General features: G+C 33.4%; 51 protein-coding genes (2 of these 51 running past the window's edge). 33 read left to right on the top strand and 18 right to left on the bottom strand.

Translation table 11 applies throughout. The annotated features are described in order from the left end of the window. The 6 genes from J2W95_RS13440 to J2W95_RS13465 all read left to right on the top strand — a co-directional run. A protein-coding gene (locus tag J2W95_RS13440) for an MDR family MFS transporter (RefSeq protein ID WP_310007848.1) crosses the window boundary here: on the top strand, positions 1–1,019 show its 3' portion. 565 nt of this gene lie to the left of the window's left edge; 1,019 of the gene's 1,584 nt are visible here — the last part of the coding sequence; its start codon lies off the left edge, out of view; the stop codon is at positions 1,017–1,019. A 633-nt stretch (positions 1,020–1,652) separates the two neighbouring features. Next, entirely contained in the window at positions 1,653–3,227 is a 1,575-nt protein-coding gene (locus J2W95_RS13445; RefSeq protein ID WP_310007850.1) for a serine hydrolase, read from the top strand. Between the two features lie 88 nt (positions 3,228–3,315). Then, positions 3,316–4,950, top strand: a complete 1,635-nt coding sequence (locus tag J2W95_RS13450) for a M1 family metallopeptidase (protein ID WP_310007852.1) — start codon at positions 3,316–3,318, stop codon at positions 4,948–4,950. Positions 4,951–5,044: 94 nt separating this feature from the next. After that, on the top strand, positions 5,045–6,199 hold the full coding sequence (locus J2W95_RS13455) for an alpha/beta hydrolase-fold protein (protein ID WP_310007854.1): 1,155 nt from the start codon (positions 5,045–5,047) through the stop codon (positions 6,197–6,199). A 256-nt stretch (positions 6,200–6,455) separates the two neighbouring features. Then, positions 6,456–7,088 (top strand): ankyrin repeat domain-containing protein, encoded by a 633-nt coding sequence (locus J2W95_RS13460; protein ID WP_310007856.1) that lies wholly within the window; start codon positions 6,456–6,458, stop codon positions 7,086–7,088. 86 nt (positions 7,089–7,174) lie between these two features. After that, positions 7,175–8,680 carry a serine hydrolase gene (locus tag J2W95_RS13465; protein WP_310007858.1) on the top strand — a complete coding sequence of 502 codons (1,506 nt, stop codon included), beginning with the start codon at positions 7,175–7,177 and terminating at the stop codon, positions 8,678–8,680. A 152-nt stretch (positions 8,681–8,832) separates the two neighbouring features. Here J2W95_RS13465 and yaaA read toward each other — a convergent pair whose 3' ends face one another. After that, on the bottom strand, positions 8,833–9,591 hold the full coding sequence (gene yaaA, locus J2W95_RS13470; RefSeq protein WP_310007860.1) for a peroxide stress protein YaaA: 759 nt from the start codon (positions 9,589–9,591) through the stop codon (positions 8,833–8,835). A gap of 166 nt (positions 9,592–9,757) precedes the next feature. Between yaaA and J2W95_RS13475 the strand changes: the two genes are divergently transcribed. From J2W95_RS13475 to J2W95_RS13495, 5 genes are all read left to right on the top strand, one after another. Next, positions 9,758–10,282, top strand: a complete 525-nt coding sequence (locus J2W95_RS13475; protein WP_310007863.1) for a GNAT family N-acetyltransferase — start codon at positions 9,758–9,760, stop codon at positions 10,280–10,282. Next, a complete protein-coding gene (locus tag J2W95_RS13480) occupies positions 10,282–11,559 on the top strand; it encodes an MFS transporter (protein WP_310007865.1) in 1,278 nt (425 codons plus the stop codon). The genes J2W95_RS13475 and J2W95_RS13480 overlap by 1 nt, the downstream gene beginning before the upstream one ends. A gap of 53 nt (positions 11,560–11,612) precedes the next feature. After that, the gene (locus tag J2W95_RS13485) at positions 11,613–13,043 is read left to right on the top strand and encodes an adenosine deaminase (RefSeq protein WP_310007867.1); all 1,431 of its coding nucleotides are present in this window, start codon (positions 11,613–11,615) and stop codon (positions 13,041–13,043) included. A 4-nt stretch (positions 13,044–13,047) separates the two neighbouring features. Then, positions 13,048–13,689 (top strand): hypothetical protein, encoded by a 642-nt coding sequence (locus J2W95_RS13490; protein WP_310007869.1) that lies wholly within the window; start codon positions 13,048–13,050, stop codon positions 13,687–13,689. Between the two features lie 87 nt (positions 13,690–13,776). After that, the gene (locus J2W95_RS13495; protein ID WP_310007871.1) at positions 13,777–15,003 is read left to right on the top strand and encodes an ATP-binding cassette domain-containing protein; all 1,227 of its coding nucleotides are present in this window, start codon (positions 13,777–13,779) and stop codon (positions 15,001–15,003) included. A 63-nt stretch (positions 15,004–15,066) separates the two neighbouring features. Here the strand turns inward: J2W95_RS13495 and J2W95_RS13500 are convergent, their stop codons facing one another. Together J2W95_RS13500 and J2W95_RS13505 are read right to left on the bottom strand one after the other, a co-directional pair. After that, positions 15,067–16,107 carry an RluA family pseudouridine synthase gene (locus J2W95_RS13500; RefSeq protein WP_310007873.1) on the bottom strand — a complete coding sequence of 347 codons (1,041 nt, stop codon included), beginning with the start codon at positions 16,105–16,107 and terminating at the stop codon, positions 15,067–15,069. Further along, a complete protein-coding gene (locus J2W95_RS13505; RefSeq protein WP_310007875.1) occupies positions 16,097–16,720 on the bottom strand; it encodes a PASTA domain-containing protein in 624 nt (207 codons plus the stop codon). Before J2W95_RS13505 ends, J2W95_RS13500 begins: the two co-directional genes overlap by 11 nt. A 117-nt stretch (positions 16,721–16,837) precedes the next feature. On the opposite strand from J2W95_RS13505, the gene J2W95_RS13510 reads away from it, so the two are divergent. The 5 genes from J2W95_RS13510 to J2W95_RS13530 all read left to right on the top strand — a co-directional run bounded on the left by J2W95_RS13510 (position 16,838) and on the right by J2W95_RS13530 (position 20,776). Then, complete coding sequence (locus J2W95_RS13510; protein WP_310007877.1) at positions 16,838–17,809, top strand: D-alanine--D-alanine ligase; 972 nt, start codon at positions 16,838–16,840, stop codon at positions 17,807–17,809. 79 nt (positions 17,810–17,888) lie between these two features. Then, positions 17,889–18,461 (top strand): TMEM175 family protein, encoded by a 573-nt coding sequence (locus J2W95_RS13515; RefSeq protein ID WP_310007879.1) that lies wholly within the window; start codon positions 17,889–17,891, stop codon positions 18,459–18,461. Positions 18,462–18,548: 87 nt separating this feature from the next. Next, positions 18,549–19,013, top strand: coding sequence for a pantetheine-phosphate adenylyltransferase (gene coaD, locus J2W95_RS13520; RefSeq protein WP_310007881.1), 465 nt, complete (start codon positions 18,549–18,551; stop codon positions 19,011–19,013). A 96-nt stretch (positions 19,014–19,109) separates the two neighbouring features. Next, a complete protein-coding gene (locus J2W95_RS13525; protein ID WP_310007883.1) occupies positions 19,110–20,099 on the top strand; it encodes a phosphotransferase in 990 nt (329 codons plus the stop codon). A 98-nt stretch (positions 20,100–20,197) separates the two neighbouring features. Then, positions 20,198–20,776: a PhnA domain-containing protein gene (locus J2W95_RS13530; protein WP_310007886.1), complete on the top strand. Its 579-nt coding sequence runs from the start codon at positions 20,198–20,200 to the stop codon at positions 20,774–20,776. Between the two features lie 70 nt (positions 20,777–20,846). On the opposite strand, the gene J2W95_RS13535 is transcribed toward J2W95_RS13530, so the two are convergent. The 3 genes from J2W95_RS13535 to J2W95_RS13545 form a co-directional block, all read right to left on the bottom strand. Next, a complete protein-coding gene (locus J2W95_RS13535; protein WP_310007888.1) occupies positions 20,847–21,287 on the bottom strand; it encodes a hypothetical protein in 441 nt (146 codons plus the stop codon). Between the two features lie 214 nt (positions 21,288–21,501). Then, positions 21,502–22,851, bottom strand: coding sequence for a DEAD/DEAH box helicase (locus J2W95_RS13540; protein WP_310007890.1), 1,350 nt, complete (start codon positions 22,849–22,851; stop codon positions 21,502–21,504). 292 nt (positions 22,852–23,143) lie between these two features. Continuing rightward, on the bottom strand, positions 23,144–24,337 hold the full coding sequence (locus tag J2W95_RS13545) for a BamA/TamA family outer membrane protein (protein ID WP_310007893.1): 1,194 nt from the start codon (positions 24,335–24,337) through the stop codon (positions 23,144–23,146). 276 nt (positions 24,338–24,613) lie between these two features. On the opposite strand from J2W95_RS13545, the gene J2W95_RS13550 reads away from it, so the two are divergent. Beyond that, entirely contained in the window at positions 24,614–26,344 is a 1,731-nt protein-coding gene (locus J2W95_RS13550; RefSeq protein WP_310007895.1) for a M14 family metallopeptidase, read from the top strand. Positions 26,345–26,357: 13 nt separating this feature from the next. Here J2W95_RS13550 and J2W95_RS13555 read toward each other — a convergent pair whose 3' ends face one another. Then, positions 26,358–26,960 carry an NUDIX hydrolase gene (locus J2W95_RS13555; protein ID WP_310007897.1) on the bottom strand — a complete coding sequence of 201 codons (603 nt, stop codon included), beginning with the start codon at positions 26,958–26,960 and terminating at the stop codon, positions 26,358–26,360. Between the two features lie 7 nt (positions 26,961–26,967). Between J2W95_RS13555 and pyrE the strand changes: the two genes are divergently transcribed. After that, positions 26,968–27,609 (top strand): orotate phosphoribosyltransferase, encoded by a 642-nt coding sequence (pyrE, locus tag J2W95_RS13560; protein ID WP_310007899.1) that lies wholly within the window; start codon positions 26,968–26,970, stop codon positions 27,607–27,609. Between the two features lie 64 nt (positions 27,610–27,673). Then, complete coding sequence (locus tag J2W95_RS13565; RefSeq protein WP_310007903.1) at positions 27,674–28,066, top strand: SRPBCC family protein; 393 nt, start codon at positions 27,674–27,676, stop codon at positions 28,064–28,066. Positions 28,067–28,144: 78 nt separating this feature from the next. Here J2W95_RS13565 and J2W95_RS13570 read toward each other — a convergent pair whose 3' ends face one another. After that, positions 28,145–28,873: a biotin--[acetyl-CoA-carboxylase] ligase gene (locus tag J2W95_RS13570; RefSeq protein ID WP_310007905.1), complete on the bottom strand. Its 729-nt coding sequence runs from the start codon at positions 28,871–28,873 to the stop codon at positions 28,145–28,147. Between the two features lie 96 nt (positions 28,874–28,969). On the opposite strand from J2W95_RS13570, the gene rsfS reads away from it, so the two are divergent. The 7 genes from rsfS to J2W95_RS13605 all read left to right on the top strand — a co-directional run bounded on the left by rsfS (position 28,970) and on the right by J2W95_RS13605 (position 34,548). Continuing rightward, positions 28,970–29,341, top strand: coding sequence for a ribosome silencing factor (gene rsfS, locus J2W95_RS13575; RefSeq protein WP_310007907.1), 372 nt, complete (start codon positions 28,970–28,972; stop codon positions 29,339–29,341). A gap of 15 nt (positions 29,342–29,356) precedes the next feature. Continuing rightward, positions 29,357–31,282 (top strand): ATP-dependent zinc metalloprotease FtsH, encoded by a 1,926-nt coding sequence (gene ftsH / locus J2W95_RS13580; RefSeq protein WP_310007909.1) that lies wholly within the window; start codon positions 29,357–29,359, stop codon positions 31,280–31,282. Between the two features lie 110 nt (positions 31,283–31,392). Beyond that, positions 31,393–31,995, top strand: coding sequence for an LUD domain-containing protein (locus J2W95_RS13585; protein WP_310007911.1), 603 nt, complete (start codon positions 31,393–31,395; stop codon positions 31,993–31,995). Position 31,996: 1 nt separating this feature from the next. After that, positions 31,997–32,848, top strand: coding sequence for a phosphatidate cytidylyltransferase (locus tag J2W95_RS13590; protein ID WP_310007913.1), 852 nt, complete (start codon positions 31,997–31,999; stop codon positions 32,846–32,848). Further along, complete coding sequence (locus tag J2W95_RS13595) at positions 32,838–33,491, top strand: phosphatidylserine decarboxylase family protein (RefSeq protein WP_310007916.1); 654 nt, start codon at positions 32,838–32,840, stop codon at positions 33,489–33,491. The genes J2W95_RS13590 and J2W95_RS13595 overlap by 11 nt, the downstream gene beginning before the upstream one ends. Then, entirely contained in the window at positions 33,492–33,758 is a 267-nt protein-coding gene (locus J2W95_RS13600; protein ID WP_310007918.1) for an acyl-CoA-binding protein, read from the top strand. It begins immediately after the preceding gene. 13 nt (positions 33,759–33,771) lie between these two features. Further along, the gene (locus tag J2W95_RS13605; protein ID WP_310007921.1) at positions 33,772–34,548 is read left to right on the top strand and encodes a superoxide dismutase; all 777 of its coding nucleotides are present in this window, start codon (positions 33,772–33,774) and stop codon (positions 34,546–34,548) included. Between the two features lie 102 nt (positions 34,549–34,650). Here the strand turns inward: J2W95_RS13605 and J2W95_RS13610 are convergent, their stop codons facing one another. Further along, positions 34,651–36,456 (bottom strand): glycoside hydrolase family 13 protein, encoded by a 1,806-nt coding sequence (locus tag J2W95_RS13610; protein ID WP_310007923.1) that lies wholly within the window; start codon positions 36,454–36,456, stop codon positions 34,651–34,653. A gap of 20 nt (positions 36,457–36,476) precedes the next feature. Then, entirely contained in the window at positions 36,477–38,360 is a 1,884-nt protein-coding gene (locus tag J2W95_RS13615; protein ID WP_310007925.1) for an alpha-amylase family glycosyl hydrolase, read from the bottom strand. A 482-nt stretch (positions 38,361–38,842) separates the two neighbouring features. Here J2W95_RS13615 and J2W95_RS13620 point away from each other — a divergent pair, with 482 nt between their 5' ends. From J2W95_RS13620 to hemN, 7 genes are all read left to right on the top strand, one after another. Beyond that, entirely contained in the window at positions 38,843–40,474 is a 1,632-nt protein-coding gene (locus J2W95_RS13620) for an OstA-like protein (protein WP_310007927.1), read from the top strand. A gap of 87 nt (positions 40,475–40,561) precedes the next feature. Continuing rightward, positions 40,562–41,743, top strand: coding sequence for an aspartate aminotransferase family protein (locus tag J2W95_RS13625; protein WP_310007929.1), 1,182 nt, complete (start codon positions 40,562–40,564; stop codon positions 41,741–41,743). A 142-nt stretch (positions 41,744–41,885) separates the two neighbouring features. Then, entirely contained in the window at positions 41,886–43,283 is a 1,398-nt protein-coding gene (locus J2W95_RS13630; RefSeq protein ID WP_310007931.1) for a tetratricopeptide repeat protein, read from the top strand. Then, on the top strand, positions 43,283–44,032 hold the full coding sequence (locus J2W95_RS13635; protein ID WP_310007932.1) for a shikimate dehydrogenase family protein: 750 nt from the start codon (positions 43,283–43,285) through the stop codon (positions 44,030–44,032). Before J2W95_RS13630 ends, J2W95_RS13635 begins: the two co-directional genes overlap by 1 nt. A 256-nt stretch (positions 44,033–44,288) precedes the next feature. Further along, entirely contained in the window at positions 44,289–46,301 is a 2,013-nt protein-coding gene (locus J2W95_RS13640; protein ID WP_310007934.1) for a DUF349 domain-containing protein, read from the top strand. Between the two features lie 589 nt (positions 46,302–46,890). Continuing rightward, a complete protein-coding gene (locus J2W95_RS13645; RefSeq protein WP_310007936.1) occupies positions 46,891–47,361 on the top strand; it encodes a hypothetical protein in 471 nt (156 codons plus the stop codon). Positions 47,362–47,485: 124 nt separating this feature from the next. Then, on the top strand, positions 47,486–48,850 hold the full coding sequence (gene hemN, locus J2W95_RS13650; protein ID WP_310007938.1) for an oxygen-independent coproporphyrinogen III oxidase: 1,365 nt from the start codon (positions 47,486–47,488) through the stop codon (positions 48,848–48,850). A 248-nt stretch (positions 48,851–49,098) separates the two neighbouring features. Here the strand turns inward: hemN and J2W95_RS13655 are convergent, their stop codons facing one another. The 8 genes from J2W95_RS13655 to J2W95_RS13690 form a co-directional block, all read right to left on the bottom strand. Next, complete coding sequence (locus J2W95_RS13655; RefSeq protein WP_310007941.1) at positions 49,099–49,800, bottom strand: sulfite exporter TauE/SafE family protein; 702 nt, start codon at positions 49,798–49,800, stop codon at positions 49,099–49,101. Positions 49,801–49,903: 103 nt separating this feature from the next. Next, on the bottom strand, positions 49,904–50,362 hold the full coding sequence (locus J2W95_RS13660) for a FixH family protein (protein WP_310007943.1): 459 nt from the start codon (positions 50,360–50,362) through the stop codon (positions 49,904–49,906). A 47-nt stretch (positions 50,363–50,409) separates the two neighbouring features. Further along, complete coding sequence (gene ccoG / locus J2W95_RS13665) at positions 50,410–51,828, bottom strand: cytochrome c oxidase accessory protein CcoG (protein WP_310007945.1); 1,419 nt, start codon at positions 51,826–51,828, stop codon at positions 50,410–50,412. Positions 51,829–51,912: 84 nt separating this feature from the next. Then, a complete protein-coding gene (locus J2W95_RS13670; protein ID WP_310007947.1) occupies positions 51,913–52,845 on the bottom strand; it encodes a cbb3-type cytochrome c oxidase N-terminal domain-containing protein in 933 nt (310 codons plus the stop codon). A gap of 27 nt (positions 52,846–52,872) precedes the next feature. Next, on the bottom strand, positions 52,873–53,040 hold the full coding sequence (locus J2W95_RS13675; protein WP_281228522.1) for a CcoQ/FixQ family Cbb3-type cytochrome c oxidase assembly chaperone: 168 nt from the start codon (positions 53,038–53,040) through the stop codon (positions 52,873–52,875). 12 nt (positions 53,041–53,052) lie between these two features. Continuing rightward, positions 53,053–55,230 (bottom strand): cytochrome-c oxidase, cbb3-type subunit I, encoded by a 2,178-nt coding sequence (gene ccoN / locus J2W95_RS13680; RefSeq protein WP_310007950.1) that lies wholly within the window; start codon positions 55,228–55,230, stop codon positions 53,053–53,055. Between the two features lie 59 nt (positions 55,231–55,289). Continuing rightward, positions 55,290–55,469 carry a cbb3-type cytochrome oxidase assembly protein CcoS gene (ccoS, locus tag J2W95_RS13685; protein ID WP_310007952.1) on the bottom strand — a complete coding sequence of 60 codons (180 nt, stop codon included), beginning with the start codon at positions 55,467–55,469 and terminating at the stop codon, positions 55,290–55,292. A gap of 117 nt (positions 55,470–55,586) precedes the next feature. Continuing rightward, a protein-coding gene (locus tag J2W95_RS13690) for a heavy metal translocating P-type ATPase (RefSeq protein ID WP_310007954.1) crosses the window boundary here: on the bottom strand, positions 55,587–57,671 show its 3' portion. It continues 294 nt past the right edge of the window; the window shows 2,085 of its 2,379 coding nt (coding positions 295–2,379); its start codon lies beyond the right edge, outside the window; the stop codon is at positions 55,587–55,589.

Raw genomic sequence — 57,671 nt, forward strand, 5'->3', positions numbered from 1 at the left:
CCATTGGTTATGTGAAAAGCCCAAAATACGGGGACAAACTAAAAGCAAACCAAGTCGATTGGTGGGGAATTGTGCTCTTGGCCACTTTCATCGGTTCTTTGCAATTTGTATTAGAACACGGTCAGCAGGACGATTGGTTCAATGACAGCTTAATCGTGACTTTAAGTCTAGTTTTTGTCTTTGGTTTAATACTGTTTATATGGCGAGAACTCGTATATAAACATCCAATCGTAAATTTGAAAGTATTAAAAGACACCAATCTTAGAATTGGAACCATTATGTCATTCATTATGGGATTCGGGCTTTTTGGATCGACCTTTATCATTCCGATATATACTCAATCCATATTAGGATGGACGGCAACCGATGCCGGATTGTTACTAATTCCAAGTTCGATAACAACAGGTATCATGATGCCTTTTGTTGGAAAAATGATTCAGCGCGGCGTTCCCCAACACTATATGGCGGCGGGAGGATTCCTTATCTTTTTCATATTTACCTTTTTGATGCACGGAATAATGACACCTGACACTGGCGTAGAGCATATGTTTTGGCCGTTAATCCTTAGAGGTGTAGGTTTGGGATTATTGTTTGTACCAATTACCACTTTATCACTATCCACCCTAAAAGGGAAACATATTGGTGAAGGAGCAGCCTTTACTGGAATGATGAGACAATTGGGGGGTTCTTTCGGTATTGCCATCATTACCACTTACCTTACCAGGCTTAACCAGGAACACCGTGTGAATTTAATTGGATATCTCGATCAAAGTTCTTTCAAAGTACAACAAACAGTTCATCAACTCCAAATGGGTTTCATGGCAAAAGGATACAGTTACAACGAAGCCTTGTCCAAAGCCTATAAAATACTAGAATCAAAAGTGATGTTGCAAAGTTCCGTTTTATCATACATGGACGTTTTCATGTATCTCGGAGTCTTATTCCTGCTATGCATTCCTTTTATTCTAATGCTTAAAAAAGGAAAAAACAAAATTGATCCAGCCGAGGCGATGCATTAGGATTTTAGATGGCAGAAATCAGAAGGCAGATTGCAGATTTTAGAATGCAGCATTGTGTTTGCTAATAATTAGGAGCAGAAACATTAGGCATTTTCAGTCGGCATTAGTCCCGCTATCCGTTACAATCTTGTGAGCCGAACACCGGCTCACAAGGATTTTCACTACTATCGGGGCTAAAGAGAGGCTTTTTTGCTTTTTTATCGACATTCAAAAAAAATAATGAGTTCCGAATTTCACTAATCATAAGTGAGATTCGGAGCTTTTTTTATTTCTACAATCTAAATTCTGCTACCTGAATTATTCTAATAAAAACTCGTCCAAATGAGACAATACCTTCTCCGAAGACTGTAATTTAAAGTCAGAAGACTATTTGATACGTTACGAAGATAACTTGATGTATTCCGAAGCTCGTTCGATGCGTTCCGAAGCTCGTTTGAAGGCATTATTTTTTCTTCGGATGCCCTATTTTAATGAGCGGAGCATGAAAACTACTGAAACAAACAAAATTTAACATTTGTAGGTTTGTGACTATTATTATCTATATTTGAAAGGACATTCAAAAAGGATGTTTATCAGATTTATAAACTTGCTAGCTGTAACCAGAAAACTGATATAACTACATTAATAAAAATAATGGCTACAATAAAATCCTTACTATCCGTTTTCATGTTCTGTATGTTGCTTTCAAACAATCCTGTGAATGCTCAATTATCCGCTAATCAAGTAGATTCACTGGTACAAAAAGCAATGAAAGAATTTAATGTGGCTGGTATTGCGGTAGCAATAGTAAAAGATGGAGCTGTCATTCATGAAAAAGGTTATGGCATAAAGTCCATTGATACAAAATTACCGGTTGATGAATATACTAACTTTCAAATTGCTTCAAACAGCAAGGCTTTTACAACAGCGGGTTTGGCAATTTTAATTGACGAAGGCAAACTGAATTGGAAAGATAAAGTGAAAACCTACCTGCCTGAATTTAAAATGTATAATGACTATGTAACAGAACATTTTACTGTAGAAGATTTGTTATGTCATAGAAGCGGACTTGGCTTGGGCGCTGGCGACCTAATGGATTTTCCAGATGGCGCAAATTTTACCATTGAAGATAAACTGAGCGCATTACAATATTTCAAGCCTGTATCTGAATTCAGAACAAAGTACGATTATGATAATCAGCTTTATGTTATCGCAGGAGAATTGACAGCAAGAGTTAGCGGTATGACTTGGGAAAAATTTATTCAAACAAGAATTCTAGATCCATTGCAAATGACTAACTCATTTTCATCCCTCGAAGCAATAAATGATAGAACCAATTTAGCCACAGCACATACGGTGGAAATGGGTGATGGCAAAATGAAAAGCGTGCCATTATACCAGAAAAGGATAAACGGAGCCTCTGGGGGTATTTTATCAAATGTACATGATATGAGTAAATGGATGATTATGCAACTGAATAATGGAAAGTATGGTGTTGGTTTAGAAAAACAATTGTTTACAGCAGAAAAACAAAAAGAAATGTGGGCTATACACACTGCTATGGATGTCTATACTGAGCCTAGGTATAAAGAACACTTTCATGGATATGGCTTAGGATGGGAACTAACTGAAGTAAGAGGAAATTTAAGGGCATCCCATACGGGAAGCTTGCTTGGCATGTTATCAAGAGTAACCCTGATTCCTGATTTAAACTTAGGCATTGTGATATTAACCAATACAGAAAGTAGCGGAGGCGCAGCTAATCAAGCAATCAATAAAATCATTTTGGACAGCTATTTAGGTCTTGACCATTTTGACTGGATAGCTAAGTACAGTAAAGATTATCAATCCAAAAAAGGTAAAGGAGATACAATATTGACAGAGGTTTGGGAAACAGTTGCTAAAGCTAAAAACACAAAAATTAACACCTCAGATTATATTGGTATTTATGAAGATAAATGGTTTGGGAAAATTGAAATAGCAATGAAAGGAAATCAGTTATGGTTTAAATCTTTGCGTTCCCCAAAGCTAAATGGTCCAATGAGTTTTTATAAAGAAAACACTTTTGCAATTAAATGGGAATACAAGTATAGGTCTTTGGATGCATTTGCTGTCTTTAATTTAGACGAAAAAGGTAAAGCACAAAGCATAAAAATGAAAGGAATTTCGCCAAATATAAATTTCAGTTATGATTTTCAGGATTTAGATTTACAAAGGATAAAAAAATAAATTAACTGCCTACAGCTAATTCAGGTGTCGGATTTACAGTCTGGCTGTGTTGCACATTACATTAATAAATTTAAATTAATTAAGAATTATGAGAGTATTTATTATTTCAATGCTGACCTGCTTAGTGTACACTGCAAGTGAAGCACAGAATTTCACAAGACAAGACTCTCTAAGAGGAACTATCACTAAGGAAAGAGCATGGTGGGACCTCTCCTATTATCATCTTGACATAGCCGTTGATATTGACAAACAGACCGTTCAGGGATCAAATACTATTAAATATAAAGTATTGAAGCCAAATCAAATAATTCAGATTGATCTTCAGCCTCCAATGAACATTTCCAAAGCTACTCAAGAAGGAAAAGAACTAAAGTACACTAGGGATGGAAACGCTTATTTTATTGAATTAGAAAAGAAACAAGTACCCGGAACATCCAATGAAATTATAGTTCAATACAGTGGGAAGCCAAAAACAGCGCCTAATCCACCATGGGACTCTGGGCTGGTATGGAAAAAAGACAGCCTTGGCAATCCCTACGTTTCTAGTATAAGCTGGGGTGCCGGATCAAGTCAATGGTGGCCTTGCAAAGATCATATGTATGACGAAGTGGACAGCTTGAAATTCAGCATCAATGTTCGTAAAGGTCTCATAGCAGTAGCCAATGGCAGATTGATCGAAACAGAAAAGAAGAAAAACAATACTACTACATATCACTGGTTTGTAAAAAATCCGATTAATAATTATGCAGTAAACTTTAACATAGGAAACTATGCAAATTTTTCGGAGATCTATAATGGTGAAAAAGGCCCGTTAAATTGTAATTATTATGTGCTAAAACAAAATCTTTCAAAGGCGAAAGAACATTTTAAGCAAGTACCTATGATGCTAAAAGCATTTGAGCATTGGTTTGGCCCCTACCCATTTTATGAAGATAGTTATAAGCTGGTTGAAGTCTCCTATATAGGCATGGAACATCAAAGTGCAACGGCTTATGGCAACGATTACAAAAATGGAACTCTCGGAAGAGATAAATCTCAAACAGGCTGGGGGTTAAAATTTGATAATCTCATTATACATGAGTCAGCTCATGAATGGTTTGCCTGCAATATTACTTTCAAGGACATAGCTGATATCTGGATACATGAATCTTTCACCTCCTATGCAGAAGGGCTTTACGTGGAATACCACTACGGAAAACAAGCAGGAGATGATTATCAAATCGGAATCAGAAAACGCATACAAAATGATAAACCCCTGATTGGGCATTATGGGGTCAACGATCTGGACTATACAGGAGATAATTACGATAAAGGAGCTGCCATTTTACACATGCTGCGACAACTTGTAAACGACGATGAGAAATGGAGACAAATACTCAGGGGACTGAATATGGAATTTTATCATCAGACTGTAACCACCAAACAAATAGAAGATTACATAGCCGAAAAATCAGGACTAAAACTAAAAAACTTTTGGGATCAATACCTGAGAACAACACAAATTCCTGTCTTTGAATATTTTTTCGCAAATAACCAACTTTCTTACCGATGGAGCAATTCCATAACAGGCTTTGATATGCCATTAAAAATAAAGTTAAACGGAGAAGAAAAATGGATTTATCCAAAGACAAGTTGGCAGAAAGACCCAACAAAAATGGACAAAGCCGAAGTGGTAATTGACCGCAATTTTTATGTTCCGGTATTTTATGACAATCCTAAATAAAAAGGATATTTGATAAATTCGAATAATGGGCTTAATTTAGTAACAAACCCACTGTAGTACAAGAACTTTTAGTATGATTTTAAAAAACAGAAATATGATAAAAACGACCTTTTTACTATTTTTTTTCTCATTTCTAAATACAATCAAAGGACAAGAAATTGCTCAAATTGAGAATATTAAAATCAATTCAAAAGAATTAAACCAAAATCGTGAAATTTTAGTTTATACTCCAAAAAACTATAAAGAAAATCCATACTCGAATTATGATGTATTTTATATCTTCGATTCACAAAACAGGGAATTTTTTGATTACACTCATTCAATAATTAGTTTTTTAAGCGATGCTTCCAAAAAGTTTATTGTAGTAGGAATACCTTCTCCTTATATTGAAAAACTTGATTATGCAAGGAACAATGACCTTTTACCCTATCCAAAAAATACAGCAATAAAAGATTTCTATGGCGGTTATGCAGGAAACGCAGATAACTTTTTGAGTTATGTAAAAAATGAAGTAGTCCCTTATATCGAAAATCATTATAGAACTTTAAAACACAGAACTGCTATTGGTCACTCATTAAGTGCTTCTTTCGTTGTATATTCATTTTTGAATGAACCTAACTTGTTTGATAATTACATTGCTATTTCACCAAATTTTTCATTTGACAAAGAAAGATTAGTAGATGATTTGTATCATTTTGACTTTTCCAAATTGAAAACAAACAAATTTCTCTATTTGAGTAATGCGAATGAAGATGAATATTGGAAAGTATGGAAACCTGCAAGAGAAAAAGTATATTCCTTTTTGAAAGATTCTTTGAAAACTGATAAATTAAAATTTGTTATTAAAGATTTTTCGAATGAAACCCATTGGAGTACATTTCCACCAAGCCTAAATTTTGCAATCCAATATTATTTTAATAGTATTTATTCTGAACAGCAAAATGAACTTTCAACTGAAGAGTATGAGATTACAATTAATGTAAAAGTTCCCAACAAGGATGACGAGTTATTTATTACAGGAAATCAAATAAGTTTAGGAAATTGGAATCCAAATCAAATTAAAATGAATAAAAAATCTGATTTTGAAAGAGAATTAAAAGTAAAAATTCACTCTCCTGCTCAATTTAAATTCACAAAAGGAAATTGGGAAACAGAAGCAGTAATTAAAAATGGGACTATGGAAAACCTAACTATTATTCCCAAAGAAAAAAAAGAATACCATTTTGAAATTACTCAATTTAATGAATAAATAAAACTCGATAACTGATTTACAATCTGTGCCCACAAAGTACATTGACATAATAGTGAGATTGGTAAAATTATAAAAAACAAATTGGACTTGACAACTAGAAAGGTAGCGGATTGAAAATCTACAATCTGATTAGAAACAAAACAATCAAAACTGTAAAAAAATATTTATGATAAAATACAAATCGCACACCCTTTTTGTAATACTTATGGTATCCTGTATTGTGAGCACGAGTTGTAATCAAAATTTGAAAGTAATGAATAATAATCCAAAGAACGAAAACTTGCACAAAACAAAAATGGATACCGAAAAATATTTTACAGCACTTAGAAACGGTGATTTTATTACAGTAAAAAATCAATTGAAAAACAATATTGATATTAATAGTAAAGATGCCAATAATGAAACTGGGGTCATTATTGCAACAGATAAGAATGACATTACAATGGTTAAATTGTTGTTAGAACACGATGCTAATATAAATATTACAAGCGATAAAATTGACAACACACCAATTATGATTGCAAGTGTAAAGGGGTATGGGGATATTGTTCAATTACTTATTGAAAAATCAAATCCTGATATGACGATTTTAAATGGTTATGGAGGAACTGCATTAATTCCTGCTTGTGAAAAAGGTCACGTAGATGTTGTAAAATTATTACTTGAAAAAACAAATGTAAAAGTTAATCACATAAACAGACTAGGATGGACTGCCCTCTTAGAAGCTATTGTATTATCAAATGGTAGCAAAAGTCAACAGGAAATAGTAAGATTGTTACTTGCACATGGTGCAGATAAAAACATCACAGATAAGAATGGCATAACACCATTGGAACACGCTAAAAAAATGGGCTTTAAAGAATTGGTTGATATTTTAACCCAATAGTGCGGATTTGCAATCCTTGCCCACAAAGCACATCGACATAGTGAAATTATAAGAACCAAAACACTAACTTTTCAAAAGAAAAAAACATGCAAAAACTGAACTTAATTATTATACTATTTTTATCTCTTAACAGTTTTTCACAAGATGTAAATGATAAAATAAAGACATTTGAAAATAACTTAAATCATTGGGATACATCAAAAAATAAAAAATGGTCTTTAAAAGAAAGAATGGCTTTTTACGAAATTAATGCGGTAAGTATTGCAGTAATTAAAGATTACAAAGTAGAATGGGTAAAAGCCTATGGTTATGCAGATATATCTGAAAAGCGATTAGCAACTCCGCAAACACTTTTTCAAGCTGCTTCGATAAGTAAATCTTTCAATAGTCTTGGTATTTTAAAACTAGTTGAAGAAGGTAAATTGGGATTAGATAATGATATAAATAATTATTTAAAAGATTGGAAATTTCCGTACGATTCCGTTTCGAAAGAAAAAAAAATCACAATTGCAAATTTATTAAATCATACGGCTGGCTTGTCAGTAGGCGGTTTTGGAGGTTATGAAAAGGGAGCGAAATTACCAACAACAATAGAAACTCTTGACGGGGTAAAACCTTCCAATTCAAATGCTGTACGGTCTGTATTTGAACCAGGTTTAAAGTTTCAATATTCGGGAGGCGGAACTACGATTACCCAATTAATTCTTGAAAACACGACAGGGGAAAAATACGAAGAGTATATGTTGAAAAATGTTTTGACTCCATTGGGAATGGACAACAGTTCCTTTAATCAGCCTTCTGTTAAAGAGAAAGAAAAATTACTTGCAACGGGATATAATATTGACAAAGAAGTTAAAGGGAAATATCATATTTATCCAGAAAAAGCGGCTGCCGGTTTATGGACTAACCCAACAGATTTAGCAAAATATATCATTGAAACGCAATTATCATTATTAGGAAAATCAAATAAAATACTGTCTAAGGAAATGTCTGCAAAAAGAGTAGATAATAATTTTGGTGTGTTCGTAAATGATTTTAAAGGGACTAAATACTTTGGTCATAATGGCGGAAATGAAGGTTTTGTTTGTTATTACGGAGGTGATTTTGAAGGCGGAAACGGAATAGTCGTAATGACAAATGGCAGAATGTTTCCGATAATTAATGAAATAGTTGCTAGCGTTGCTAGCTTGAATAATTGGAAAAATTACCCATTAGAATCTCAAAAAGAATCTATTGCTTTAACCATAAGAAAAGAATGCCATAAGAATATTGATAAAGGAATTGAACTGTACAAAAACCTCAAAAAGAACAACATTACTGATTATAATTTTTCTGACGAAAGAGAACTAAATCAACTTGGATATGAATTTCTGCAAAATGCTAAAATAGAATCAGCGATTAAAATTTTTGATCTAAATGTTAATGAGTTTCCAAATTCAGCAAATGTCTATGATAGCCGTGGTGAAGCTTATTTTAATAAAAAAGAATATCTGTTATCAAAGAGCGATTATTTAAAAACGTTAGAATTAGACCCAACAAATCAAAACGCAAAAGAAACGCTCTTAAAAATTGAAAAACTATTGCAAAAATAAAACCAAACTTCATTCACTTTTTACAATCGAGTTGGCATTCGCTTAATTTGGAAAATAGTTTGTGTTTGCGAGAATTAGAAACTTTCTGCTAATTTTACATGATTAGCAGAATTTATTCTCCTACCTAAGTTCTGAATTCTATCAACTAAACCCTACCTCGTAAAAACCAAATTATTCCCCTTCGACAAATTAGCGTCAAATTGATAACCTTCATAATTGAATCCCTTCAAATCATCAAGAGTTTGGGTATTGGTATCCAAAATATAACGTACCATCAATCCCCTCGCCTTCTTAGCAAAAAAACTAATCATTTTCAGATTTCCATCTTTGTAATCCTTAAATTCAGGAGTAATAACAGGAACTTTCAAAGCCTTCACATCGACTGCTGAAAAATATTCGTTGCTCGCCAAATTAATAAACAACTCCCCTTTTTTAAGCTCCTTGTTCAATGAAGCTGTTATGTTTTTTTTCCAAAACTCATATAAGTTTTTGCTTTCGCCAATGGGTAATTTCGTTCCCATTTCAAGACGATAAGGCTGTATTAAATCCAATGGTTTCAAATAACCATACAAACCTGATAAAATTCGTAAACTATCTTGAAGCTGTTCCAGTTTCTCCATCGGAATTGAATAAGCGTCCAATCCCGTGTAAACATCGCCATCAAAAGCATAAACTGCTGGACGTGCATTTTCGGGTGTAAAAGGAGTTTTCCAATCTTGGTTGCGTTTCCAATTCAAATCGGCCAATTTCTCAGAAATAGACATCAATTCCGATAAGGTTTTAGGTGATTGTTGCTTCAAAACTTTATGAACCTGTCTGGATTCTTTTAGAAAAGATGATGATGTATATTGAGTAGTCGGTAATTCTTGTTCGAAGTTTAACGATTTGGCTGGAGAGAGTACAATTTTCATATTGAATAAGGGCTTTCGAATTCTTTTTTAGTGATTTCAAAAGTACAAATTGAAATCTAGAATTCGGAAACTATGAATTGAATTGTTTAATGCGCTCATAGATTTTTAAAATGAATGCTGTTTATTTTCCTTATTTTTGATTTTAAAAGAAATAAAACCGATTGAAATGATTGAAATCAAAAGAGCCTATTTAGAAGACCTTATCACAATACAAAACATAAGCACGAAATCTTTTACCGAAACTTTTTCAGAGATAAACACGCCTGAAAATATGGCGAAATACGTGCAGGAAAATTTCAATACAGCGCAATTAACTTCAGAAATAAACAATCCTGACTCTCCTTTTTATATCGCTTTTTGTGACAACGAACCCGTTGGTTATCTCAAATTAAATCTGGGAAATGCACAAACCGAAACAATAAAAGACGAAACAATAGAAATCCAGCGCATTTATGTTTTAAAAGCTTTTCACGGAAAAAAAATTGGACAACTATTACTTGACCAAGCCGTAAAAGTTGCACAAGAATATCACGTCGATTATATTTGGCTAGGAGTCTGGGAAGAAAACCACAGAGCCTTACAATTTTATGCCAAAAATGGTTTTATCACATTCGACAAACATATTTTTATTTTAGGCAATGACCAACAAACCGATTTATTAATGAAACTGCCAATAAAGACCAAACCCTAATGACCAATACTCCCCCATCAATTTCAAAAAATTCAAAATCAATTCTCAATGCCGCGGTGATTGTAGCCGCTCTTGGTTATTTTGTTGATATTTATGATTTATTGCTTTTTGGAATCGTTCGTACCGATAGTCTAAAGGATCTTGGAATAACAGGAGATGCCATACGTGATCAAGGAGAATATTTGATTAGTATGCAAATGTTCGGTATGCTTTTTGGGGGAATTTTATGGGGAATTTTAGGAGATAAAAAAGGAAGAATATCCGTTTTATTTGGTTCTATTTTACTGTATTCTGTGGCCAATATTGCAAACGGAATGGTAACTACCGTTGATGGATATGCGTTTTGGAGATTGATTGCAGGAATTGGACTTGCAGGGGAATTAGGTGCAGGAATCACTTTAGTTGCAGAGTCTTTGCCTAAAGAAAAACGTGGCTACGGAACTATGATTGTAGCTTCGGTTGGAGTTTCGGGAGCGGTTGCCGCTTATTTGGTCTATCAATTTTTCCAAGATTGGCGCCTATGTTATTATGCAGGAGGTGGTCTTGGCATCTTGTTATTATTTTTAAGAATCAGCATTACCGAGTCCGGAATGTTCAAGAAAATACAGCAAATCGACGAAAAAAAAGGAGACTTTCTCTCTTTGTTTACCAACTCAAAACGGTTTTTAAAATACCTTCAATGCATACTTATTGGTGTTCCGCTTTGGTTTTTGGTGGGCGTTTTGATTACTTTTTCACCCGAATTTGCTAAAGCCCTTGGTGTGCAACAAGCCGAAACTATTGCAGCTGGAAAAGCAATTGCCTTTTGCTATAGCGGTTTGGTTTTTGGAGACATCGCTAGTGGATTATTAAGCCAATGGGTAAAAAGCCGAAAAAAAATCATGTGTCTATTTTTGATTTCTAACCTAATCATGGTTTTTGTCTATTTGAATGCTTATGGAATTTCGGTTTCAACTTTCTATTTGCTTTGTTTTGCAATGGGGGTTTCTGTCGGCTATTGGGTTTTATTCGTAACCATTGCAGCCGAGCAATTTGGAACTAATATCAGAGCAACAGTAACAACTACAGTTCCAAATTTTGTTAGGGGTTCGCTTCCGCTAATTATTTTGATCTATAGTTTTTTCCGTGACCGTCTTTTTGATGGTGATATTCTCAAATCAGGAATGATCGTTGGTTCCTTATTATCAATCGTTTCACTATTGGCACTATGGAAATTAAAGGAAACTTTCCATGTGGATTTAGATTATTCTGAAAGCAATAATGAAACTTTTATTTAAATGAGATGAAATAAATTTCTATTTATTTTTTATATTTGAATGAAATTTATACAATGAAGATATTTTTCACCTTCCTTTTTTATACCCTATTCCAAGTAGGTTTTGCACAATCTGCCAATCAATATTTTGAAAAAATCAGAGATAATGAAGTTGAACTCACAGCTTTCTTTGCTCAAATGCCAAAAGGCGGCGATTTACACCACCATTATTCCGGTTCGATTTATGCAGAACCATTATTAGCTCACGCCATTGCTGAAGATTTTTATCTCAACACTCAAACCATGACTGTAAGCCAAGAAAAAGAGTCAGGAGCTGACTGGGTTTTATTTTCGACTTTACAAAAGAATGGCGAATTGGATGCCTACAAACAGAAAATCATGCAAAAATGGTCTGTCAAAGACTACAACAATGTTGATTACCCTTCGGATAAATTATTTTTTGAATCCTTTATGAAGTTTGAACCTGCCACAAAAAACAATTTTGAAGCCGGTTTATTAGAACTAAAAAACAGAGCTATTAAAGAAAATGTAAGCTACATCGAAACCCAATTATCGACTATTCCCTGTGCGATAAAAACAGATGATTTGGCAAAATTCAATACCAATTTAAGAAAATTTGCGGCAAGCAAAAACGAAAAAGTCGTTATGCAATCTTTGGATTCCTTGTATAACATTTTCTATCAAAAAGAAGCTAAAAAATATGCTTCCGATTTCAATACCAACTTTGTAGCTAAAATGCATAAAGAACTTAAAATAGACGACAACCAATTCACGATGCGCTATCAAAATTTTGTTTTGCGTTTCATGGAACCGGTTGATTTATTCAAAAATTTAATGGTTGCTTTTATCTCGGCCGACAGCAGTCCGTTGATGGCAGGTGTTAATATTGTTTCTCCAGAAGATGGTGAAACTTCCATGAAAGATTATTGGTTACACATGGTTATGTTCAAATATTGCCACAACCGTTTTCCAAATGTAAAATATACCATGCACGCCGGTGAACTCACTCTCGGATTGGTTCGTCCCGAAGAATTAAGTTGGCATATCAATGCAGCTGTTTATACTGCTGGCGCCAATAGAATCGGACATGGAGTCGATATGGCCTACGAAGAAAAGAGCTATGATTTAATGCGCTATATGGCTAAGAATAACATTCCGATCGAGATCAACCTTACCAGTAATGAGTTTATTTTAAAAGTAAAAGAAAATCGTCATCCTATTTTATTGTACAAAAAATTTGGTGTACCAATTGTAATTAGTACAGATGATGCCGGAATATTGCGAACCAATATGACCGAGCAATATGTTTTATTGGCAAAAAGATACAAAACCATTTCCTATACCGACATCAAACAATTTGTTTACAACAGTATCAACTATAGTTTTATACAAGATTCTGTGGTAAAAAAGCAATTAATCCAGAATTTGGAAAACAGATTCAAGATTTTTGAATCTGATATTGAGCAAAACACTAAAAAACAATAGTTTTATGAGAAATTCTTTAATTACTTTAATTGCAATAGCACAGTCTGCTTTTTTATTTTCTCAAACTAAAAAGCATACTTATTATAATAATGATTCTAACAATGAATTAATCGAAATATCAGAGAGTCAATATCTGAGTTTAAAAAAGGAATTAAGCCATCCTCTTATTTATGAAGATGACTCTTTAAAAGTCTCTTATTTGATAAAGATGGAAGTAACAAGCAAATTAAAAGAATCAACACTTGATTATTTTAAGAAAACTTATGACTTGGACAAAAACAACTTCACAGTAATAAATTATATAGACAATGATCCTAAACCAACTTCAATCAGTTCTCAGGTTCCTTGGGATATTTTTGAAGATGATTATATAAAACAAATTAGGAAAATTGACAAAGTAAATCACTTGTGGATAATAAATCCAGATGTAAGAAATCTTTATTATTATCATGGCAATAAGATTGGCTGGATTAAAGACGCCGAAAATTACATTCAAAAAAACTTCCTCTTCTTTGATGGATTAAATGGCGGATATATAATTTTGGATTCTAGCGGTAATTATTTCTTACATCGAGGTGAATATCGAAAAAAAGAGGTGTTAGATAAATTAAAAGAATTAAAACGAAAACCTTTCAAGTCACAATAATTTTTATCAAACCTACTGATATATCAATTAAAGTCTTTGGAAACTAATTTTAAAAATTAGTTTATAATGCAAAATACATAATACAAGATGAAACATTGGGACATCCTTTTATCCAATCAAGTTGACAAAAAAACCTTTATAAACACTTTATTATCGGGGGAGATTCAAGGAGAATTGTCGGTTTTCAATTCGTTAAACGGAATCCTATATTCTGATATTTCCATTCAAAAATTAATCGAAGAAGAATACCAATACGATTCGATTGAAGCTACGACAGAATCCAAACGAAACCTTCGCTCCTTTTCATCAGGAGAACGAAAAAAGGAATTCTTAAAATATTGCCTCAAAAAAAATCCTGACTATATTATTCTGGACAATCCTATGGATCATCTGGACCATACTTCACGAATTGAATTAACGCTGGCAATTAAGGCTATTTTGAGTTCCGTTCAAATTATTCAATTGGTAAATCGAACCATTGATTTACTTCCTTTTATTCCCAATAAAGCACTGATATCGGATAATACATTTGAATTAAAACCCGTAAACGGAATTGACAATAATTCGTTTGATAACAATGGTTATAAAATACCAATTCATAAAGAGATTTTCAATGACAGTGTTCTTATAAAAATGAATGCCGTATCCGTTTCCTATGATGAAAGACCAATTATCGATTCTCTTTCCTGGACCATAAAGCAAGGAGATTTTTGGCATCTTATTGGACCTAACGGTTCAGGAAAAAGTACTATATTATCCCTAATTTCAGGCGATAATCCCAAAGGGTACGGACAGGATGTAGAACTCTTTGGAAGAAAAAAAGGAAGTGGCGAAAGTGTTTGGGAAATAAAAAAACAAATCGGTTTTTTCAACACAGCTATGACCGACTTATTCAATAAAAGTTACGACTTGGAAGAAATGATTCTCTCCGGATTTTTCGATTCCATTGGATTATACACAGAACCTACAACCTTACAGCGAAGAATCGTAGCACAATGGCTCGAAGCAATTGAAATGAGCCATCTAAAAAACAAAATTTTCAATCGCCTTTCCATTGGACAACAAAGAGTTGCCCTTATTGCACGTGCTGTAATCAAACATCCACCTTTATTAATTCTGGATGAGCCTCTAGAAGGTTTGGATGATCAAAATGTAATATTGGTAACACAACTCATTAATATGATTAAGAAAGAAACCAATATTGCCATCCTTTTTGTTTCCCACCGAATAGAACCTAATCTTTCTCCAAATTCTGTTTTAGAATTAACCCCAAGTCCAACAGGTTCTAAAGGAATTATAAAACATCTTTTTTAAAGCGAAATAAAGTAACTGTATTCCATAAAAAAGCCTCAAAATTGAGGCTTTTATATTTTATCATTAATCTTCTTCAGCATGATGTGATTTCGAGTATCCTCTCCATTTCTCGATACAATCCTTAAAATCCTGAGGCAATTCCGTATCAAAACGCATCAATTCTCCCGTATTCGGATGTACAAAACCAAGTGTTTTGGCATGTAGTGCCTGACGTGGCAATGCTTTGAAACAATTCTCGATAAACTGTTTGTATTTCGTAAACGTGGTTCCTTTTAAAATCAAGTGACCACCGTAACGCTCATCATTAAAAAGCGGATGTCCAATATGTTTCAAGTGCGCACGAATCTGGTGTGTTCTTCCTGTTTCCAATCTGCATGAAATCAAAGTCACATATCCAAAACGCTCCAAAACTTTATAATGTGTTATTGCTGGTTTTCCTATTTCAGGATCGGCAAAAACAGCCATTTGCATACGATCTTTCAAGTGTCTTGCTAAGTTCCCTTCAATGGTTCCTTGCTCTTCAGTAACATTACCCCAAACTAGAGCAATATATTCTCTTTCGGATGTTTTGGCTTCAAATTGTTTGGCCAAATGCGTCATCGCTGCTTCAGTTTTGGCAATAACCAATAATCCCGAAGTATCCTTATCAATTCTATGAACTAATCCAGGACGTTCACTACTGTTCATTGGTAAATTCTCAAAATGAAATGCCAATGCATTCACCAAAGTTCCCGTATAATTCCCATGACCGGGATGTACTACCAATCCAGGTGGTTTATTGATTAGCAAAAGTGCCTCATCTTCATAAACAATATCCAACGGAATATCCTCTGGATCTACCCTGTTTTCAAATGGTGGATGTGACAACATTACCTGAATCACATCAAGGGGTTTCACTTTATAATTTGACTTTACAGTCAAGTCATTCACAAAAATATTCCCTTCGGTAGCGGCATTCTGTATTTTATTTCGTGTGGCATTCGGAATCATACCCATCAGGTATTTGTCAATCCTCAAAATCGCCTGTCCTTTCGGAACTTCATAACGAAAATGCTCAAATAACTCTTCGTCTAAATCCTCTATTGGCTCAATATTATTGTTCATCTGTTGTTTTTTCTTCTGTTGGAACAGCAGTAGTAGAATCTACAGCAGTTTCTTCTTGATAACTCTCTTTTCCATCTCCCAAAACCAAATCAATTTTTGAAGCTTTCAACACTCTATCTCCTACTTTCACATTTCTGCCTTTATAACGCATTTCCAAGACCATGTCTTTTCCTAGATTTGGAACATAAGTGATTGTTCCTGCTTCAAGTCCCAATGCCTTAAGTGTTGGCACTGCCTCACGATATGTTTTATCAATCAAATCAGGAATTCGAACAGACGAAAACCCAGATGAATTAATCTTAATATATACTTTTCTACCTACTTTCACCTTTGTTCCAGGCATAGGATCTTGCTCCACGACACTATATTTTGGATAATCTCCTCTAAAATCTACACTGTCCAACAACTCATAATCCAAATCCAATTCATCTAGCTTATCTTCTACTTGTTCCTCTGTCAATTTTCTCAAATCGGGAACCGCAATTTCATTTCCATGATCCGTAGTAAATGTCAACCAATGCATGAATAAATAACCCAAAACTGCAATAATGGCAAGTGCAATCAACACCTGTCCGAAAAATACACGACTCGTAAGATATTTTTTTAAGCTCATAAATATTTTTATTTCCCGCAAAGATAAAGCTATTTCGTTTCAAAAAAAATGATAATTTTGTTTAGCATACGTTTAATCGACTAATCGGTTAAACGTTTAACCGATTAAACGAATTAAATGAAAAACATTGCCATCATCATGGGCGGCTATTCAAGCGAATACCAAATCTCATTAATTAGCGGAAACGTAGTTTACCAATTCTTGGACAAAACCAAATACAACGCCTTCCGCATCCATATTTTTAAAGAAAAATGGGTATATGTTGATGCTAATGATGCCGAATTTCCAATTGATCGAAATGATTTTTCCGTAAACATAAACGGGACCAAACAAACTTTCGACTGCGTTTTCAATGCCATTCACGGAACTCCGGGTGAAGACGGATTGATGCAAGCTTATTTCGAATTATTAAACATTCCTCAAACTGCCTGCGATTATTACCAAGCAGCATTAACCTTCAACAAACGTGATTTATTGTCGGTATTGAAACCATACGGAATCAAAACAGCCAATTCATATTATCTAAACAAAGGTGACATCATCAACACTGACGAAATTGTCCAAAAACTAGGTTTGCCTTGTTTTGTAAAACCAAATAAGGCCGGTTCTAGCTTTGGAATTTCAAAAGTAAAAACTGCTGCCGAGTTACCAATCGCCATTGAAGTAGCCTACAAAGAAGACAACGAAATCATCATAGAAAGTTTCCTTGACGGAACCGAAGTTTCTGTTGGAGTAATTAACTACAAAGGGACAGTAACTGTTTTACCAATAACCGAAATTATCTCCGAGAATGATTTCTTCGATTATGAAGCCAAATACCAAGGTAAATCACAGGAAATTACACCGGCTAGAATTTCGGATGAAATGACCCAAAAAGTGGGAGAAATAGCCAAACGCGCCTATGAAGTGCTAAAAATGAAAGGATTCTCTCGAAGCGAATTTATCATTGTGGACGGCGAACCTCATATGCTCGAAATGAACACCATTCCTGGTCTTACCACCGAAAGTTTGATTCCGCAACAAGCCAAAGCAGCAGGGATTTCACTGGAAGATTTATTTACAAATGCTATTGAGTTGGCACTTAATTAAGTTGCTGAGTTACTAAGTTGCTAAGATTCTAAGACACTTAGCAACTTAGTAACTTAGAATCTTAGAATCTTAAAAAAACATGAATAAAACCAGAATCGAAGCCTTTAGCGATGGTGTTTTAGCCATTATCATAACGATAATGGTTTTAGAAATAAAAGCACCTGAAGAAGATAGTTTTGAATCTTTAAAACACTTGATTCCAGTTTTCTTAAGCTATGTTTTGAGTTTTATATACGTTGGGATTTATTGGAATAACCATCATCATATGTTTCAAGTGGTTAAAAAAGTGAATGGCTCTATTTTGTGGGGCAATCTTTTTTTACTCTTTTGGCTTTCATTGATTCCGTTTGCAACAAGCTGGATTGGAGAACATCATTTTGCAGCAGTTCCTATGAGCATTTATGGCTTTGTCCTACTGATGTGCGCTATTGCTTACAATTTACTCCAAAATAAAATTATAAAGCTAGAGGGTAAAGATTCAATTTTGCACCGAGCAGTTGAAAAGGATCTGAAAGGTAAAATATCAGCATTAGCATATCTATTGGCAATTCCATTGGCTTTTGTCTCGCCTTGGATTTCTGGTCTGCTTTATATTACAGTAGCGATGCTTTGGATTGTTCCGGATTCAAGAATTGAAAAACAACTAAACTAAATTGAAATGAAATCGCCATGATTCCAAATCACAAATAGAAATACAGAGTGGCAATACCATATTTCGATAAAAAAATATAAAATTCATATGAAAAAAGCCATATTCCCGGGATCGTTTGACCCTATCACTTTAGGCCACGAGGACATCATCAATAGAGGCATTTCACTTTTTGATGAAATCGTGATTGCCATTGGGGTCAATGCCGAAAAAAAATACATGTTTACACTCGAAGAAAGAAAACGTTTCATCGAAGAAACATTCAAAAATGAGCCGAAAATTACTGTCATCACTTACGAGGGTTTAACCATCGATTTATGCCAAAAAGTAAAAGCTGATTTTATATTAAGAGGACTCCGCAACCCCGCCGATTTTGAATTTGAAAAAGCAATCGCCCACACCAATAGACGATTATCCAAAATAGAAACTGTCTTTTTATTGACCGCAGCACGAACTTCATACATAAGCTCCAGTATCGTTAGAGATGTAATTAGAAATTTTGGTGAATACGAAATGCTGGTTCCTAAAGCAGTTAGGGTCAAATTGCATAAGTAATATTAATACCAAACCAGAAAAATAGAATTAAGTTTCTTTACGAACGAAATTAAACTTGGAAGATTCCAAAATAATCCATCCAAAAAAACTAAATAGATGACAGAATTTCCAGTAACAAATTCTACACTTTCTGCCAATAAGCTTGGAGAATTATTACAACATAAATACTCTTTAAGCGAAAATACGGAATGTAAGCTTTTCAGAACTGGAATGAATCACGTTTATATGGTTACCGATAGTAATGAGAAATATGTTTTTCGTATTTATACTTTTGATTGGAGAACAAAAAAAGAAATAGTAGAAGAGTTAAGATTACTAATCCACTTAAATAAAAACAATACTCCTGTTTCATTCCCAATAGTCGATAATCTGAATGAATATATTCAAGAAATTAATGCTCCTGAGGGGAAAAGATTTGGTGTATTATTTTCGTTTGCAGATGGCACAAAATCCGCAAAATTCACACCTGAAACAAGTTTTTATATTGGAGAAGCATTAGCAAAAGTCCACCAATCAACAGAAAATTTTACATTAAGCAGAATAACCTACGACAATACTGTTTTGCTTATTGACTCTATTAAACGAACACGTGAATTTTTCAAAAAAGAATCTGACGAGATATTATTTTTAGAAAAAACTGCTAATTTTCTTCAAAAGGAATTTAATAATGTACAAAAAGATCAAATCAGAAATGGAGCTGTTCACCTGGACGTATGGTTTGATAATATACATTTTAATACCGAAAATAAAGTAACACTTTTTGATTTTGATTTTTGTGGAAATGGATGGCTATGTCTTGATATATCTTACTTTTTATTTCAATTATACTATACAAACCTAAATGACAACGATTACCAAATTAAAGCAGAAAGTTTTTTAAAAGGCTATGAAACCATAACTAAAATTAGTGAAGAAGAAAGACGTATTTTACCTTTTGCCTGTCTAGCAATTATGACATATTACATAAGTATACAATGCGACAGATATGACAATTGGACAAACATTTTTTTAAATGAAGACCATTTAAAAAGATTTGTAGGGAATTTGAAACGATGGATTGCTTATAATAAAATTCAAATCGAATAATATTGTCTAATTGAAATGACAAAGACATACAAAACATTAACTTGCAAAACCTACCATTTAAGCGTAATTTTGCAACCTAAAATAACACATTCAACATAATGAGCTTCGAAAGAGAATTAAATAAACGCAGCGGTTCACAATGTGAATTATGCGCTGCCACCGAGAACTTAAAAGAATTCCAAATATTGCCTACCAAAAAAGGTGGATTGGACGAAAGCATTTTTGCTTGTACTACTTGCATAGATCAAATTGAAAATCCAGGACATGAAGATTTAAACCACTGGAGATGTCTGAATGACAGCATGTGGAGCGAACACATTCCAGTACAGGTTTCAGCTTGGAGAATGTTAAGCCGTTTGCGTAAAAATGGTTGGCCTCAAGAGCTTTTGGAACAAATGTATTTTGACGAAGACACACTGGAATGGGCACAAGCCACAGGTGAAGGAGAAGATGATGAAAACAAAATCATACACCGCGATGTAAATGGTGTGATTTTAGCCCATGGAGATTCAGTAGTGTTGATCAAGGATCTAAAAGTAAAAGGATCAAGTATGGTTGCCAAACAAGGAACTTCGGTTCGTAACATCCGTTTGGATCATGAAAATGCAGAATACATTGAAGGAAAAGTAGATGGACAACAAATTGTAATTATTACACAATACGTTAAGAAAATATAATTTCGGTTTCCATAAAAATAAAAAACGTCCCAATAAATTGGGACGTTTTTGTTTTATAATACTATTTCAATTAGCTTTTTTGAAATAATTTTTCAACTTGCTCTCTTGATAATGGTTCAGAAATATGTGTTGAACCAGCTTCTTTGTTTGAAACCATAAATTGTACAGTTGTTTTATCAGAACTTGCAATATAGTGTAACCAAACATAATTATTAGGTAATTCCAATTTTACATCATTCAAAGGACTTGCGCTAAATCCACTTGAAATAATTTTGTAAAGACTTTGATAAGCATTATCAACATTTTTAAAAGTAAAAGCTTTCAAAGCAGCCTCTTCTTCTTCACTTTGAACAGTTGTGTAAAAAAAGGTAAAGTCATCACCTATTTTTTGAACATAAAAACTATTATTTATCCTTCCCAATTTTTCAACTGGCACAGTTTCAACAATTTTAATTTGGCTAAAACCAATAGAACTAATAAACAAAACAGCAATCGCAATAATTTTTTTCATAATTTATTTGGGGTTTAATGATATACTTGATAGGTAAGTATTTGTTAGCAAACATAATAATAAAAAGAAACAACTCCTTTCTATTATTATCTTTTTATCAACAGTAATTTATTTTTTTTGTTTGTAAATTAACACTACAACTCATAAGATTTTAGTCTGAAGAAAAAATTATAAAGACATAAAAATCTAAACTCTGCAATCTGAAATCTGCATTCTATTCCTCCTCTTTTTTAATCACCTTTCTTGCTACTTCAATCTTAAATTTCTTGCCTTTCATTTTTTCATCTTTTACATGATGCAATAAATCCCTGACTTTATTGAATTTTACTGCTGCAAACGAGATAAAATCTTTGACTTCAATTAATCCCAAATCTCCTTTTTCCAATTTTCCTTTTTGAGAAAAGAAACCTACGATGTCAATTTTATTGAGTTTATTTTTCTTTCCTCCACTAATATAAATAGTTTGAAACTCGGGAGGTTTTGGAAGTGTGTTTGAATTTTCTACATTAAACACTTCCATACCGTAATCCAAATAATCCATTTTTTTCTCACTCTCATGCGCAATCACATAAGCTGTCCCAGATGCCAACATACGAGCCGTACGCCCATTTCTATGAGTAAACTCATCTTCTTTCAAAGGCAAGTGATAGTGGATTACATGCTTCATTTCGGGAATATCAAGTCCGCGAGCAGCAAGATCTGTAGTAATTAAATAACTCATACTTCCATTACGGAATTGAATTAACGATCTTTCACGTTCATCCTGATCCATTCCACCATGATAATAAGTGGCATAAATTCCCTTTTCGTTCAAAGTATCGCTAATACGCTCTGCAGCATCACGATGATTGCAAAAAACAATCGCCTGTTGTGATTTTAAAGAACAAATCAAATTAAACAAACTTCCCAGTTTGTCTTTTTCTTTCGAAACTACCATTTTGGTAGCCAAGTTACTTTCCTGCTCCTCTTCTGTCGGAATAAAATCCAAGATCGTTGGATTCACAACTCGTGTATATTTTGGAATTTCAATGTCGGATGTGGCTGAAACCAATACTCGTTTGTTCAGTTTGCTAAGTTTACCAATAATGAAAGACATTTGTTCGTGGAAACCTAACTGTAGCGATTTGTCAAACTCGTCAAGAATTAAAGTTTGGATTTTATCCAATCGAAAAGTGCCTCTATCGATATGATCTGCTATTCTACCTGGAGTTCCAATTAAAACTGCCGGTGGATTACTTAAATTTTTGATTTCGGTATCAATTGAATGTCCGCCGTAGCATACATTTACTTTGTAATCGGTTCCCATTTTTTTCCAAACCTGTTCAATTTGCAATCCTAATTCTCGTGATGGAACTAGAATCAAACATTGTACAGACAGAATTTCTGGCTGTAACATTTCGAAAATCGGCAATAAAAAAGCCAATGTCTTTCCGGAACCTGTTGGAGAAAGCAGTAAAACATTATTATCATTTAAAATGACATCTTGTGCAACTTCCTGCATTTCATTTAGGCTTTCGATGCCTAAATTCAATAATATATTGTTGGAGTGGTGTTTCTTATTCATTTTGCAAAGGTAATCAAAAATAACACTTTGTTTTCAACACTGGAACCTCCCATTTTGTATCACAGAATTTCATAGTTTTTATGACTAGCAATTCTGTGTTTATTTTTCTATTTTTTTGGAATGATTGCAAAAAAGCAAAGTATCTCCCTTTAGCCCCGATAGCAGTGGAAATCCTTGTGTGCCGGGGTTCGGCATACAAGATTGTAACAGATAGCGGGACGGTCTTTCCTGAAAAAACAAAATCTTTCTGCTCCAAAAAATTAATTATCAAAATAAGATTATTAATATAATTCTAAAAAGCTTCGGTAAGTCTAAAATAAAATCCCCAATCCCCACGACCTACAGCAACATCTATTCCTGCATTTACCTTTTGACCAGCCTTTTCAATTACCTGAAATCTTGCTCCAGCACCTATACTTGGCAATGGCTTGCTCCATGACGCACCAGAATTATACCAATCACCAGCGGCTGCACCTTCTTCGGATTTTCTATAGGCGATTCCAAGTCCAACAAACCCAACATATCCCCATTTTTTATAAAAATTATTTCGAAATTCAGTTTGAACCGTATAGGTTTGATTTCCTCTGTATTCCCCTTGAGTATATCCTCTTAAATCAGTTTGACCGATATAATCCTGCGAAGCAAAAGGAACGTCGCCGAAATTGGCTTTCATTGCAAAACGACTGGCTAAAATTTTGTGGTCACCCAATTTCTTATAATGGTTCACATACAACATTGTTTTAATGAAATCATTGTCGTTGTCAAGCCATTCGGGTATCATTGAAAATCTTCCGTCAACAAAAATTCCATCACTTGGGTTGTAAATACTGTTTCGGGTATCATAACTAATCGGCACGGATAGAGAATTAGTATTATTAGGCTCCACTATCTCATTACCATCCGGAAGCGTAACAGTTACATCCGACCGCATCATGAATCCACCAATACCTAAATAAAAATTTTCGAAAACCCTTCTCTGTAGTGCGAATGCAAATAGAGTTCCCTTTGTGGTGTAAGGAGTTTCATAAACTCCGGCCTGACCACCATCTACATCTTCAAAAGTTTGGAAAGCCTGAAAATTATAGTTTATGTATCCAACTGCGCCAAGTATTCTCCAATAATCTTCCATAAGATAAAGACGTGTCCCAAACATAAAGTAGTAAGAATCATTCGTGGCATAATTACCAACACCCATCAATCTGGAAAGAGGTGCTTTTTTTGAATTGTCTGCCTTAAAAAGTCCCATAGCTATTACCCCAATTCCTGCTCCCTGAGAGCGATCATAAGTCAAAGTGGGTATAGGCATAAAAGCAAATTTCTTTTCTTTCTTTTTGACGGTGTCCGATTTTTTAACTGTATCCAAATTGCTAACCAACATTGGTTCGAGAATTGCCTTTTTATATAGCCACGCTTTCTCATTATTTGAAAATGAAAAAACATAAAAAGTACAAAATAAAAAGGCAGGGAGTAGAAAGGTTCTTTTCATTTGAATTTAGAGTTTGAATACAAAAAAATACTAATTGTAAAAATTCACCTCTCAAAAATAAGCATAAACAAATTTAAAAACGCTTTTTATTTAAGATAAATCCACTAATTTTCAAACGAATACATAATAAAATAGATCTTTATGTGATGTATTTTACTTTAGTACAAAAAAACAAATTGTAATTATCTTAATTCATTCTAAAGCCTTCAGCCCAATTTCAAGCAAAAAATAATTTTAAATTAATTACATTTGAAATCTATATTCAAAATTTACCTCATGAAATTAATACGCTTTTGCTTCCTGCTGATCACTGTTTCCGTTTTTGCTCAAAATAACAATAAATACCGCACTTTTTTTGAAAAGGGAAATGGAAATCAATCGGCAAATTATCAAGAAACAATAGATTATTACACACTCTTGGCAAAAGATTTTCAAACTGTCAAAATGGAAAAAATGGGTTTGACTGATAGTGGCGAACCATTATATATGATTACTTTCAATCCTGAAAAGAAATTTAATTTTGAAGAAATTCAAAAAAACAAAGCTGTTTTGCTTCTCAATAATGGAATACATGCGGGCGAACCAGACGGAATAGACGCAACTATGCAATTGTTTCGAGATTTAGCTTTAGGCAAAATAAAAACCCCAAAAAACACAGTTATAGTTACGATTCCTGTTTACAATATTGGAGGTGCTTTGAACAGAAATTCCTCTTCAAGAGCCAACCAAGAAGGACCTGAAGAGTATGGTTTTAGAGGCAATGCCAGAAACTATGATTTAAATCGTGATATGATTAAATCCGACACGAGAAACACCAAAAGTTTTGTTGCAATTTATCATAAAATAAATCCAGACGTTTTCATTGATAACCATGTGAGTAATGGTTCCGATTATCAATACAAACTGACCTATATCATGACACAGCACAATAAATTGGGAACTGTTCTTGGAGATTATATGAATACCGAAATGATGCCATTTATTGTAAAAGATTTGGAACAAAAAAATATTCCAACAACACCTTATGTCAATGCATTCGAAGAAACACCTGATAATGGTTTTGTACAATTTTCGGATACGCCAAGATATACAACTGGTTATACTTCACTTTTCAACACAATTGGATTTGTAGTTGAAACCCATATGCTTAAAAAATATGCTGATCGTGTAAAAGCTACTTATGAATATATGATTTCAACAATCAATTTTACCGATTTGAATTATAAAAAATTAAAAGAATTGCGTACTAAAAATGAAGAACAATATAAACCTAAAAAATCATATCCGGTTGAATGGAAAATAGACAGTTCTAAGACTACAACCTTTTTGTTTTCGGGTTTTGAGGCTTCTTATAAAAAAAGTGAAGTCACTACAGGGAAACGATTATTCTATGACAGAACTAAACCTTATCAAAAGAATGTGCCATATATCAAAGAATATAAATCGGTTAAAGATATTACGATTCCGAAAGCCTATATTATCCCAAAAGGATATTGGAATGTGATTGATTTATTAAAAAGTAATAATTGCAAATACACGCAATTAAAAAAAGATACCATTATCGAAGTTGAAAGTTATAAAATTGCCGATTATAAAACTTCAAGTAGAGCTTATGAAGGGCATTATCCGCATAGAAATACAAAATTGACGGCAACTATTGAGAAGAAAGCTTTTGCAAAAGGAGATTATGTATTTTCGACTGAACAAAAAGCGGTAAAATATTTACTGGAGACTTTAGAACCTGAAACTGTTGATTCGTTCTTCAATTGGAACTTTTTTGACAGCATTTTACAACAAAAGGAAGGATATTCAGAATATGTTTTTGAGGATTTGGCAGCCCAACTTTTAAAAGACAACCCTAATTTAAAAACAGAGTTGGAAACCAAAGTCAATAATGATCCAGCATTTGCAAAAAATAGCGAAGCTCAATTGGATTGGGTTTATAAACATTCCAAATTCTATGAAAAAGAACATTTACAATATCCTGTTTACAGATTACTGAACTAAAATATTGTTTTAATTATTTGATTAATTTTTCTTCTTCAAATAGAAGTTTAATATTCTCATAAGAATTTTTCAATGCTTGAGGTATTTCACTTGGCTTCAACCAAGCTACTTTTTCAATTCCCTCTTCTAATTGTCCTTTTGGAATGCCTTCAAACGTAGATTGCATTTCAAACCAATGTGTGATTTTTAATTTGTATTTACCGTTTCGTTTAAAAACATGATACGTTTTCTGAAGTTTTTTGATAACTTTCAATTCATTTACGCCAGTTTCTTCTTCCACTTCACGCATGGCGGTCTCTTCAATTAGCTCTCCTTTATCGGTGCCGCCCTTTGGTAAATCCCATTTTCCATTTCTAAAAATAAACAAAACTTCTCCCTTTTTATTATAAACCAATCCACCTCCAGCTTTATTTACTGGAATTTTTGCTTTCAAAGTTTTCATAATCACACTCTCATCAGGGTGATAGAGATAGGCTTTCTTAATTTTATTTTGAAACATTTTTACAATAACTTGCTTAATATCAATGCTATCAAGCAGGAAAAGTTGAAAATCAGTCTCCTTGGAGATTTGATTTGTCAAAAAAAGTGGTTTGTCGTTAACAAAAACTTTATACATTTGTATTATGATTTTTAATAAAGATACAGCCGAAAAAACAGCCGAATTGCTTTTGCAAATAAATGCAATTAAATTGAATCCAGGAAATCCTTTTACATGGGCTTCTGGATGGAGATCGCCTATATATTGCGATAATCGTTTAATCCTCTCGTTTCCAGCCATAAGAAATTATGTTAGAGACGAATTTTCTAAAAACATCGAGAAACAATTTGGTAAGCCAGATGTTATTGCTGGTGTAGCTACTGGAGCGATTGGTATAGGAATGCTAGTTGCTGAAAGTATGGGATTACCTTTTGTATATGTTCGACCAGAGCCCAAAAAACACGGGCGTCAAAACCAAGTAGAAGGTTTTTTACAAAAAGGACAGAGCGTAGTAATTATAGAAGATTTAATTAGCACTGGAAACAGTAGTTTGCTTGCCGTTGAAGGCTTACGAGAAGCAGGAGCAGTTATAAAAGGGATGGCAGCTATATTCACTTATGGATTTGATGTTGCAGACCAAAACTTCAAAAAAGCTAAAATTGATTTATACACTTTGAGCAATTATCAAAATTTATTGAATTTAGCTGTTGCCAAAAAGTATGTTACCGAAAAAGAAGAGCAAACTTTGAGAGAATGGAATGTAATTCCATCTACTTGGGGAGTCTAAATAGTAGCTTTCTGACTTTAGGCCAAATTCCTTTAAAACAAAATAACAAACAATACACAAAATAATGAACTTAGAAAGTCCAAAAGTTACGGTTGAAAAATCAAGTCAAGAATTATTCAATTTATTAAGCGATGTAAAAAACTTCGAAAAATTAATGCCCGATAATATTGCAAAATTTGAAGTTATTGGAGAAGATGCTTTTATTTTTGGATTAAAAGGAATGCCCGAAATCAAATTAAAAATGAAAGAGAAAGTAGCTCCAAACAAAATTGTTTTAGGTGCTGCTAGCGACAAACTTCCATTTACTTTAGTTGCCAATATCGATACTATTTCAGAGCAATCAAGTGCTGTAAAACTAGATTTTGAAGGCGAATTTAATGCAATGATGGCAATGATGGTAAAAGGCCCTATTGGGAAATTCATCGAGACCTTGGCAAACAATATGACAAAACTTTAATATTTTTCTAAAAAAAACAAAAGCCTTTTAGCTAAAAACTAAAAGGCTTTTTTATTGGTATAAAGAACGAATTTCCTCTTAGTACAACATTTGCACTTCTTTTAGATTGTATTCACAAATACTGTCATCTTCCAAAAAAATCTGAAGTTTGCCTATTGAAGAAACTCCTTTTATAATTCCCATAAAATTACTTTCATTTTCATCTGTAAACGCCGTTGGAACACCTATTTTAAATAATTCACTGGTATATTCTTCCCATAAATCAGAAGCTGTTGCATTATAATCAGCTATCATTTTTTCCATTTCAATTACGATTCCCAATAGAATTTCTTCTTTATCAAAAAAGGAATCGCAAATCAATGCTAATGATGACGCTCTGGGCAAATTTTCAAATTGCATTTGATTTACATTCAACCCAAGTCCGACAATCGAGGTAATCGCTCCAGTTCCTTTTATGCTATTCTCAATCAATATGCCACCAATTTTCTTATTTGCTGACATAATGTCGTTTGGCCATTTTACACTTAATTCAGGAATATTGTACTTTTTTAGGGTTCGAATTACAGCTAATGAAACCACTACATTTAGGTTAAAAACCGTCTCATTATCAAACAAAAAATCCTTAATCAAAACACTCATTATAAGGTTTTTACCAGACTCAGAATCCCACTTAGCCCCCATCTGCCCCTTCCCTTTCAATTGATTCTCTGCGGTAACTGCAGTAAAATTTTGAACGTCTTGTTTGTTCGATAAACCTTTTAGAAACTCATTCGTAGAATCTATGGCATCGAGTTTGATTAGCTTCATGTGTACTATTTTTTGTAAAACATAATTTAATATTATGTTAAGGTTCAAAATTAATCACAAAAAATGGTAACTTTACAAACTTATATAAAAAAATAAATGGCGAAAAAGACTATAAACAATGATGTTCTATTGGCGAACATTATAAAAGGGATAGAAGAAGTAAAAGGAAGTGATATCGATGTTTTAGACTTAAGAGAAATAGACACAGCAGTTTGCGACTATTTCATCATATGCAATGGTAACTCAAACACTCAAGTGAATGCTATTGTCAACTCTATTCAAAAAACAGTTTCTAAAGATTTAAAAGACAAACCTTGGCATGTTGAAGGTTCTGATGTAGCAGAATGGGTATTGATGGACTATGTTCACATTGTAGTACATGTATTCCAAAAACACATCCGTGAATATTACAACATTGAAAGTCTTTGGGGTGATGCTAAAATCACTAAAATCGAAAACAAATATTAAAGAAATAATCTTCTAATGGCTAAAGAGAATAATCCAAATTCAAATAAATTCAAAGTAAGTCCTTGGTTAGTTTACACTGCAATACTATTAATTTTTTTAGGAATAAGTTTTGCAACTGGTGGATCTAGCTTTCAAGAACCTGCTCAATTAACTTCTTCTAAGTTTAATTCTTATTTAGAAAAAGGACAAATTGAAAAAGTAATTGTTTACAATAAAAATGAAGCTGAAGTTTATTTAAGCTCGAAAGCTTTAAGCGACCCAGAACATAAAAAAGTATCAAAAGACGTATTGGACAGACCTAACAAAGGTCCTCATTATTCATTTGACATTGGTAATGATCAAATTTTTCAAACCAAATTAGAAAAAGCAGTTGCTGAAGGGAAATTAAAAGATTTTAATTTTTTACAAAAAAGCAACTGGACAGATCTTTTTGTAAGTCTCTTACCAATTATTATCATTATCGGTGTTTGGATTTTTATTATGCGAAAAATGTCTGGTGGGCCAGGTGGCGGAGGTGGACAAATTTTCAATATTGGAAAATCTAAAGCCAAACTTTTTGATGAAAAGACAGACATCAAAACGACTTTCAAAGACGTAGCCGGTTTAGAAGGTGCAAAAGAAGAAATACAAGAAATTGTAGAATTTCTTAAAAACCCTGAAAAATATACCAATTTAGGAGGTAAAATTCCAAAAGGAGCTCTACTTGTAGGACCTCCAGGAACTGGTAAAACATTATTAGCTAAAGCTGTAGCTGGCGAAGCTCAAGTACCATTCTTCTCTTTATCAGGTTCTGATTTTGTTGAAATGTTTGTTGGTGTTGGTGCTTCAAGAGTACGTGATCTTTTCAAACAAGCTAAAGAAAAATCTCCTGCCATTATTTTCATTGATGAAATTGACGCTGTTGGTAGAGCTAGAGGAAAAAGCAATATGTCTGGTGGAAATGATGAAAGAGAAAACACATTAAACCAATTATTGACTGAAATGGATGGTTTCGGAACCAATTCAAATGTAATTGTTTTGGCAGCAACAAATAGAGCTGATGTCTTGGACAAAGCCTTAATGCGCGCTGGTCGTTTTGACAGACAAATCTTTGTTGACTTACCAGACATTCGTGAGAGAGCCGAAATTTTCTTAGTACACCTTGCTCCTTTGAAAAAAGTTGAAGGATTGGATACCGACTTTTTAGCCAAACAAACTCCAGGTTTTTCTGGTGCTGATATTGCCAATGTTTGTAACGAAGCTGCATTAATTGCCGCTAGAAACAATAAAGAAGCAGTAGATAAACAAGATTTCTTAGACGCAGTAGATCGTATTGTAGGAGGACTTGAAAAGAAAAACAAAATCATTACTCCGGAGGAAAAAAGAGCTATCGCCATTCACGAAGCGGGTCACGCCACTGTCAGCTGGATGCTTGAACACGCTGCTCCATTGATTAAAGTAACTATCGTCCCTCGTGGACAAAGTCTTGGTGCTGCTTGGTATCTTCCAGAAGAACGTTTAATTGTTCGCACAGATCAAATGCTTGACGAAATGTGTGCTACTATGGGTGGTAGAGCTGCAGAAAAAGTAACTTTTAACAGAATATCTACTGGTGCATTAAGCGATTTGGAAAAAGTCACAAAACAAGCTAGAGCCATGGTTACTGTTTATGGTTTAAATGAAAAAATTGGAAATGTTACTTACTACGATTCTAGCGGTCAAAGTGAATATAGCTTCTCTAAACCTTATTCTGATGAAACTGCCAAAGTAATTGACAAAGAAATTTCAGATCTTATCGAAAGTCAATACCAAAGAGCAATAACGATTCTGGAAGAAAATAAAGATAAATTAGAACAACTAGCTTCAATCTTAATCGAAAAAGAAGTTATTTTCAAAGACGACTTAGAAACTATTTTTGGAAAAAGAACTTTCGACAAAAACCTCGGTGAAGTAGTATCGTAATTACATAAAATACACAAATATTTAAAATCTTAATTCAAAACCCTGTTTTGAATTAAGATTTTTTTATCTTTGAACGTTTTCAAGTAACACAAAACGATTATTAACAAATTATGAATCTTTTTAAAAAATTATTTGGTTCTAACGACCCGTCTTCAGATGAAGCTAGAAGCGGCAATTCAGACCGACCAAATCCAGATATTAATTCCCCTTTGGATGAGCAATTTATCTATAATTTCAAAAGGAATGGGGGTAAATTTTTATACTGTGAAAACTTAAATGAAGTAAAAGAACATTTTGAAAATATACTTGAAGAAAATGATTGGTTTGAAAGTGAAGCTCTATGCTATGAACCAAAACTGCACTTTTTGTTAGATGAAAACAAACTCACTTACGGTCAAAGCATAAACCCTAAATTTTTATTGTCGAGTTGTGAAAACCTTGTAGCTGAAGAAGGTTCCATTCTATTTTCATCAAATCAAATCAAACAAAAAAAACCTAATGACTTACCTACTAACATTATTATTTTGGCCAATACAAGTCAGATAATAGAAGGTAAAAGTGATGGACTTAGTGCAATTAGAAGAAAATACTTGACAGAAATCCCAACAAATATCACCACAATAAAATATTTTGAAAAAGCAAAAGAGGAAGATTTCACTCAATACGGAAGCTCAGCCAAAAACTTATATTTATTGCTTTTAGAAGATCTTTAAAATGAATGAAACACTAAAAAGATCAATATCTGGAGCCATTTATATTTTGTTATTAATAGCTTCAATACAATACTCTATAGAAACATTTTTTATTCTATTTGGAGTTTTTTTATTGATAGCGGTAATGGAATTTTGCAATTTAGTTCACTTAAACAAAATTGCCCCTATTGCAATTGCCATTATATTTTACTTGCTTTTTTATAAAATTGCTATAGCAGCAAAGACAGACGGCCTTTTTTATATATTACGCTACAGTAAGAACTTTGATTTGGCGGTACTTTTTTTATCACTCATTGTTTCCTTAAAATGCATTGTATTTTTATTTGATAATAAAAATTTAAAAGTGGATAGTTTTTCGAAATTTGCTTATCTAATTGGATACATTATCTTACCCTTTATTATTATCACAAAAATACCTTTCGGAATAAAAGGCTACAATCCAAATATACTAATCAGTATTTTTATTTTAATATGGACCAATGATACTTTTGCCTATTTAGTTGGCAAAACTTTTGGAAAGCATAAATTATTTGAAAGAATTTCTCCCAAAAAAACCATCGAAGGATTTTTAGGAGGAATTGGATTTGCATTAATTGGCAGTTATTTTATCTCAAAATACTTTTTAATGCTCCCTGAAAAAAACACCTATATTTGGATTATAATCGCCTTAATAGTAGGTATTTTTGGAACAATAGGAGATTTGGTTGAATCCAAATTCAAACGAATTTCAGAAAAAAAAGATAGTGGAAACATAATGCCTGGCCATGGAGGTATACTAGATCGACTAGATAGTGTTATCTTTGTAGCACCAATAATATTTTTATTTTATCAAATTTTAAGTTATGTTTCATAAAGAAGGAACTCAAAGTATTTTATTAGGCACAATTTTTACTGCTGTCGTTTGTTTAGCATCAGATTATTTTATTCAAACAGATTGGATTAAAATGACTATTGAAATAGCCGCCTTATTGCTATTAATCATCATTTTGCAATTTTTTAGAAATCCAAAAAGAACGGTTGAAATAAATGAGAATCATATTATTGCTCCTGTAGATGGGAAAGTTGTTGTTATAGAAGAGGTTTTTGAAGCTGAATATTTTAAAGACAAAAGAATTCAAGTTTCTATATTTATGTCCCCTATAAACGTTCACGTTACACGCTATGCATTAAGTGGTATTGTAAAATTCAGCAAATATCATCCTGGCAAATTCTTGGTAGCTTGGCATCCAAAAGCAAGTGAGGAAAATGAAAGAACCACTGTTGTGGTAGAAAATAAAACTTTTGGTGCAATACTGTACCGTCAAATTGCTGGTGCCTTAGCCAGACGTATTGTTAATTATGCCCAAGAAGGAATGCAAGTAGTGCAAGGTACCGATGCTGGTTTTATTAAATTTGGTTCAAGAGTGGATATTTTCTTACCAATAGGTACTCCAATTAATGTGGTACTTGACCAAAAAGCAATTGGAGGAAAAACTATAATTGCAATTAAATCTTAAATGATTGAAAAAGATTTAGATAAACAATTTCAGGAAGCAGTTGAAATCGCTTCGTTTATGACTCAAGCATCTTTACCACAAGATGTCCAGCTACGTCTTTATGCCTATTACAAGCATGCAACGTTTGACAAAACCAAGTTTACAGTTATGGATAATTCTGATTTAAGAAATGCATTCAAAACCAACGCTTGGATTCAAATCAGTCATCTTACGCAAGACGAAGCCAAACAACAATATATTGAACTAATTCATTCCTTAATAAAGTAATTGTATAATTCTGATGAAAAAAAATACTTTTCTAATAGCTAATATACTTTTTGTTTCGGTTTTAATTTCTTGCAATGAAAAAAAACTAACCGAAGTTGTAGAAGTTCCTTTACCCACGGTACAAGAAAAAATTACTATAGGTAATCCAAATGATTTAAAAGCAGATGAAGGTGCCTTTCAATTGGAAAAACTTCCTTTTGGTTATGATGCTCTATCACCTGATTTATCAGCTTTGACATTAGAATCCCATTATAAAAATTATTTATATTACACCAACAGTCTAAACAAAACTGTTGCAGGAACAGACAAAGAAAATCTAAGCATAGAAAACATACTTATAAAACTAGATATCAACGACCCTATATTACGCAATAATGCAGGAGGATATTACAACCATAGTTTATACTTTAAAACTATTGGACCAAAAGCTGGTGGTGAACCAATAGACACATTAGCGTCCAAGATTACTAAAGATTTTGGTTCCTTTTCAAATTTCAGAACCGTATTTAAAGAGACCGCTACTAAACAATTTGGATCGGGTTGGGTTTGGCTCGTAGTTGACAAAACTGGAGTTCTTCAATTATCAACCACACAAGATCAAGATAATCCATTGATGACGTATGCTCCTGTTGTTGGATTTCACGGAACACCTATTTTAGGAATTGACCTTTGGGAACATGCCTATTTTATGGATTACCAATACAAAAAGAAAAATTACATCGATGACTTTTTCAACATAATAAATTGGGAAAAAGTAAACGAAAATTATAAAGCTACTTTTAAAAAGTAGAGCATAAAAAAACTGAGGTAAAATTAAATTTCACCTCAGTTTTTTTTTATACAAATAAGAATCTTTAGTATTTGTATTTCTTATTGAAATTCTCTCAGATATTTATAAAATGGTATTGCTCAATACAACAATATCCATTGGCTTTACCTGAACCTCTTTCATTGCTTTCTTTGTGAATACATCTTTATATTCTCCTTTGTTAAGAATTGTGTTCTTGAAATTTACATTTTTATTACTTCTATTCAAAATAACAATCACTTCTTGTGTACCAATTTTGCGGACAAAAGCATATGTTTTATCAGCATCATTTATTTCAATGGTTGTGAAGCTTCCTTTTTTAATTGCATCATACTTATTACGCAAACCAATAAATTTTTTGTACCAATTAAATAAATCAGCATTAAAATCTACTTTATCAGCTTCGTGCTTACTTTGGTTTGGATTGAATGTTTCTGAATCATATTTTTTATCTGCCCAAACCATCGGTTTACGACAATCAGGATCATTACTACCCCACATACCGCATTCGTCACCATAATAAATCATAGGCGAACCCAAATACAATATTTGAAACGCAGCAATTAGTTTTTGCTTTTGTAATTGTTCCGCATTAGGCTTACGAGCATTATATTCGGCATTAGAACTTTTCTGACTCCAGTTAAAATAATCACCCCAGTCGCCAAACTTTTTCCCATCTGGATTTGCTACAGAACTACCGATTCTGGTGGCATCGTGACTATCAACTAAATTTTGCATATTCATTGCAACACCTTCACCAAAGCCTTCTCTTAATTCCTTTAATTGAGTATCAAACTGTGTAACAGTAGAAGCTTTTGCATCCTGAACAAAAAAATCGTGCACTGCAAAAGAAAAATTATAGTTCATTGTTGCATCGAATTCATCTCCGCTTAAATACGGTTTGGTCTTGTCTATTGTATAAACCAATTCAGCAGTCAAATATGCTTCATTATTAATTGATTTTACCCATTTTCTCCAATCTTTCCAAAAAGGATGACCCACACAAAAAGCAACATCCAAACGCCAACCATCAATTCCATATTGCGTTCCCTTATTCATCGGGTTCATCCAACGTTTGGTAGCATCAAAAATATATTGCTTAGGTCCAGACACAATTCCATTACTATCTTCTTTTAACTCAGGTAACGTTTTTACACCATACCAGCCTTCATATTCAAACTTTGCCCCTTTGGTATCATCTTTCCAACTTTTAACAGAAAACCAATCTTTATAGGCTGAAGCTTCTTGATTTTTTTCAACATCTCGAAATGCAAAACTATTTACCCCCAAGTGATTGAACACCCCATCAAATATGATATACATTTTTCTTTTGTGGACCTCTTCAATAAGCTTTAATGCTAGTAAATCTGCTTTTGTCCAAACCCATTTTTCAGGATTCAAAGGATCTTCTTTTTCTATTAATTTTATATCTCCTTCTGGATCTGGACCAAATGTTGGGTCGACGTGATGATAACATAATGCATCATATTTATGAGAAGAAGGTGACCAAAAAATAGGATTCATATAAATAGCATTAACCCCCAATGATTGCAGGTAATCCAACTTATCTATAACACCTTGCAAATCTCCGCCATAGCGTCTACGCTGGATATTATAAAAAACATCTTTACCATTTTTCTGCTCGTATGGTTGTAGTTCATACCAATCACTAGTCCAAGGATGAATTTGAAAATTAGAAGTAGTGTCAAAAGGGAAAGCCCCATTTTGATCTTCCACTTTTGGATCATTTGAAGGATCACCATTATAAAAACGTTCTGGAAATATTTGATACCATACTACTCCTTTACTCCAATTTGGCGTAAAATCTACTTGTGCAAAAGATGGCAAAAACATTAAAAGGAATAAACTTAATGCAACTGTATTTTTCATTTACTTATTTTATTAAAAATTTATTTTACAATGCTTAACTCATAAATAAATGACTCTAAAGGCTTAATCGAAACAGAAGCCTTTCCTTCTCCATTTTCAACTTGTAATTGCACCTCACTTTTTCCATACAATTGGTCTTTTATCGTATAACTTCCGTCTTTCAAATTCCATTTGTTAATAATATCAGAAGGAATTTTTAGCTCAAAATTATTTGAAGCTTCTGAAGAGAAATTAGTCAAAACTATTAATTTTTGATTATCTGACCAACGCACGAAAGAATATACATGATTAGGATTGTACCCTAGTCCTGCGTTACGATTTACTTCTTGAAGGTCTTGAAACTGCCCCATCACTGCCGAACTTTTTGCTGAAAAATTGAGCAATCTTTTATAAAAATCACGCAATTCTTTTTCGCTTTGCGATAATTTTCCACCATCAAATGCACCGTCATTCATCCATCGCTGATGATTTGGTACTCCCACATAATCAAAAATAGATGTTCTGGAATGAGAACCAAAACCACCATTTTCATTTCCTGCCTCTCCTACTTCTTGACCAAAATAAATCATAATTGGAGCCGATGTTATTATCGCAGAAACAACCATCATTGGTTTTCCTTTTTCAGCAGAACCAGCGAATTCAGGACTTGCTAATCGCTGTTCATCGTGATTATCCAAAAACTTCAACATATGTACATCAATATCAGCTAAACCACTTTGAATGTACGAAAGTCCATCTGGCGGAGTTTTTCCTTGAATAATATCTTTCAATTTGTCATAAGTCTCAACTTTATCATACAAATAATCCATTTTGCCCAAATGGATATAGTTGCGATATTCTTTCGGGTTATAAACTTCAGCCATTAAGAAGGCATCAGGATTTGCATTTTTTATTGCCGAGTTCATATAACTCCAGAACTCATAAGGAACCATTTCGGCCATATCGAATCGAAAACCATCAACACCTTTGATTGTCCAGTACAAAGCAATATCCCTAAATTTAATCCAAGAACTAGGTACGTTTTTGTCTTTCCAAAAATCAAAATGTTCTTTAGACGATAATTTATCATAGCCAGCCGGCAATTCAGGAAAATCTTTTGAACCATCAGGACGAATACCATAATTCACCTTAACAGTTTCATACCAATCATTTTTGTCCGGTTTTGCCAATCGGGAACCATTTCCAGTCCATTTTGCAGGATTTTCATTGAATTTCCCGTCAATAAGCGGATTGCTTTCTCCGTTTAAAGGCTTATCAGCATCAGGTACTTGGAAAGATGTATTTGGGATGTAATAAAAATTATTATCTCTTTTATATTCAACGGTAACATCATCATCAGCACCAAAATCTCTTACTCCTTTCGGGTTGCTTTTTCCTTCATATTTACGAGCAACATGATTGGGAACTATATCAATAATTACTTTAAGATTTGCCTTGTGGGTTCTTTTAATTAAAGCTTCGAATTCTTCCAAACGTTTTTCAGGATTGACAGCCAAATCAGGGTTTACATTATAATAATCTTTTACTGCATAAGGTGAACCAGCTCTTCCTTTTACCACTTCTGGATCATCATTAGAAACTCCAATTGCACTATAATCCCTTATAACAGCATGATGCGGAACGCCTGTGTACCAGATATGGGTAGCGCCTAAATCTTTCACTTCATGAAGCGCTTTATCTGTAAAATCATTAAACTTCCCAACTCCATTTTCTTCAATAGTTCCCCACGGTTTGTTGGTTGTGTTTTTATTTCCAAACAACCGAGTAAAAACTTGATAAACTACAGCTTTATTTCCTGAAACGGATTCTTTCTTTTGTACACTCATTTTTACATCTTTAGTTTTACAAGCAGTCACCATAAGTAAAACACTTACTCCTGCCATTACTATTTTTTTTGTGATCATTTTTTTAAATTATAAAAAATTAAAAATATACGATTGATAACTTCCTTGTATTAATATCAATTCATAAAATTAACGCTTTTTTCAAAAAAACAGCATCCAAAACCCATTGTTAAGGTTTGGTTAACACATCACAAAACCACTACAACGTGGTAGTTAATCCCTTTGTTTATAAATATTTTACTCTTTTAATTTTCTTATTTAATCCTGTTAACAAACTTTTACAACCCTTAGTGCGATTATTACTATTTTTTTTGAATGATAGCAAAAAAATAAAATGCTCTTTTTTTGCCCCGATAGCAGTGAAAATCCTTATAAGCCGGAGTTCGGCTTATAAGATTGTAATGGATAGCGGGACGATGCTGACAAAAAAACCAAAAAATTTCTGCTCCAAAAATTAATTAATAGAACTCAGATTATAAATAAATCCTAATATATAAGGGGTTTGTCGCATTTTTCATAAATTTACAAAAAAATTAAGACCATTGAAGAAATCTTTAAATTTCATTATCTACTGCCTAGCATTTCTTTGTGCAAACCTTGTTTTGGCACAAGCTCCCAAAAAAATACATATTGAACAGTCTGACTTTGCCGATGTCGATAAAGATAAATTTCCAGATGCTCTTTTGCTTACTGGAAATGTTCGAGTTAGCCACGACGGTGTCATTTTAACTTGTAATAAAGCATATTTTTTTCAAAAAGAAAATTATTTGAAAGCTTTTGGAAATGTACAATTGGTACAGGGTGATACTCTGTATTTGAACAGTAATTATGCCGAATACAGTGGTGAATTGAAAAAAGCATTTGCAACCGGAAATGCTGTCATGAGTTCTCCAGATGCTACTTTGGCCACAGACACAATCAATTTTGATCGAAACATACAAGAAGTATATTACAACACAAACGGAACTATTGTTAATAAAGACAATACCTTGAAAAGTAAGTCTGGAAGATATTATGTGACTCAGAAAAAATTTCAGTTTCTGACTGCAGTAACGCTTACGAACAAAACATATGAAATCAAATCCAATCATTTGGATTATTTCAGTAATTCAGGACACTCGTACCTTTTTGGTCCATCAACCATAACTAGTAAAACCAATTATATTTACACCGAAAAAGGATTCTACGACACCAAAAAAAATCTGGCTCATTTTATAGACAAATCCTATATCAAATATGACGATCGAGTGATAAAAGGCGATAGTTTGTATTACGATCGAAATAAAGAGTTTGCATCAGCAACACGAAATGTAAAAATAACCGATTCTATTAATCGGGGAGTAATTCGTGGCCATTATGCCGAATTATACAAAAAGAAAGATTCCATGTTTGTGACCAAAAGAGCATTAGCCGTTAATTTTGTCGATAACGACTCGGTTTATATTCATGGTAAAAAGCTCATGGTTACCGGAAAAGAAGGAGATCGAATCATTCGCGCTTTCAATAATGTACGCTTTTACAAAACTGATATGAGCGGAAAATGCGATTCTATTCATTCCAGTTCCAAAATAGGATTAACAAAATTGATTGGAAGCCCAATATTGTGGAATGGAGAAAATCAAATTACAGGCGATGTGATGCACCTTATTGGAGACAAAAAAACTCAAAAACTGGATTCTCTCAAAGTACTCAACAACACTTTCCTAGTCTCGAAGGACACTCTTGGAACCGGATTTAACCAGACAAAAGGGCAAAACCTTTTTGGAAAATTTCAAGAAGGAAAACTCCATGATGTTGATATCATAAAAAATGCAGAAGTCATTTATTACATGCGGAATGATGCCAAAGAACTCATTGGTATTAACAAAAATGTAAGCAGTAGAATCAATATTCTTTTTGATAAAAACACAGTAGAAACCATCACCTTTTTCAAGCAAGTGGATGGTGATATTTATCCCGAAGCTGAATTGCCCGAAAATGCAAGAACACTCAGGGGGCTCAAATGGCGTGGAGACGAAAGGATAAAATCCAAAGACGACGTTTTTAGCAAAGAAGAAGATGCTGAAGAACTCAAAGTCATTGAAGCCACAACAAAAGACAAGGCTAAAAAAGCTGTCCCAATGAAAATCCGAAAGGAAACATTGAATTACGACAAGAAGAACTCGAAAAAGTAATCAGTCGTTAGATTTAAGATAGCAGACTTTAGATTGCAGATTTAAACTTAAACGATTAAACTTTTAACAATTAAACTTTCAAAAAAAGTGAATCCCGATTTCATAAAATACCAAGCACAAACTTCACCTTACCCATTGGGTATGGAAGTTTCACATGCTATAGGCTCCTATATTTTTGATACAAATAACAAAAAATATCTAGACTTTGTCGCAGGTGTTTCGGCTTGTACTCTTGGACATCAAAACAAGAGAGTGAATGATGCCATAAAGGATCAATTAGACAAATATTCACATGTTATGGTTTATGGTGAATATTCCCAAAGCCCAGCAGTTGAGTATTGCAAATTAATAGCTTCACTCCTACCCGCACCTTTAGACAAAACATATTTAGTCAATTCAGGTACCGAAGGTATTGAAGGCGCCTTAAAACTAGCCAAAAGAACAACAGGAAGAAGCCAGCTGATTTCATGCCACAACGCCTATCATGGCAACACAATGGGATCCATGAGTGTTATGGGATTCGAGGAACGCAAACAAGCTTTTCGTCCATTGCTTCCGGATGTCGATTTTATTACTTTCAATAACGAAGATGATTTACAAAAAATAACTACCAAAACTGCTGGAATCATATTAGAAACGATTCAAGGAGGTGCTGGTTTTATTGAGCCACATAATGATTTTCTAAAAAAAGTAAGAGCACGATGCACCGAAGTAGGTGCAATGATGATACTCGACGAAATCCAACCAGGATTTGGAAGAACCGGGAAACTTTTCGGATTTCAAAATTACGATGTTATACCAGACATTGTTGTTATGGGAAAAGGAATGGGAGGCGGAATGCCTGTAGGTGCTTTCACAGCATCATCTGCAATGATGGATTTATTGACTGAAAATCCAAAATTAGGTCACATCACGACTTTTGGAGGTCACCCTGTCATTGCGTCAGCTTGTTTGGCTACTTTGAAAGAATTAACTGAAACCAACATCATGACAGAGGCTTTAGAGAAAGAAAAACTCTTTAGATCACTTTTGGTACATCCTTTGATACAAGAAATAAGAGGAAAAGGATTGATGCTTGCTGCTATGACAGCGAGCGCTGACATCACGAATGAAGTGATTCTAAAATGTCAAGACAGAGGTTTAATTTTATTTTGGTTGCTTTTTGAAGGATGCGCGATTAGAATAACACCACCTCTTACTATTTCCGAAGAAGAAATCAGGGAAGGCTGCGCAATAATTCTTGAAGTAATGAATGAGATGATGAGTTAAGATTAATGCTTTTTAGATTTTTAAAATTGTAATTATCATTGAAAAACCTGTTAATTAAATTGTTCACAACAAATAAAATTCTTCCTCATTTCAACAATACGTTTTCCTAATTTTATTTTAGGATAATTTAAAAACACACAGTATGCAATTAAGCAACGAAGAAGAAGAGTATAACTTATCCCTATCCAAATTTGAGTCCATGTTGAAAACCAACAAAGTACTCTTTTTTGACTCCGAAGAATTTGAAGAAATCATTCTTCATTACCTCGATATGGGCAAGTCAGCATTGGCAAAGAAAGCCTTAAAATTAGCTCTGGAACAACACCCAAGATCCAGTGGACTTAAATTAGTTCAAGTAGAAATGCTCATTTATGACGATAAACTCGAAATAGCAGAAAAGCTATTGAATGAGCTTTATGCTATCGAACCCACAAACGAAGAAATTTATATTCAAAAAGCCAATATTTGCTCTAAAAGGGATCAGCATGAAAAAGCAGTAGAAATGCTTAAGATTGCTTTAGAATACACTGATGACTATGCCGATGTTTACAACTTAATCGGTATGGAATATCTTTTTATGGACAATCTAGAGTTGGCCAAAGAAAGTTTCATTAAATGTCTAGAAGAAGATTTTGAAGATCAATCAGCATTATACAATGTAGTTTATTGTTATGAATTTTTGGATCAAAACCAAGAAGCTATATTGTATTTAAATAAATACATTGACAAAAATCCATATAGCGAAATTGCTTGGCATCAACTAGGCCGTTTGTACTATGGAGTAAAAGAATACGAAAGTGCCATACGTGCTTTCGATTATGCAACTCTTATAGACGAGGAATTCCTTGGTGCTTTTATGGAAAAAGCAAAAGCATTGGAACGTCTAAAAAAGTATGATCTTGCCATTGAAAGCTACAATCGAACAATCGAATTGGACGATGCAACGTCCTATGCTTTGCTTCGAATAGGAAAGTGTTATGAAAAATTAGGCAACAAAGTTTTAGCTCTTAAATATTTCAACAAAACGGTACATGAAGACCCACTTTTAGACAAAGGCTGGATTGCGATTACCGATTTTTATGTACGTCAAAAAAACTTCCAAAAAGCATTATTTTTTGTCAATAAAGCTCTAGCGATTGACAACCAAAATAAATTGTATTGGAAACGATTTGCAGCTATCAATAAACAAATGAACTTGTTTGAAGAAGCCGAATTTGGATATAGAAAAGCAGTAGAATTTGGTGATTATCAACTTGACACTTGGTTGTTTTGGGTTGACATTTTACAGTTTTTAGGAGAATTCGAAAGTGCAATTCAAACATTATTACAAGCATCTGAGTACTTCCCAGAAGAAAACGAAGTAGAATATCGTTTGGCTGGATTGTATTTTATGATTTCGGACAATATCAAAGCAAAATTTCACTTGAGCAATGCTTTGCGTCTGAATTATGATAATTACATCTTATTGGAAGACTTATTCCCTGTAGTTTGGGAAAAAAAAATGGTGCGAAATTATATTGACAAACATAAAAAACAATAATGATTGAAGTTTTAAAAAAACGTTTTGGTTTATTAGGCCGTAATATCAGTTATTCATTTTCAAAAGGATATTTTACAGAAAAATTTAGCAAAGAACATTTTGAAGGTTGTACTTATGAAAATTTTGACATTCCCGAAATCAATAATTTCACTGAATTAAAGGAAAACAACACCGATCTTAATGGACTAAACGTTACTATTCCTTACAAAGAATCTGTGATTCCTTTTTTGGATAAACTATCAAAAAATGCCAAACAAATTGGAGCCGTAAATACTATAAAATTCACTAAAAAAGGAAAACTAAAAGGATACAATACAGATTATTACGGTTTCAAAAAATCTCTTGAACCACTATTGCAACCGCATCATAAAAAAGCACTTATTCTTGGAACAGGAGGTGCTTCAAAGGGAGTTGCTTTTGCATTAGATCAATTGGACATCACTTACATTTTCGTATCCCGTGAAGCTAAGGAAAACTGTATTGATTACAGCCTAATCAATGCCACAACCTTTGATAACTACCAAATCATAATCAATTGTACTCCGGTGGGAACAACCCCAAATGTGGATTTATTTCCGCTTATTCCTTATGAATTCTTTACCGAGAAACATATTGCATACGACTTGATTTACAATCCAGCCGAAACCCAATTCCTTAACAAAGCCAAAGCGCAAGGTGCTCAAATTAAAAACGGTTTAGATATGCTCATTTTTCAGGCCGAGAAAGCTTGGAAAATTTGGAATAAATAAAAGACTGCTCATTTAAATAACTAAAGCCCTCAAATGAAATAATTCTTTTGAGGGCTTTATATTTAATGTCTTGTCTTTAAAAAAAGTAGCTGTAAAATCAAAAAACAAGTCAACAAACTAGAAAGAATTCAAATTACACTATTTATATATGAATTTTCTGAATATTTAGATTATAATCAAAAGTTTTATTTTGTATTTTGGCGCACCTTTACTATCTTTCGCATTCAAAAAAATAAAAACCTTATACATTTACAAAATGTTAGAAGAAAAGAACGATAACCTGTCTCTAAAAGATACTGAGATAGATGGAAAAACAGTCAATGAATTGCAAGAAACAATTCAATCAGAAGCGTCTGTAATAACAGAAAGTGAAATCAGTGATGCTGTAGCAGAAGAAAATACGGTAAACCCCGTTTCTGAAACAGTAATTTCGAATGAAAACGGAACAGACGAAAAGCAAAACGTGATTGACGCCATAGCAGAAACAAATGCTGAAGAAAGTGAAGATGAAACGTTAAAAGAACGTCATGATATTCCAATGCTCGATTATGATGCATTACCTATGGAAACACTTGTAAGTGAATTGAAAAATTTGGTTACAAATGAAAAAGTAATGTCTATTAAAGAGCATGTTGAAGAAATTCGAAAAGCATTTTTAGCCAAATACAATCACCTTATAGAAGAAAAAAGAGAAGAATTCAATCAGGAAAATCAAGATCCAAACGAGGAATTTCAATATCATTCACCACTAAAATCAAAGTTCGATCAATATTACACGATCTACAAAGACAATAAAAATGTACACTTCAAAAGTTTACAATCCAATTTAAAATCCAATTTGGAGATTCGATTGGCAATTGTAGAAGAACTTAAAGAATTAATCAATCCACAAGCAAACATAAAAGACACCTTAAATCATTTCAATGAATTAAGAGAAAGATGGAAAAATGCTGGTGCAATTCCAAAAGACAAATACAATCACGTTTGGAATAATTATCATTTTCACGTTGAAAATTTTTATGATTATTTGCACCTTGACAGAGAAGCAAGAGATATTGATTTCAAATACAATCTAGAACAAAAGCAAAAAATCGTTGCTCGTGTTGAGGAATTATTAAAAGAAGCAGACATCAATAAAGCTTTCAGAGAACTTCAAGATTTACACCGCATTTGGAAAGAGGATATTGGTCCTGTTTCAAGAGAACATCGCGATGAAATTTGGAACCAATTTAGTGAACTAACAAAAAAAATGCATGATAAGCGTGAAGTATTGTTCGAAAACTTAAGAGGAACCGAGCTTGAAAACTTAGAAAAGAAAAAAGAAATTATTGCCAAAATTGAAGTTTTAGCTACCGAAAAAGTAAATGCACATTCACAATGGCTAGCTCAGATTGAAAAAGTAGAAGCTTTACGTACTGAATTTTTCTCAGCAGGAAAAGTACCTGCAGATGTTAACGAAGCTACTTGGGCAACATTCAAAACAGCCGTTAGAAATTTTAATAGCTTTAAAAATTCTTTTTACAAAGACATCAAAAAAGACCAAAACGACAACCTTAACAAAAAAATTGCTTTGGTTAAGAAAGCCAAAGAATTACAGGAAAGTGTTGATTTTGCAAGTACCACTCCTATAATGAAGCAAATTCAGGAAGATTGGAAAAAAATTGGTCATGTTCCAAGAAAATACTCTGATAAAATTTGGAACGAATTTAGAGAAGCATGTAATCACTATTTCGATAAATTAAAAGAACATAAAAGTGTTGAAAACGTTGACGAAGTAGAAGCTTTTGACAAGAAAAAAGCTTATTTGGAAACGTTGAGAGAATTTCAATTGACTGGAGATCACAAAACCGATTTAGACGGTATCAAATTGCATATCGAAACTTGGAAAAACTTTGGTAAAGTTCCTTTCCCAAGAAGACATATCGAAGGTAAATTCAATAAAATTCTTGATGCTTTATTCGAAAAATTAAGCTTAAGCAAAAAAGATACCGAAATGATGCGTTTCTCTAACAGAATGGAGAATCTTTCTGAAAGCAACGATACTCGAAAAATTGATAACGAGAAGATTTTCTTGATGCGTAAAATTGAAGAAGTACAAAATGAAATTTTCCAACTAGAGAATAACATTCAGTTTTTCACCAATACAAAAAATGCGAAAAAAGAAAATTCAATTGTATTGGAAGTTAGAAAAAACATTGCTATCCACAAAGAAAGCCTAGATGTTTGGAAAGAAAAACTAAGACAGTTGAGAAATTTAAACATTGAATAAGTATAAATTCACAAATTAATACTAAGCCTCAAACCTTAATCAGTTTGAGGCTTTTTTTATTAAAACATACAATTTTAACTTTCATTTACCATAATAGCTTCGCTAATCAAAAGCCTATTCTCTACATTTGCAACATGGGAAAATTTTGGAAATTTATTGTATTTGCAGGGCTACTGATTCAGTTCGGTTTTGCCTATAGCGTAAATCACGATGCAAATTTTTTTCCAAAAAAGAATAGTAGTACTGCATTCAGCAAAGAAAACATAAGTGTTTCTCACTTCGTTCAGCCTAGTATTGAAAGAAGTAATCCTGACCTAAAACACAACAACCGTATCCCAGTTAACATAGGGGGCACTAATACAGAACTCCCATTATTTTCCAGTTTTAAAGAAAATAACCTTAAAATAGTTCTATCAGACCAAGACATCGACCGATGTAGAAAAGTCTCGATTTTACTTTTCCCTTTCCATTATTTTTGGTGATTTAATATCATGATTCCTTCTTATAAAAGTTAGAATAACTTTTAGCCTTCTTGATTCCATCTGAGTCAAGAAAAAAAATCATTATATATAATTCAAAAATAAAAGAAATGGACACATCCGTAACCATAATAGGTCTTATAATCACAGTATTAATAAGTATTCCACTAACTTTAGTCTTTCGTTCCAACATAATGAATAGAACAAAAATAAAAGAGATAAAGAAACAACACAGTCGAAACAATCACTACAACTTTGAATTAACCGAAACACAGAACAAAAAAATTCTGTCTATAGATCAAAAAAATAAAGGCTTTTTATTTATTGATTTCAGCTATAAAAAAGAAGACGTTTATTTTGTGGATTTATCAAACATTCTTCTGTGCAATCTACTGGAAACTACTAAAAGTAAATTAGGAACCATGGATAAAGTCGAAATAGAACTGGTTCATAAAAACACGATGAAGAAAGAAATGATTCCGATTTACAATATCGAAAATCATTATTTAGACTTCAATTGTTTATTTGAAGATCATAAACTGGCAAAAAAATGGGTCAGTTTAATTAATGAAAGTTTATAAAAACTCCACAAAGAGGTTCTCGCGGACCTCTTTGTTTATTTATAGTAACTTAAGAACATGACAATTATCATTTCAACCATTAAAAAATCACCCTAATTTTGCCATTCCAACTAAATACTAATTTATGAAAACCTCCCTTATTCAAAAATACAATGTTCCTGGGCCACGATATACAAGTTACCCTACGGTTCCTTATTGGGATGAATCAGGATTTACGAATGAAATTTGGATACAAACCTTGAAAAATTCTTTCCTAGAAAGTAATAATAAAGAAGGCATAAGTTTATACATTCATCTCCCTTTTTGCGAAAGTCTGTGTACTTTTTGTGGTTGCAACAAACGCATCACCAAAAACCATAATGTCGAAAATCCATATATTGATGCTGTTCTAAAAGAATGGTCGATGTACTGCAAAATTTTGGATGACAAACCCAAAATTAAGGAAATCCATTTGGGCGGAGGAACGCCTACTTTTTTCTCCATAGAAAGCCTTGAAAACTTAATAAACGGAATATTTTCCCTTGCTGAAAAAGCTGAAGATTATGAATTTAGTTTTGAGGGACATCCTAACAATACAACTCTAGCTCATTTACAAAAACTATACGATTTGGGCTTTAGAAGAGTGAGTTTTGGAGTTCAGGATTATTCCGAAAAAGTTCAAAAAGCCATTCATAGAATACAGCCTTTTCATAATGTCGCCAAAGTAACTTTTTGGGCAAAAAAAATAGGTTATACTTCCATTGGTCATGATATTATCTTCGGATTACCTTTTCAGGAAGTTCAAGATGTTGTGGATACTATCGAAAAAACAAATTCTTTACAACCCGACCGATTGGCTTTTTACAGTTACGCCCATGTACCGTGGATAAAAGGAAATGGTCAACGCGGATTTCATGATGAAGACATCCCTAAAGATGATGCCAAAAGAAAACTGTACGAAGTTGGAAAAGAATTACTCTTTGAAAATGAGTATCACGAAATCGGAATGGATCACTTTGCCTTAAAATCAGACAGCTTATACCAATCGTTTGATAACAAAAAATTGCATAGAAACTTCATGGGCTACAGCTCTTCCAAAACCCAATTAATGATTGGATTGGGAGTTTCATCCATAAGCGACAGTTGGTACAGCTTTGCACAAAATGTAAAAACCCTAGAAGAATATTACAAAGTATTAGAATCAGATGAATTACCGGTTTATAGAGGTCATTTATTATCTACCGAAGATCTAATAATCCGAAAACATATTTTGAATCTAATGTGCCAATTTGAAACTAGCTGGGAAAATTCCGCTAATTACGTTTCTGAAATTCCAGAAATTGTGGCTCAACTGAAAGAAATGGAAAACGACGGTCTATTGATTATAGGCGACAACAAAATCATCGTCAACGAAGAAGGGAAACCTTATGTGCGTAACATCTGTATGGCCTTCGATTTGAGATTGAAAAGAAAAGCTCCAGAAACGGCATTGTTTTCAATGACGATTTAAAAAACAACAAGCATCTTAATTTATTAATTCATCTTTTTTCAAAGCTCTTTGGGCGTGTCCCTTCGTAAAAACTACGGGTCGGGCTGTACGCTCCCGCTTTTTTTTGATCCCTTGCAAAAAGGGATCAAAAAAAGAGCTCCACTGCCATCCCTCACGCAAAACAGAGAACAATTAATATATCACACTAAATACAAACATAAAATAATCCGATCTAGCACCTCTCAGGTTGGGGTGAAAAAAAAAACCAATTAGTGACAATTGGCTTTTCCTTGTATAAACAAATTCATATTCGAGGGAGAAACATAAGGAATTCCAAGTCCCAAACCCCTCAGAATAAATAATACACCTATTACTATCCCAACATACGGAATTACTTTTTGAATCCTATTCCGAATGGGAACGGTCAGGAACGAATTAATATACACCACCAAACTCATCAGCGGCACAGTTCCCAACCCAAAAAGCAACATATACAATACTCCAAAACCAGCACTTTGCATCGCAATTGCTCCAAATAATGCAACATATACCATGCCGCAGGGCAAAAAACCATTAAGCAAACCAATAATAAAAAGCGATTTAAAACTTTTGTTTTTGAAATGACTACCAAGATTTTGCTTGATTTTTGAAATCCAACCATACACCGGTTTCGAAAAATTATATTTAGCCAAAATCTTTTCTGGAATCAGAATCACTAAAATCATTGCAATCCCAATAAAAATAGACAGTTGTTGCTGAATCCCTGCCAAAAACAAGCCTTTACCCAACAAACCAAAAAGCAAACCAATACTTCCATAAGCCATTAACCGTCCTAAATGATACGTAATGATTTGGATTACCTTTTTGGCAGGATTATTTCGCTCTACAGGCAACATCATAGCAATCGGACCACACATTCCTATGCAGTGAAAACTACTGATTAAACCAAATAAAAAAGCGGTGTAAAGCATTGTGATTTTAGATTACAGACTGTAGATTTTAGAATTCAGATTTTAAAAGACAAAATCAAAACTAATTTTTCTTTCTTCTATCATCTTTACTCTATTTTCTTTACTATTTTATATAAACCTTTTCTTTTGTCAAATAAGACCTTCCATCATATTTCCATTCCATATTAATGTACCATTCTCCTCCGATCAGTTTATCTTTGGGTATAAACAAAGATGCCGAATCCGTAAACGAAAGCGGTAGCTGAAAATCAAATTTCTTATTCGAAGCTCTGTATAAAGCTACAGTTCCTTTGATTTCCTTTGGTGTAAAAACAGTAGGAAAAGCTACAGTAACTCCATTGGCATCAACAGTAATTACCGGTTTATCTTTTAAATCATGGGCACTTTGAATACGAGCCATTTCATCCTGAAAATGCACATCATGTTTGTAATACTCTTCAACCACCAAATCATTATCATACTTACTATCTGACTGAACTTTTAAAACAAAGTACATAATAAAGCTAATAAACAAAGCGAATGCAATCACGATATAAGTTCCCCAGTTATTTTTTATTTTCATTTTTTAAAAGTTTTCTTTCTATTTGATATTTTCATATTACGCCAAACCTAGTCAAAACTTCGGGGGCTTAAAAAATTAGTATACGTAGTTTCAATTTTTTTATTTCCTTCGTAGAGATCGATTTCTAATTTAGTCCTGTCACTTTCTAATAAAAACCTATTAATCTCAATAAACATAGTTCCGCTAGACATTTCGTGTTTGAGAACCCTCAATTCCTGAACACCAACTACTTTTAAAGTACCTTTAATCCCTACCAATTTGAAATGCAAATTATTAATATCATGATTTGTTTTATTGATGATTTTAAAAGTATAAACATTACTAATGTTTTCGCCTTTATGCTGGAATAATTGACCTGGCAATCTCAAAATAGTGGCTTCGACTTCAGTTCTTAAAAACAACAACCCAGTAAGAACACCAACTAATATAACCAATATTGCGGTGTAGCCTTTCATTCTGGCCGTAAATTTAAACTTAGCCTTTGTTTCTATTTCATCTTCCGAAGCATATCGAATAAGCCCTAAAGGCAATCCTACACTTTCCATTATGGTATCACATTCATCAATACAAGCCGTACAATTTACACATTCGAGCTGGACTCCGTTACGAATATCAATTCCTGTAGGACATACATTTACACATTGTTTGCAGTCTATACAATCTCCTTTTCCAGAAGCTTCACGGTCTTCTTTTTTATTGAATTTAGCTCTTCCTACTTCTTTTTCGCCACGAACAAAATCGTAAGCCACATTTATTGATTTTTTATCTAATAAAACCCCTTGCAGTCTTCCGTAAGGACAAGCAATTATACAAACCTGTTCTCTAAACCAAGCGAAAACAAAATAGAAAACACCAGTAAAAATCAACAATGACAGAAAGGTACTAGAATGTGACATAGGACCATCTTTAATTAAATGAAATAATTCATCACTCCCTACAAGATAAGCCAAAAATACATTAGCAATCAAAAACGAAATTACCAGAAACGTGAACCATTTTAAGGCTTTCTTTCTAATTTTTTCTCCATTCCAATCTTGTTTTTCCAAACGGATTTGTGCTCCCCTATCGCCTTCAATCCAATATTCAATTCGGCGAAAAACCATTTCCATGAAAATGGTCTGAGGACATATCCATCCACAAAAAATTCGCCCAAAAATAACCGTAAATAAAATAACGAAGACGACCCCAATGACCATAAACAAAACAAAAATATAAAAGTCCTGTGGCCAAAAAGGAAAACTAAAAATATTAAAACGACGTTCTAGAACATTGAACATCATGAACTGATTCCCGTTTATTTTTATAAAAGGATTGACAACAAGAACAATCAGTAAAAAATAGCTAATCCATTTTCTATATTCATAAAACTTACCGGACGGTTTTTTGGGGTAAATATATTTTCTATGACCCTCCTTATCAATAGTCCCAATGGTATCTCTGAAAGATTCGTCTAGATTACTTGACATTTTATTTTTTTTAAATACTAAAAAAGAGCTTTCTCAAAGTAGTGAATTTTGACAAAGCTCTTCATTCTAATATATTGTTAATTACTATTTTACTTCAGTACTATCAGCAACAGGAGCTGCAGCGGTAGTAGCAGGTGCATTCTCATCAACCCAGACATCACCTTCAGGAGCTTTTGGATCTTTTGGATTACTTCCTTTTAAAGATATAATATAACTTGCTACAGCCTGAATTTCTTTTGGCTTCAAGGTTCCTTTCCAGGCAATCATCCCTTTACCATCTCGACCACCATTGGTAACAGTGTGGAATATTTTTTTAATACCACCTCCCAAAATCCAATTATCGTCTGTTAAATTTGGACCAATTTGCCCACCTCCATCAGCACGATGACAAGCAGCACAATTGGTTTCAAAAATGGCTTTCCCATTTGTTAAATCAGCTGGCTCCGTTAACAAAGTTACTGAGTTTTCATCCATTAAATCGGGAGCCGTTTTCATATACTCAGCCACTTCAATTTTGGCTTGAGCCATTTCATTTTTCAATTCAGTTTCCTGATCTGGTGCTCCCATAATCTCATAACGAACTAGATATATCACAGAGAAAATGATACAGGCATAAAATAAATATACCCACCATGGAGGTAAATTGTTATCCAATTCCTTAATACCATCATAATCATGGTCCATCAACAATTGCTTTTCATCTTCAATTGGCACTGTTCGTGTCAAACGCTGCATCAGGTTTTTGTACCAGCTTTTTTCGCTCAAACTTAAACTGTCTTCAAGAGCTAATTTTGCTTTCTCTTCTTCTGACAACAACCTATAAGTGATTGTATTTACTGCATTCAATGTTATTTCGACTGCAATCAAAAGAAAAAGCAATACGAACAAAAATACCGCAACCATAGGGTATTTTATAAAAGCAGGGTGATCACCTGAATCAATAAAATATTCCATAACTCCCAAAACGGAGAAAAATATGAAAAGAACTCTTATATATGGTGGAATTAATTTTTTCATTATTTATATTTTTTGAAATTGTACAATTTAGTCTTCTAATGGGATCTGACTTATTTCGTCTATTGTCTCTTTTTTATAGGAATAAACCCAAAATCCTAAACCAAGAAAAAAGAAAAAGAAAATTAGTAATGATAGTATTGGAAATATTGCTACACCGGCAATAGTTTCCATATTGTGTTTTATTTGCTCAAACATAACGCTTACTTTTTATTCTTTAACTTTAATATCAGTTCCCAATCTTTGTATATAGGCAATCATTGCCACAATTTCTCTTTCGCTCATAGGAATAAATTTTTCCCCTTTTGCCAAAGCTTTTTTCTTACTCTCTTCGTAACTTTTCACAAAATCAGGATCATTTTTAAGACTTTCTTCAATTGTTATAGCCTGTGCTTTTAAATCTTTCAATCCGTTTGCAACTTCAGCATCACTGTAAGGAACACCAAGCGAAACCATTGCTTTCATTTTCTTTTCAGTCAATGAAACGTCCATCGCTTTATTATCAAACAGCCATTTATAGCTAGGCATAATAGAACCAGCCGATGTACTTTGAGGACTCCAGAAGTGATTAAAATGCCAATTGTCATTGTATTTTCCTCCAACTCTCAACAAATCCGGACCTGTACGTTTTGATCCCCATAAAAATGGATGGTCATATACAAATTCCCCAGCTTTGGATTGAGGTCCGTAACGCTCAACTTCACTTCTAAAAGGACGAACCGATTGAGAGTGACACCCAACACAACCTTCACGAATGTATAAATCACGTCCTTCCAATTCCAAAGGTGTATATGGTTTTACACTAGAAATAGTTGGAATATTTGATTTCACCATAATCGTTGGAACAATTTGGATAATTCCACCAATTAATATCGCAATCGTCGCAAATACAGCCATTTTTATTGGTTTTCTTTCCAACCAAGAATGGTATTTTTCACCTTTTAGTCTACCTGAACTAATAGTTTGCAATGCAGGAGCCTCAGCTAATTCATCTTCAACTTCTTCACCCGCTCTAACTGTTTGGATAATATTGTAAACCAATGTCAACATACCAACCAAATACAAACATCCTCCAATTGCTCTCATCCAATACATTGGCATGATTTGAGTAACAGTTTCAAGGAAGTTACCATAAGTTAAGGTTCCGTCCGGATTAAATTGTTTCCACATAGAAGCCTGAAGAAAGCCTGCTAAATACAATGGCAACGCATATAATATAATTCCTAATGTTCCTGCCCAAAAATGGAAATTGGCCAATTTAGTGGAATATAATTTAGTTTTTGTCATTCTTGGAATCAACCAATAAATAATACCAAAAGCCATAAAACCATTCCATGCCAACGCACCAACGTGAACGTGCGCTACGATCCAGTCAGTATAGTGAGCTATCGCATTTACATTTTTAAGAGATAGCATTGGTCCTTCAAAAGTAGCCATACCGTAACCAGTCATGGCAACAACAAAAAACTTCAATACTGGTTCTTCACGCACTTTATCCCAAACCCCTCTTAAAGTCAGAAGCCCGTTAATCATACCTCCCCAAGACGGAGCAATCAACATTACAGAGAACACAACCCCTAAATTTTGAGCCCAGTTAGGCAAAGCAGAATACAACAAATGGTGAGGACCTGCCCAGATATATAAAAAGATTAATGACCAAAAGTGGATAATAGACAATCTGTAGGAATACACGGGACGATTGGCCACCTTTGGCACAAAATAGTACATCAATCCCAAAAATGGTGTGGTCAAGAAAAAGGCAACCGCATTATGACCGTACCACCACTGTACCAATGCATCTTGAACCCCTGCATAAACTGAATAACTCTTCATTCCTGAAACAGGTAATTCCAAACTATTAAAAATATGCAATACCGCAACCGTAATAAATGTGGCTAAGTAAAACCAAATGGCAACATATAAATGACGCTCTCTTCTTTTTAGCATCGTACCAATCATGTTGATACCGAAAGCTACCCATATTAAAGCAATAGCAATATCAATAGGCCATTCAAGTTCGGCATATTCTTTTGAAGAAGTATATCCTAATGGAAGAGAAATTGCAGCTGCAACAATAATCAATTGCCAACCCCAAAAATTCAGGTTACTCAAGAAATCACTGTACATTCTGGCTTTCAACAATCGCTGCAACGAGTAATAAACACCCGCAAACATCGCGTTTCCAACAAAAGCAAAAATTACTGCATTAGTATGTAAAGGTCTCAATCTTCCAAAACTCAACCATGAAATACCTTCGGTTATGTTTGGAAAAAGGAACATAGTAGCTAATATAAGACCCACTAACATCCCCACTACTCCAAATAGTATGGTAGCATAAATGAACTTCTTTACAATTTTGTTGTCATAATAAAATTGTTCCATTTCCATATTTATAATTAATTTTAAAGTTGTTTAAAGTGAACAGATAGTTTAAAGATTGAGAATACTTAACCTTTGATTTTAGATTTTTTTTGAGAAGATTTGATTAATTCATCGTCAAAAAGCATTCTGACCGATGGCGTATAATCATCATCATATTGACCTGATTTTACTGCAAAAACAAAAGCAATAAAAAACCCAATGGCAACGAAAATACTAATGGCAATCAATAAATAGATAACACTCATAATCCTAATATTAAGTTAACAAAATTATATTTATCACTTTTTATAAAAAATGACAATTATCATATTTAATCTGATATGTTAAAATTATGAAAAAAAACTAAACAATTCCTTATTAAACTATTTTATTTTTCTCGAATAATAATTACTCATTATCGTAACAAAACTTACTATCGTAATGGTACTCAGCGGCATAATAATTGCCGCAACTAATGGAAGAAGATTTCCTGTAATAGCAAAAGACAATCCAACCACATTGTATAAAAGTGACAAAACGAAACTCATTTTAATAGTCGTGATTGCTTTTTTGGATAACTTTAAAAAATAATTCAATTTCTGAAACTGTTTTGCATCCAAGATCGCATCACAGGCCGGAGAAAAAACATTCACATTTTCGGATATGGAAACACCAACGTTACTTTGTGCCAAAGCACCAGCATCGTTGAGTCCGTCCCCCACCATCATTACATTTTTTCCTTTCTCTTGCAAAGCCTTTATAAACTCAAGTTTTTGCTCAGGCTTTTGATTAAAAACCATTTCTGTGCCTTTAGGTAGAATTGATTCCAACAGACTTCGTTCACCTTCATTGTCGCCTGACAAAACTTTAAGCTGATATTGAGAGCTCAGTTTGCTAAACAATTCAGATAAGCCTTCTCTGTATTGATTATTAAAAATATATTTCCCGAAATACTCCTCTCCTATTTTTACATGAACAGCTGTTTGCTGGATTTGATCTTCTGAGTCTTTAACAATGAAATTAGCCGACCCTAATTGTATTGAAACTCCATCGATAATCGCTTGAATCCCCTTCCCAGTTATCTCTTCGAAAGCATCCAATTTTAATCGTTTTGTTTCAGGCAAAAAATCATACAACATTCTGCTTAAAGGATGATTCGAAGCACGAAGTACGCTTTTCAGCACTGCCAGATTGGCTTCATCTAGTATTTTCCCCTCATAGGAAATATTCGATTTTGCATTTGTAGTAATCGTTCCGGTCTTATCAAAAACAATCGTATCGACTTTGGCTAATTGTTCGATTACCAAAGCGTTCTTTAGATAAAAATATTTATTACCAAAAATTCGCAACATATTGCCCATAGTAAAAGGAGCAGTTAATGCCAATGCACAAGGACAGGCGACTATCAATACGGCTGTAAACACATTGAAAGCGGTATTAGCATCAAAAAATATCCAATATCCAAATCCTGCAAATGAAATCAGCAAAAGAATTGGCGTAAAATATCGGCTAATGTTGTCGGTGATAGTTTTATGTTTTTGTTCTACCGATTTCTGAAAAACATCATTACTCCATAATTGAGTCAAATAACTTTGGGAAACCGAATGCAAGACTTCCATTTCGATAATTTTTCCAATTTGTTTTCCTCCAGCAAAAACTTTATCACCCGATTTCTTGGTAATTGGAACAGCTTCACCGGTAACAAAACTATAATCAATTTCTGCTTTATCTGATATTAAAATACCGTCAACTGGGATTAATTCTTGGTTACGAATCAATAATCTATTACCTTTTTCGATTTCATAAACCGGAATACTTTCCTCCGTAGAGTCTGTATTTATTTTAGTAATCGCAATTGGAAAATAGGACTTAAAATCTCTTTCAAAACTAAGAAAACTATAAGTTTTGATTTGGAACATCTTCCCCAATAACATGAAAAAGATTAATCCGGTCAAACTGTCAAAAAAGCCTGAACCATAATCCATTACAATATCAAACGTGCTTCGAACAAACATCACGACAATTCCAAGTGCTATCGGAATATCGATGTTTAGCATTTTGGACTTTATGCTTTTAATAGCCGAAACATAATACCCGCTAGCCGAATATAAAAAAGAAGGCAAAGCCAAAGCAAAAATTAATCCCCTGAAAAAAGGGCGGTAATTATCTAACCAAAATTCTTTTACTTCAAAATACTCCGGAAAGGAAAGCAACATAATATTCCCAAAACAAAAGAATGCAACTCCGAGTTTGTATGTCAAACTTCTGTCCACATTGTTTTTCCCTGTCTCATAATTTTCTAGACTGATATAAGGCTCATACCCAATTGAACTCAATAAATGAACAATGTTTTTTAGGGAAACAATCTCGGGATTGTAATTGATGCGAACTTTCTTTTCGGGGAAATTAACCTGCGAAGTGTTTATGCCTTTTTGCAATCGCTGTAAATTTTCTAAAATCCAAATACA

It is taken from the genome of Flavobacterium granuli, assembly GCF_031456055.1.
GTDB classification, from domain to species: Bacteria; Bacteroidota; Bacteroidia; order Flavobacteriales; family Flavobacteriaceae; genus Flavobacterium; species Flavobacterium granuli_A.

What these genes read in the sequence shown, in the direction of transcription:
- J2W95_RS13445 (WP_310007850.1), top strand. Translation starts at nt 1,653, where the DNA reads ATGGCTACAATAAAATCCTTACTATCCGTTTTCATGTTCTGTATGTTG.
- J2W95_RS13450 (WP_310007852.1), top strand. Translation starts at nt 3,316, where the DNA reads ATGAGAGTATTTATTATTTCAATGCTGACCTGCTTAGTGTACACTGCA.
- J2W95_RS13455 (WP_310007854.1), top strand. Translation starts at nt 5,045, where the DNA reads ATGATAAAAACGACCTTTTTACTATTTTTTTTCTCATTTCTAAATACA.
- J2W95_RS13460 (WP_310007856.1), top strand. Translation starts at nt 6,456, where the DNA reads ATGAATAATAATCCAAAGAACGAAAACTTGCACAAAACAAAAATGGAT.
- J2W95_RS13465 (WP_310007858.1), top strand. Translation starts at nt 7,175, where the DNA reads ATGCAAAAACTGAACTTAATTATTATACTATTTTTATCTCTTAACAGT.
- yaaA (WP_310007860.1), bottom strand. Translation starts at nt 9,591, where the DNA reads ATGAAAATTGTACTCTCTCCAGCCAAATCGTTAAACTTCGAACAAGAA.
- J2W95_RS13475 (WP_310007863.1), top strand. Translation starts at nt 9,758, where the DNA reads ATGATTGAAATCAAAAGAGCCTATTTAGAAGACCTTATCACAATACAA.
- J2W95_RS13480 (WP_310007865.1), top strand. Translation starts at nt 10,282, where the DNA reads ATGACCAATACTCCCCCATCAATTTCAAAAAATTCAAAATCAATTCTC.
- J2W95_RS13485 (WP_310007867.1), top strand. Translation starts at nt 11,613, where the DNA reads ATGAAGATATTTTTCACCTTCCTTTTTTATACCCTATTCCAAGTAGGT.
- J2W95_RS13490 (WP_310007869.1), top strand. Translation starts at nt 13,048, where the DNA reads ATGAGAAATTCTTTAATTACTTTAATTGCAATAGCACAGTCTGCTTTT.
- J2W95_RS13495 (WP_310007871.1), top strand. Translation starts at nt 13,777, where the DNA reads ATGAAACATTGGGACATCCTTTTATCCAATCAAGTTGACAAAAAAACC.
- J2W95_RS13500 (WP_310007873.1), bottom strand. Translation starts at nt 16,107, where the DNA reads ATGAACAATAATATTGAGCCAATAGAGGATTTAGACGAAGAGTTATTT.
- J2W95_RS13505 (WP_310007875.1), bottom strand. Translation starts at nt 16,720, where the DNA reads ATGAGCTTAAAAAAATATCTTACGAGTCGTGTATTTTTCGGACAGGTG.
- J2W95_RS13510 (WP_310007877.1), top strand. Translation starts at nt 16,838, where the DNA reads ATGAAAAACATTGCCATCATCATGGGCGGCTATTCAAGCGAATACCAA.
- J2W95_RS13515 (WP_310007879.1), top strand. Translation starts at nt 17,889, where the DNA reads ATGAATAAAACCAGAATCGAAGCCTTTAGCGATGGTGTTTTAGCCATT.
- coaD (WP_310007881.1), top strand. Translation starts at nt 18,549, where the DNA reads ATGAAAAAAGCCATATTCCCGGGATCGTTTGACCCTATCACTTTAGGC.
- J2W95_RS13525 (WP_310007883.1), top strand. Translation starts at nt 19,110, where the DNA reads ATGACAGAATTTCCAGTAACAAATTCTACACTTTCTGCCAATAAGCTT.
- J2W95_RS13530 (WP_310007886.1), top strand. Translation starts at nt 20,198, where the DNA reads ATGAGCTTCGAAAGAGAATTAAATAAACGCAGCGGTTCACAATGTGAA.
- J2W95_RS13535 (WP_310007888.1), bottom strand. Translation starts at nt 21,287, where the DNA reads ATGAAAAAAATTATTGCGATTGCTGTTTTGTTTATTAGTTCTATTGGT.
- J2W95_RS13540 (WP_310007890.1), bottom strand. Translation starts at nt 22,851, where the DNA reads ATGAATAAGAAACACCACTCCAACAATATATTATTGAATTTAGGCATC.
- J2W95_RS13545 (WP_310007893.1), bottom strand. Translation starts at nt 24,337, where the DNA reads ATGAAAAGAACCTTTCTACTCCCTGCCTTTTTATTTTGTACTTTTTAT.
- J2W95_RS13550 (WP_310007895.1), top strand. Translation starts at nt 24,614, where the DNA reads ATGAAATTAATACGCTTTTGCTTCCTGCTGATCACTGTTTCCGTTTTT.
- J2W95_RS13555 (WP_310007897.1), bottom strand. Translation starts at nt 26,960, where the DNA reads ATGTATAAAGTTTTTGTTAACGACAAACCACTTTTTTTGACAAATCAA.
- pyrE (WP_310007899.1), top strand. Translation starts at nt 26,968, where the DNA reads ATGATTTTTAATAAAGATACAGCCGAAAAAACAGCCGAATTGCTTTTG.
- J2W95_RS13565 (WP_310007903.1), top strand. Translation starts at nt 27,674, where the DNA reads ATGAACTTAGAAAGTCCAAAAGTTACGGTTGAAAAATCAAGTCAAGAA.
- J2W95_RS13570 (WP_310007905.1), bottom strand. Translation starts at nt 28,873, where the DNA reads ATGAAGCTAATCAAACTCGATGCCATAGATTCTACGAATGAGTTTCTA.
- rsfS (WP_310007907.1), top strand. Translation starts at nt 28,970, where the DNA reads ATGGCGAAAAAGACTATAAACAATGATGTTCTATTGGCGAACATTATA.
- ftsH (WP_310007909.1), top strand. Translation starts at nt 29,357, where the DNA reads ATGGCTAAAGAGAATAATCCAAATTCAAATAAATTCAAAGTAAGTCCT.
- J2W95_RS13585 (WP_310007911.1), top strand. Translation starts at nt 31,393, where the DNA reads ATGAATCTTTTTAAAAAATTATTTGGTTCTAACGACCCGTCTTCAGAT.
- J2W95_RS13590 (WP_310007913.1), top strand. Translation starts at nt 31,997, where the DNA reads ATGAATGAAACACTAAAAAGATCAATATCTGGAGCCATTTATATTTTG.
- J2W95_RS13595 (WP_310007916.1), top strand. Translation starts at nt 32,838, where the DNA reads ATGTTTCATAAAGAAGGAACTCAAAGTATTTTATTAGGCACAATTTTT.
- J2W95_RS13600 (WP_310007918.1), top strand. Translation starts at nt 33,492, where the DNA reads ATGATTGAAAAAGATTTAGATAAACAATTTCAGGAAGCAGTTGAAATC.
- J2W95_RS13605 (WP_310007921.1), top strand. Translation starts at nt 33,772, where the DNA reads ATGAAAAAAAATACTTTTCTAATAGCTAATATACTTTTTGTTTCGGTT.
- J2W95_RS13610 (WP_310007923.1), bottom strand. Translation starts at nt 36,456, where the DNA reads ATGAAAAATACAGTTGCATTAAGTTTATTCCTTTTAATGTTTTTGCCA.
- J2W95_RS13615 (WP_310007925.1), bottom strand. Translation starts at nt 38,360, where the DNA reads ATGATCACAAAAAAAATAGTAATGGCAGGAGTAAGTGTTTTACTTATG.
- J2W95_RS13630 (WP_310007931.1), top strand. Translation starts at nt 41,886, where the DNA reads ATGCAATTAAGCAACGAAGAAGAAGAGTATAACTTATCCCTATCCAAA.
- J2W95_RS13635 (WP_310007932.1), top strand. Translation starts at nt 43,283, where the DNA reads ATGATTGAAGTTTTAAAAAAACGTTTTGGTTTATTAGGCCGTAATATC.
- J2W95_RS13640 (WP_310007934.1), top strand. Translation starts at nt 44,289, where the DNA reads ATGTTAGAAGAAAAGAACGATAACCTGTCTCTAAAAGATACTGAGATA.
- J2W95_RS13645 (WP_310007936.1), top strand. Translation starts at nt 46,891, where the DNA reads ATGGACACATCCGTAACCATAATAGGTCTTATAATCACAGTATTAATA.
- hemN (WP_310007938.1), top strand. Translation starts at nt 47,486, where the DNA reads ATGAAAACCTCCCTTATTCAAAAATACAATGTTCCTGGGCCACGATAT.
- J2W95_RS13655 (WP_310007941.1), bottom strand. Translation starts at nt 49,800, where the DNA reads ATGCTTTACACCGCTTTTTTATTTGGTTTAATCAGTAGTTTTCACTGC.
- J2W95_RS13660 (WP_310007943.1), bottom strand. Translation starts at nt 50,362, where the DNA reads ATGAAAATAAAAAATAACTGGGGAACTTATATCGTGATTGCATTCGCT.
- ccoG (WP_310007945.1), bottom strand. Translation starts at nt 51,828, where the DNA reads ATGTCAAGTAATCTAGACGAATCTTTCAGAGATACCATTGGGACTATT.
- J2W95_RS13670 (WP_310007947.1), bottom strand. Translation starts at nt 52,845, where the DNA reads ATGAAAAAATTAATTCCACCATATATAAGAGTTCTTTTCATATTTTTC.
- J2W95_RS13675 (WP_281228522.1), bottom strand. Translation starts at nt 53,040, where the DNA reads ATGTTTGAGCAAATAAAACACAATATGGAAACTATTGCCGGTGTAGCA.
- ccoN (WP_310007950.1), bottom strand. Translation starts at nt 55,230, where the DNA reads ATGGAAATGGAACAATTTTATTATGACAACAAAATTGTAAAGAAGTTC.
- ccoS (WP_310007952.1), bottom strand. Translation starts at nt 55,469, where the DNA reads ATGAGTGTTATCTATTTATTGATTGCCATTAGTATTTTCGTTGCCATT.